Origin of the sequence: Dictyobacter vulcani (assembly GCF_008974265.1) — a bacterium.
Classification (GTDB): domain Bacteria; phylum Chloroflexota; class Ktedonobacteria; order Ktedonobacterales; family Ktedonobacteraceae; genus Dictyobacter; species Dictyobacter vulcani.
Genome location: NZ_BKZW01000003.1, coordinates 115,343 through 173,013 on the forward strand (window position 1 = coordinate 115,343; position 57,671 = coordinate 173,013).

At 48.0% G+C, this 57,671-nt stretch carries 46 protein-coding genes and 1 rRNA gene (1 of these 47 cut by a window edge); 25 read left to right on the plus strand and 22 right to left on the minus strand.

Going from position 1 to position 57,671, the window contains the following annotated elements; all coding sequences use genetic code 11:
- Positions 1-294: 294 nt before the first annotated feature.
- The 3 genes from KDW_RS24670 to KDW_RS24680 all read right to left on the minus strand — a co-directional run bounded on the left by KDW_RS24670 (position 295) and on the right by KDW_RS24680 (position 3,474).
- Entirely contained in the window at positions 295-1,692 is a 1,398-nt protein-coding gene (locus tag KDW_RS24670; protein WP_151758599.1) for a hypothetical protein, read from the minus strand.
- Between the two features lie 121 nt (positions 1,693-1,813).
- Positions 1,814-2,488, minus strand: coding sequence for an HAD-IA family hydrolase (locus tag KDW_RS24675; protein WP_151758600.1), 675 nt, complete (start codon positions 2,486-2,488; stop codon positions 1,814-1,816).
- A 143-nt stretch (positions 2,489-2,631) separates the two neighbouring features.
- A complete protein-coding gene (locus KDW_RS24680; protein ID WP_151758601.1) occupies positions 2,632-3,474 on the minus strand; it encodes a GNAT family N-acetyltransferase in 843 nt (280 codons plus the stop codon).
- A gap of 604 nt (positions 3,475-4,078) precedes the next feature.
- On the opposite strand from KDW_RS24680, the gene KDW_RS24685 reads away from it, so the two are divergent.
- The gene (locus KDW_RS24685; RefSeq protein WP_162005586.1) at positions 4,079-5,758 is read left to right on the plus strand and encodes a serine/threonine protein kinase; all 1,680 of its coding nucleotides are present in this window, start codon (positions 4,079-4,081) and stop codon (positions 5,756-5,758) included.
- Between the two features lie 262 nt (positions 5,759-6,020).
- On the opposite strand, the gene KDW_RS24690 is transcribed toward KDW_RS24685, so the two are convergent.
- On the minus strand, positions 6,021-6,215 hold the full coding sequence (locus tag KDW_RS24690) for a helix-turn-helix domain-containing protein (protein WP_151758603.1): 195 nt from the start codon (positions 6,213-6,215) through the stop codon (positions 6,021-6,023).
- A gap of 784 nt (positions 6,216-6,999) precedes the next feature.
- On the opposite strand from KDW_RS24690, the gene KDW_RS24695 reads away from it, so the two are divergent.
- Both KDW_RS24695 and KDW_RS24700 read left to right on the plus strand, forming a co-directional pair.
- Entirely contained in the window at positions 7,000-7,551 is a 552-nt protein-coding gene (locus KDW_RS24695; protein ID WP_151758604.1) for a hypothetical protein, read from the plus strand.
- Positions 7,552-7,663: 112 nt separating this feature from the next.
- Positions 7,664-8,260, plus strand: a complete 597-nt coding sequence (locus KDW_RS24700; protein ID WP_151758605.1) for a hypothetical protein — start codon at positions 7,664-7,666, stop codon at positions 8,258-8,260.
- Between the two features lie 29 nt (positions 8,261-8,289).
- On the opposite strand, the gene KDW_RS24705 is transcribed toward KDW_RS24700, so the two are convergent.
- Positions 8,290-9,189, minus strand: a complete 900-nt coding sequence (locus tag KDW_RS24705) for a LysR family transcriptional regulator (protein WP_151758606.1) — start codon at positions 9,187-9,189, stop codon at positions 8,290-8,292.
- A gap of 215 nt (positions 9,190-9,404) precedes the next feature.
- Between KDW_RS24705 and leuC the strand changes: the two genes are divergently transcribed.
- Together leuC and leuD are read left to right on the plus strand one after the other, a co-directional pair.
- Positions 9,405-10,847, plus strand: coding sequence for a 3-isopropylmalate dehydratase large subunit (gene leuC, locus KDW_RS24710; RefSeq protein ID WP_151758607.1), 1,443 nt, complete (start codon positions 9,405-9,407; stop codon positions 10,845-10,847).
- Between the two features lie 22 nt (positions 10,848-10,869).
- The gene (leuD, locus tag KDW_RS24715; protein WP_151758608.1) at positions 10,870-11,502 is read left to right on the plus strand and encodes a 3-isopropylmalate dehydratase small subunit; all 633 of its coding nucleotides are present in this window, start codon (positions 10,870-10,872) and stop codon (positions 11,500-11,502) included.
- Between the two features lie 70 nt (positions 11,503-11,572).
- On the opposite strand, the gene KDW_RS24720 is transcribed toward leuD, so the two are convergent.
- Complete coding sequence (locus KDW_RS24720) at positions 11,573-12,607, minus strand: SIS domain-containing protein (RefSeq protein WP_151758609.1); 1,035 nt, start codon at positions 12,605-12,607, stop codon at positions 11,573-11,575.
- A 266-nt stretch (positions 12,608-12,873) separates the two neighbouring features.
- Between KDW_RS24720 and KDW_RS24725 the strand changes: the two genes are divergently transcribed.
- Positions 12,874-14,580: a serine/threonine protein kinase gene (locus tag KDW_RS24725; protein WP_151758610.1), complete on the plus strand. Its 1,707-nt coding sequence runs from the start codon at positions 12,874-12,876 to the stop codon at positions 14,578-14,580.
- A 129-nt stretch (positions 14,581-14,709) separates the two neighbouring features.
- Here KDW_RS24725 and KDW_RS24730 read toward each other — a convergent pair whose 3' ends face one another.
- Positions 14,710-16,560 (minus strand): MraY family glycosyltransferase, encoded by a 1,851-nt coding sequence (locus tag KDW_RS24730; RefSeq protein WP_151758611.1) that lies wholly within the window; start codon positions 16,558-16,560, stop codon positions 14,710-14,712.
- A gap of 356 nt (positions 16,561-16,916) precedes the next feature.
- On the opposite strand from KDW_RS24730, the gene KDW_RS24735 reads away from it, so the two are divergent.
- On the plus strand, positions 16,917-17,129 hold the full coding sequence (locus KDW_RS24735) for a hypothetical protein (protein ID WP_151758612.1): 213 nt from the start codon (positions 16,917-16,919) through the stop codon (positions 17,127-17,129).
- Between the two features lie 27 nt (positions 17,130-17,156).
- On the opposite strand, the gene KDW_RS24740 is transcribed toward KDW_RS24735, so the two are convergent.
- The 6 genes from KDW_RS24740 to KDW_RS24765 form a co-directional block, all read right to left on the minus strand.
- Complete coding sequence (locus KDW_RS24740) at positions 17,157-18,254, minus strand: glycosyltransferase family 9 protein (RefSeq protein WP_151758613.1); 1,098 nt, start codon at positions 18,252-18,254, stop codon at positions 17,157-17,159.
- A gap of 367 nt (positions 18,255-18,621) precedes the next feature.
- A complete protein-coding gene (locus tag KDW_RS24745; RefSeq protein WP_151758614.1) occupies positions 18,622-19,059 on the minus strand; it encodes a Fur family transcriptional regulator in 438 nt (145 codons plus the stop codon).
- A gap of 221 nt (positions 19,060-19,280) precedes the next feature.
- Positions 19,281-20,186: a metal ABC transporter permease gene (locus tag KDW_RS24750; RefSeq protein ID WP_151758615.1), complete on the minus strand. Its 906-nt coding sequence runs from the start codon at positions 20,184-20,186 to the stop codon at positions 19,281-19,283.
- 8 nt (positions 20,187-20,194) lie between these two features.
- Positions 20,195-21,109, minus strand: coding sequence for a metal ABC transporter permease (locus KDW_RS24755; RefSeq protein WP_151758616.1), 915 nt, complete (start codon positions 21,107-21,109; stop codon positions 20,195-20,197).
- Between the two features lie 15 nt (positions 21,110-21,124).
- The gene (locus KDW_RS24760; protein ID WP_233097902.1) at positions 21,125-21,913 is read right to left on the minus strand and encodes a metal ABC transporter ATP-binding protein; all 789 of its coding nucleotides are present in this window, start codon (positions 21,911-21,913) and stop codon (positions 21,125-21,127) included.
- 32 nt (positions 21,914-21,945) lie between these two features.
- Positions 21,946-22,869, minus strand: a complete 924-nt coding sequence (locus tag KDW_RS24765; protein ID WP_151758617.1) for a metal ABC transporter solute-binding protein, Zn/Mn family — start codon at positions 22,867-22,869, stop codon at positions 21,946-21,948.
- Between the two features lie 410 nt (positions 22,870-23,279).
- On the opposite strand from KDW_RS24765, the gene KDW_RS24770 reads away from it, so the two are divergent.
- Together KDW_RS24770 and KDW_RS32400 are read left to right on the plus strand one after the other, a co-directional pair.
- On the plus strand, positions 23,280-23,669 hold the full coding sequence (locus KDW_RS24770; RefSeq protein WP_151758618.1) for an SCO5389 family protein: 390 nt from the start codon (positions 23,280-23,282) through the stop codon (positions 23,667-23,669).
- Between the two features lie 287 nt (positions 23,670-23,956).
- Positions 23,957-24,352 carry a hypothetical protein gene (locus KDW_RS32400; protein WP_151758619.1) on the plus strand — a complete coding sequence of 132 codons (396 nt, stop codon included), beginning with the start codon at positions 23,957-23,959 and terminating at the stop codon, positions 24,350-24,352.
- A 118-nt stretch (positions 24,353-24,470) separates the two neighbouring features.
- On the opposite strand, the gene murA is transcribed toward KDW_RS32400, so the two are convergent.
- Positions 24,471-25,760 (minus strand): UDP-N-acetylglucosamine 1-carboxyvinyltransferase, encoded by a 1,290-nt coding sequence (gene murA, locus KDW_RS24780; protein ID WP_151758620.1) that lies wholly within the window; start codon positions 25,758-25,760, stop codon positions 24,471-24,473.
- 695 nt (positions 25,761-26,455) lie between these two features.
- On the opposite strand from murA, the gene KDW_RS24785 reads away from it, so the two are divergent.
- The 7 genes from KDW_RS24785 to KDW_RS24815 all read left to right on the plus strand — a co-directional run bounded on the left by KDW_RS24785 (position 26,456) and on the right by KDW_RS24815 (position 32,467).
- Entirely contained in the window at positions 26,456-26,914 is a 459-nt protein-coding gene (locus tag KDW_RS24785; RefSeq protein WP_151758621.1) for a DedA family protein, read from the plus strand.
- Entirely contained in the window at positions 26,911-27,141 is a 231-nt protein-coding gene (locus KDW_RS24790; RefSeq protein WP_151758622.1) for a hypothetical protein, read from the plus strand. The genes KDW_RS24785 and KDW_RS24790 overlap by 4 nt, the downstream gene beginning before the upstream one ends.
- Positions 27,142-27,185: 44 nt before the next feature.
- Complete coding sequence (locus KDW_RS24795; protein WP_151758623.1) at positions 27,186-28,076, plus strand: alkaline phosphatase family protein; 891 nt, start codon at positions 27,186-27,188, stop codon at positions 28,074-28,076.
- Between the two features lie 264 nt (positions 28,077-28,340).
- Positions 28,341-29,465: a HEAT repeat domain-containing protein gene (locus KDW_RS24800; RefSeq protein ID WP_151758624.1), complete on the plus strand. Its 1,125-nt coding sequence runs from the start codon at positions 28,341-28,343 to the stop codon at positions 29,463-29,465.
- 342 nt (positions 29,466-29,807) lie between these two features.
- Entirely contained in the window at positions 29,808-30,095 is a 288-nt protein-coding gene (locus KDW_RS24805) for a hypothetical protein (protein WP_151758625.1), read from the plus strand.
- The gene (locus KDW_RS24810) at positions 30,056-31,057 is read left to right on the plus strand and encodes an MFS transporter (RefSeq protein ID WP_151758626.1); all 1,002 of its coding nucleotides are present in this window, start codon (positions 30,056-30,058) and stop codon (positions 31,055-31,057) included. The genes KDW_RS24805 and KDW_RS24810 overlap by 40 nt, the downstream gene beginning before the upstream one ends.
- A 132-nt stretch (positions 31,058-31,189) precedes the next feature.
- A complete protein-coding gene (locus KDW_RS24815; RefSeq protein WP_151758627.1) occupies positions 31,190-32,467 on the plus strand; it encodes an MFS transporter in 1,278 nt (425 codons plus the stop codon).
- Between the two features lie 92 nt (positions 32,468-32,559).
- Here the strand turns inward: KDW_RS24815 and KDW_RS24820 are convergent, their stop codons facing one another.
- From KDW_RS24820 to KDW_RS24830, 3 genes are all read right to left on the minus strand, one after another.
- Positions 32,560-32,802: a GNAT family N-acetyltransferase gene (locus KDW_RS24820; protein WP_151758628.1), complete on the minus strand. Its 243-nt coding sequence runs from the start codon at positions 32,800-32,802 to the stop codon at positions 32,560-32,562.
- Between the two features lie 12 nt (positions 32,803-32,814).
- Positions 32,815-33,948, minus strand: coding sequence for a potassium channel family protein (locus tag KDW_RS24825; protein WP_151758629.1), 1,134 nt, complete (start codon positions 33,946-33,948; stop codon positions 32,815-32,817).
- Positions 33,949-34,152: 204 nt separating this feature from the next.
- The gene (locus KDW_RS24830) at positions 34,153-34,704 is read right to left on the minus strand and encodes a Dps family protein (protein WP_151758630.1); all 552 of its coding nucleotides are present in this window, start codon (positions 34,702-34,704) and stop codon (positions 34,153-34,155) included.
- Positions 34,705-35,122: 418 nt separating this feature from the next.
- On the opposite strand from KDW_RS24830, the gene KDW_RS24835 reads away from it, so the two are divergent.
- Positions 35,123-35,845 (plus strand): response regulator transcription factor, encoded by a 723-nt coding sequence (locus KDW_RS24835; RefSeq protein WP_151758631.1) that lies wholly within the window; start codon positions 35,123-35,125, stop codon positions 35,843-35,845.
- Between the two features lie 109 nt (positions 35,846-35,954).
- Positions 35,955-37,562, plus strand: coding sequence for a sensor histidine kinase (locus KDW_RS24840; protein WP_162005587.1), 1,608 nt, complete (start codon positions 35,955-35,957; stop codon positions 37,560-37,562).
- 69 nt (positions 37,563-37,631) lie between these two features.
- Here the strand turns inward: KDW_RS24840 and KDW_RS24845 are convergent, their stop codons facing one another.
- Entirely contained in the window at positions 37,632-40,631 is a 3,000-nt protein-coding gene (locus tag KDW_RS24845) for a helix-turn-helix domain-containing protein (RefSeq protein ID WP_151758633.1), read from the minus strand.
- A 339-nt stretch (positions 40,632-40,970) separates the two neighbouring features.
- Between KDW_RS24845 and KDW_RS24850 the strand changes: the two genes are divergently transcribed.
- Together KDW_RS24850 and KDW_RS24855 are read left to right on the plus strand one after the other, a co-directional pair.
- Positions 40,971-44,273: a type 2 lanthipeptide synthetase LanM family protein gene (locus KDW_RS24850; protein ID WP_151758634.1), complete on the plus strand. Its 3,303-nt coding sequence runs from the start codon at positions 40,971-40,973 to the stop codon at positions 44,271-44,273.
- A gap of 136 nt (positions 44,274-44,409) precedes the next feature.
- Positions 44,410-44,664: a mersacidin/lichenicidin family type 2 lantibiotic gene (locus KDW_RS24855; protein WP_151758635.1), complete on the plus strand. Its 255-nt coding sequence runs from the start codon at positions 44,410-44,412 to the stop codon at positions 44,662-44,664.
- Between the two features lie 216 nt (positions 44,665-44,880).
- On the opposite strand, the gene KDW_RS24860 is transcribed toward KDW_RS24855, so the two are convergent.
- On the minus strand, positions 44,881-47,214 hold the full coding sequence (locus KDW_RS24860; RefSeq protein ID WP_151758636.1) for a PAS domain-containing sensor histidine kinase: 2,334 nt from the start codon (positions 47,212-47,214) through the stop codon (positions 44,881-44,883).
- A 605-nt stretch (positions 47,215-47,819) separates the two neighbouring features.
- On the opposite strand from KDW_RS24860, the gene KDW_RS24865 reads away from it, so the two are divergent.
- The gene (locus KDW_RS24865; protein WP_151758637.1) at positions 47,820-50,852 is read left to right on the plus strand and encodes an ATP-binding protein; all 3,033 of its coding nucleotides are present in this window, start codon (positions 47,820-47,822) and stop codon (positions 50,850-50,852) included.
- Positions 50,853-50,886: 34 nt separating this feature from the next.
- On the plus strand, positions 50,887-51,279 hold the full coding sequence (locus KDW_RS24870) for a response regulator (protein ID WP_151758638.1): 393 nt from the start codon (positions 50,887-50,889) through the stop codon (positions 51,277-51,279).
- A 132-nt stretch (positions 51,280-51,411) separates the two neighbouring features.
- On the opposite strand, the gene rrf is transcribed toward KDW_RS24870, so the two are convergent.
- Positions 51,412-51,528, minus strand: a 5S ribosomal RNA gene (gene rrf / locus KDW_RS24875).
- Between the two features lie 268 nt (positions 51,529-51,796).
- On the opposite strand from rrf, the gene KDW_RS24880 reads away from it, so the two are divergent.
- Both KDW_RS24880 and glk read left to right on the plus strand, forming a co-directional pair.
- Positions 51,797-52,732: an ABC-2 transporter permease gene (locus KDW_RS24880; protein ID WP_151758639.1), complete on the plus strand. Its 936-nt coding sequence runs from the start codon at positions 51,797-51,799 to the stop codon at positions 52,730-52,732.
- Positions 52,733-53,013: 281 nt separating this feature from the next.
- The gene (glk, locus tag KDW_RS24885; protein WP_151758640.1) at positions 53,014-54,030 is read left to right on the plus strand and encodes a glucokinase; all 1,017 of its coding nucleotides are present in this window, start codon (positions 53,014-53,016) and stop codon (positions 54,028-54,030) included.
- A gap of 111 nt (positions 54,031-54,141) precedes the next feature.
- On the opposite strand, the gene KDW_RS24890 is transcribed toward glk, so the two are convergent.
- Together KDW_RS24890 and KDW_RS24895 are read right to left on the minus strand one after the other, a co-directional pair.
- A complete protein-coding gene (locus KDW_RS24890; protein ID WP_151758641.1) occupies positions 54,142-55,149 on the minus strand; it encodes an aldo/keto reductase in 1,008 nt (335 codons plus the stop codon).
- Positions 55,150-55,298: 149 nt separating this feature from the next.
- The gene (locus KDW_RS24895) at positions 55,299-56,018 is read right to left on the minus strand and encodes a ThuA domain-containing protein (RefSeq protein ID WP_151758642.1); all 720 of its coding nucleotides are present in this window, start codon (positions 56,016-56,018) and stop codon (positions 55,299-55,301) included.
- Positions 56,019-56,344: 326 nt separating this feature from the next.
- On the opposite strand from KDW_RS24895, the gene KDW_RS24900 reads away from it, so the two are divergent.
- Positions 56,345-57,671 carry the 5' portion of a hypothetical protein gene (locus KDW_RS24900; RefSeq protein ID WP_151758643.1) on the plus strand. Its footprint extends 119 nt past the window's final position, so only the first 1,327 of its 1,446 coding nucleotides appear in the window; its start codon is at positions 56,345-56,347; its stop codon lies beyond the right edge, outside the window.

Below are 57,671 nucleotides of genomic sequence, written 5' to 3' on the forward strand. Positions count from 1 at the left end.
TGGAGAAATGCTCGCTTCAGTTCTCTCCAAGAAAAGCGGTTGATGAAGTGCTTCTTGCTGGTGATCTCCTTCTCCTAGAAAACCAACGGGAGAAAAGAGAACAGAACGAAGACGTGTTCACACCAAGAGCATCACCTCGGTTTCCAGCGAGAAAACAGGCATCCATGTTTTGTGTGCGATCGCTCCATATGCTGGTTGCGATCGTTGTGCTGGATGAACACCGGTCACACGCCCCCGCGGTCAGGCAGTCCTGGCCATGGAATGGTTCAGCGGTGGTGCAGGCTCAACGCCTCATCAGAGCATGGTCACCGAGACCGTTGGCTGGCCTCGGCCCGACAGGGACTCCCAGTGCGGAGGCACACTTTGCCACAGCCGGCTCAGCGCCATGCGCATCCGCGCAAAGGGAGCATGAGCCTGTCGGCAATGGCGACCCGTTCGATGACAGTAGCGGCGCAGCAGCCAGCGGCGCAAGAGCGTGTAAAACGGCGCCAGCAAGGTGAGCAGAAATGCGTACGCCAGTGCTGCCAGCAGCAAGAGTTTTTCCCGTGGTTCCCACTCCCACACACGGGGGCTTTGGAAGGCCAACTCACTTTTGTTCTCTTTCCAGGTTAATTCGATTTGCCAGCGACGGGCATACGCAAACATGATCCTCCAAGCATCGTCCGCATTGGCGATCGGCTCAGCGGTGAGCAGATACCAAGGGAGGCCACCTTTGCGTCGGGCTACCACCCACAATGGTTGTTCACGATGGTCTGGGTGCGTAACGGGCAAAGCGAGAATGCTGGCCATGACCCACTGGTGACGACGGCAATCCCAGACCAGACGTTGTTGCCATCCCCGTTTGCCACGTGCGATTTTCCAGGCAGCGCGCCGTTGGCCTTGTTCATCCACCAGCTGATAGTCTTTTTTCCAACGCAATACAAAACGAAGCGAGAAGGCCACGAGCAAACCAAGCCAGAAACTGCTGGCGAAGCCTTGGTCAAAGACATGCATCACCTCGCGCCCCCAGAGCAGAACTCCTTGCAGCAACAGCTTGGCTTGCTCATCGCGTTTGAAGGAGGCACGCGCCCCGCGGCTGGTCCACCAGCGCATGCAGGCCAACGCTGGAGGGTCAGCCGACTGGTCGCAGCCCACCAGGACTACCGCTAGCCAATGAAGGCCAGGCACAAAAATGGGGCCACGAGGCGGGGTGTAGTAGCCCTTCTTCACATGGGTAAGTCGAGCCGCCTTACTGGAGCGCACCGGACCAAGATCGTCAGAAGCGATACTTTCCGGCTTCTCCCAAGCGCTCTCATCCCAGAGCGCCAGCGCATCCATTCCAGCCTGTTTCCACGTCGCCAAACGTTGGGTGGCTCGATGCCAGAGATAGGATCGGATCAGCTCGGCAGACCATTTGGAACAATGCAACAGACGCGAAAGGCGCTTGGTGCCAGCTGGGGCTTTGTCTGGCGTGTCGAGATAGCCACCCATTTCTGAGAGGAGCAAGCCATTCACTCGATCACGGAAAGTCAAAATCACCACCACGGTTTGCAACAACGTTCGCACGAGCCGCTTATCAATGCGGGTATCGACTTCGATGAGCAAGGGTGCAAGAAACTGAGCAAGACTCCCATACAATCCCTGGGCCATCTTGTCTGGAGGATATGGTGGAACTTGTGGCTCCTCAAGCCGTGTGAGATACTGAGAAGACATGAAAAACACCTCCTGGATTGACTGAATATTCGTTACTTTCTTCAGTCTCTCTCGGGAGGTGTCTTTTTACAAGCCCGACCTTAAAATTCGGGATGACTCATGTTTTTGCTGTTCAATGGAATTACTCGGAGACGGCCAGGGCGATCTCATCTTCTTCGCTATCAATGATACTTAATAATTCAAGTGATGGAATCCAGAGTTCGGCGCTCTTTAGCTCTGTACGTGGATGGGTTGTTCCTACAGCAATGGCAGGAATATGAGCTGTATGAGCTGCCTGGATGCCTGGTAGTGAATCTTCAATAACGAGACACTCTTCGGGTTCGGCTTGCATGAGTTCCGCGCCTTTAAGATATCCTTCTGGATGTGGTTTGCCCTGCTTAACGTCGTTGCCTGAAATCAGCAGACGTGGTAATGGTAAACCCGCGGCTCGCAGGCGCGCCTTTGCCAGGATGGCTGGTCCTGAGGTTACGATGGCCCATTGCTCTGGTGCCAGCTGGGTTAACAGTTCGGCTGCCCCTTTGGTTGCGACAACACCTTTGGTATCCAGCGTCTGTATATCATCCAGATAACGGGCTTCCTGCTCTGCAGGTAGGTTGGGCGCAACCTCTCGGATAGTATCGATGGTACGACGTCCATGAATGGCGGCCTGTACCTGTTTAACATCCAGTTGATGGCGTTGCGCCCAGTCACCCCAATGGCGCTCCACATTAGCAATTGAATCAACGAGAACGCCGTCTAAATCGAACAATAGTACACGACAGATAAGAACTTTGGTATGATCTTTTTTCTTTGTCATAAGTATAAGTGTTATTGAATCCTTTCTTTTTGTAGCGTTTTTTATTATATGCTATCAAAAAAGCAATGGTGTGAAAAAGCCATGGTGAATACCGCGCACAGGATGAAACGGACCGCCCTTATGGAAATGTTTCTGTATTTGTGTCAGGAATCCGTTTCTTCGCCAGGTGCCCAGATGTAATGCTGGATACGGCAACATTCGCGAAAGCCAATTTGCCTGTAGACATTGTAGCCAGCCGGGGATGCCTGTAAAACACTGATATTGTATCCTAAAGCGCGGGCAACTGATAGTGGTTCGATTGACATAATCGAACCGATGCCTTGTCGCCGTATTTCCGGTAAGGTCCCGACTGAATAAAGGCCAACCACCTCGGTACTCAGGAAGATGGAGGATGTAGCGACGCCTTTCCCGTTGAGGCGTCCTAGAAAACGTCGATACGGGAGCTTTTTGCCCCAGCCGAGGCAACGTTCAAATCTGATATAGTTCGGATCGATTGTGGCTGTCTCACCACCAAATGCTTGCGCTGAGACGCTTATCCATTCCTGCAGGCTTTCATCACTGGCGACTTCTTCAATGCTAAAGCCAGCTGGATAGATAACATCGGTGGGTAATTGATCGAGTTCAATCGCCATGCCTGGCTCTATGCCACTAGCAAGAAGCCCACTCTGTATGAGGTATTCTCCCAGTTTAAGTGGTCGGGTGTCTGGAAAGATCCACCAGAGCATGGGAACCCTGCGGTCCTTAAATGGCAGCATAATCTCTTCAATCCGGGTCAGGATTGTTTGTTCATCCAGATTGGCACGCATAACCACATTGAGAGAGGGTTGGGGAATGCCTGTGATGGCGGCGATGTGATCAACGTGGCGGGAGGCCTGCGCCCCAGGAATACAACTACAATACATGATAAATTCAATCAGATGGTTTTCCATACTCTGATTGATCGCGGGGTATTCAATCTGCTGGAGGATATTGCTACTCAGGCTCATTGAGCTATCCTTTTTGTTCGTGTTCTCTGTTCAAGGTATGTACTGTTAATCCTATCATGATGGTTTCTGTACAAGCAAGAGGAACACCCGGGCGCCCGAGGGGGAATTCGCTTGAGAAAGTCGCTGGTGTTCATGTTATCCATCTGAATTGTCCTTTTCTGTATATAATGTAAACTTATTTTTTGAATAGAATAAAGAGTTATATTTATTCTGCAGATAATATTATTCTCAATAATCTGGAAATGTGTGATGAAGCAGGTATAAATTGACGTATTAATCTTATTATTCATTGTATCAAACATCATAATGATAAGACTTCGGTATATAAACAACACCGTTTTTGGTCTATCCCATAAGCGTCTGTTTATGGTATAGGGCTGAATTCTTGTTAATATAATTATAGTAAATTATTTCCATCTGTACTATAATATACTATAAGATCAGAAAGGGTACATCCATTTTTCTCGCAACGTGTTTTTCGCGTTATGCGTTGGAACTTGTTCGTTATATAAGATATGAAGGGGTATATCATCTTAAGGCGACCGTGTTGTTTCTTTTCAGCACTAGATACTCATTGAGAGTATAAAATAGGAAAAATATGTCTATGGCCAATACCGTACTGCATGACATTTCGTTTTCTTTTGATCAGCCTGATCTCGTGTTAAATGCCTTTCTCAAGCTCTTGCAGCAAAGGTTAAGACAGCCCCTGGCGACGAAAACATCAAGGGAGATGGTTGTTCGTAATGCCCTTACTGTTTTAATTATCGACGCTCACCAGGAACGCGCCCAGTATGTGGGTGGACTTCTGACTGCGGTAGGATATCGACCAGTCATTGTGGGAAATGAGCTTGATGCATTTACTATTTTTTTGCGTGGGGGATGTTTACCCCTGGCTGTAGTTCTTGGGAAGGATGATGGCGCAAGTCGTTTATTTATCAATCGCCTGGCTCAGCAATTAATACAGAGGTATGATTGGGAGCCATTGATGATTCGTTTACAGGATGCTCATCCTGCCAGTTTTGGTGCTGATACGTTTTCTCCGCCAGCTTCAAGTTTACGGAAACCTTTACCCGCTCCTGCTCCTGCGCCACATACAACACGTCAATTGTCGGGAAAACTGACGCCGCAAAAAGAGACTGGAAATCATTCCTGGTCGATGGAAAGTGGTAGCCATGCACCATCTACCGCACCTTTTAATAGCAGTTCGTTGTCTGAATCACCGAGTGGTTCCTTCCCTCGTAATTCTATTACACGTGCTCCTTCATCACAGGTTGATTTTCCAACTCCATCTAGAGTGCAGCCCAATCCTGTGAAATCTCCATCTGGTGCGAATTTTCCTGTGGGTCAGGTGCAATTTACCGATCCTCCTATCCAGAGAGAGTCGAAAAGCGGGCCTGTGGTAGAGAATACTGAAGCACTTAAAAAGGAAAAAATCTATCTTGACGGGCAGAGTCTTGGTCGCTATCAGATACGAGCTCGGCTTGGTAGTAGTATATATAGTGAAGTCTATCGTACCTATGATCGCTTACGTGAACAGGAAAGTGCGCTGAAGGCGATTCAGGTTGATATGATGCCTTTTTATGTGATGAAAGATTCGGTGGAGGAAGTAACCGTTTTCCAGCAAGAGTCAGAGTTGCTTGGCCCTTTACAACACCCTCATATTTTGCCTGTGTTGAATTGTGGAAAATCCTATATCAGTGGCACGAATTTTATTTACAAAAATATGCCTTTTTGTGCCGATGGTTCTCTGGCTAACTGGATTCGTCGCCATGGAGGTCCTGGCTCCTTTACATTGAAGGATCTAATGCCTATTATCCTTCAATTAGCTGATGCATTACAATTTGCGCACAACTATCAGGTGACCTACCAGAATTTTAAGCTGTCAAATATTCTGGTTCTCAATCAAGCCAAGCGTATTCAAAAGCTGGAAGTAGCTCTTGCGGATTTTTCCGTGGTTCAGGATGGTTCATACTTTTCGAAGCTTGCCGACGGTTTTCCGTATATGGCTCCTGAGCGTTGGGACGGTGCAGTTTATCCCGCTTCCGATCAGTATGGACTGGCTGCGATTGTGTATGAGTTGTTGACTGGCCGACCGCCTTATCAGGGCTCTTCTGAACATGTGATGCGAATTTTACATACGACCAAGTCCCCTCAAGCAGCGTCTTCGCTCAATGCTAAGATTCCTGCTGCTGTGGATGGTGTTCTTTCTGCGGCTATGGCGAAAAAGCCTGGAGAGCGCTTTGGCTCAGTTGCACTCTTTGCACAGACTCTTCAACGTTGTTGAGTTGTTATGGTTGTAATTTATATCACTGGTGATATTGATTGCGTATGTTAAAAACTTGAGAGATGGGCAGCATAAAGAGAAACGCCCATCTTTTTTTGTGTTACCTTTGCTACCTTCTCTTTAAAAACTTTATTTATATATTGTACATATGTATATTTGATTACATAAGAAAACGGATGTCCCGAGACATCCGTTTTCTTATGTTTTATAATGTAGCTAGAATGTATAAAGCATAGATGAGCTCTATACGTTTTTCTTCCAACTAAGCGTGGACGAGTTCAGTTCCGCCGGTTAACAATTTGTTGAGGGTCTCACGTTTGATACGATAAGCCTGGCGCTCATTGACGTGTGGTAGAATGATTGCTTCCAGGGCCCCTTGCTTCACCCAGCGTCGTACTGTGGTGTCATCAACCCGTAGAATATCTGCAACTTCTGATACAGTTAATAGCTCGCTCATGTGGTGTTAACTCCTTCTTGAATTTTCAGTATTTGGGTACCGTTTAAAACGGTGATTTATTCAATAACAGGATAGATTACTATAAATGTCTGCTAATGAATAAATTATTTTCTATCTACTTTTATATTGTATAACAACAAATGGCATTTGTAAAGGTCTATATATGGAATTCGGAAATTTGGCTAGCCTGGCGTTTCTACTGTATTCGGATTTCAATTACCATGATTCTGAACAATAGCGACAATGATGATAAAGATTCCTTTGTTGCCTAATAAGACTAATACTTTATAGGCTTATATGTATATACGTATGAATTAGAAAATATGAGACTGCCACTATACTATTATGCTACTCTTGCTTGTCGGCTAGTAACTATAAAAGCGAAATGTACATATGAAGAAAACACTATACAAGTATGCTCTTTGTAATTATTGTCTCATTATCTCATCTACCACACTCTTATTTTTATAAAATTGTAGCCGCAGCATTGCATCTTAAAAAAACGATCTCTACCAGCTTTTTCTAACGTCTCACGCCTGCAGAGCTTACATATTTTTTGAGTATAATAGAAGTGAAAAAAATGTGTCATTCACAAGATGTGGATGGAAAAAGGATTGTATACTCTCGTCAGCTAGCTTGTCATGCTGGTTTGTATGATCTTATTTGAGATATTATAATTGTGACATGTGTTTCAAGGGCACACGAGAAATAACAGATTATTACTATCTTTTTACTTGAGCTTGAGCATTTTGTTTTTCATAAGAAAGTAGATTGTTTGATTACTATGCAGCAAAATATACATGATCACTATGGCTCTAAAGAGAAAGAGCATGCAATTGTGTGGATGATGTATACCATTCAGCGTTGGGCTTTTAGATTGTATGTGGGAATTGTGATCGTGATTTTCCTGGTTATTTGCGTCAGTTTTATCGCCAACCAGACTCCATGGGGAGCTTTTTTGCTCAGTGATGTTTTTCACTGGAAATGGATCTTGCCCGGCGTGTTGGTGCTGGGCTTTCTGTTTATTTTTACCGATACTTTGATTCAGAGCCGTGAAGAAGCCTGGTTTCGTCATTATGGTATACAGATAATTGCCACGGTGGCAGCTTTTGATGAAGTAAGTACTTTTCGCTGGATGCGGCGCTTTTTTTCGGATTGGACGGAATATAGATTAAAACTGGAGTGGACCTCTCCTGAAACAGGACAGATCTATCACTTTTCTCGACGTGTGCGGGATCGTAAGTTACCTGTACTGGGAGCTCAGATTCCTGTCGTACTTGATCCTGTGGATCCAACCTGCTATTTGCGGGAAGATTTTAAGCGCTCATACCGCTGATTAGTTTGAGATTTTTTTTGTTTGTAGTCGTTATGTATTGTAGGATCTGTTATTTGAGTATGGATTCCTGTCGTGATGATATGGTGATATGGAGAAAGTTGAGTGTGAAATCATGACACAGAAAAAGCTGGTGGCGCTTGCCCATTATGCTCTGGCCCTCCTTGCTTTGGTCTTATTGCTGGGTGCTATGCCGATGGATAGTGTCGCGGCTACCGCGACACCTACTACGAATCCCACCAGGGTGAGTCATTTCTTTCCTACTGGCGTACGCTCTACTCCTGCCTCTTCGGGAGATTGTTGGGTAACTTCGCTGGCGGTTCCACGTAAGGATACCTGGCGTTGCATGGTGGGAAATAGTATCTACGATCCTTGTTTTAGTTCCCCCGAACAAAAAGATTATGTCCTATGTGACGCCAGTCCAGCTGCGGATACAAATGGCCTTAAGGTTACCCTCACGGATCCATTGCCGGCCAGTACCGCTACGGGTGGGGATGATAAGCCGTGGGTTTTACATCTCGCTAATGGCGCTTATTGCACTTTTGTGACCGGGGCAACTGGACTGGTTGGTGATGAGCGCATTAATTATGGCTGCACAAATAAAGCGTTTATTCCTGGTTTTCCTAAACAGGGCTCTGTCTGGACCGTCCAGGAATTGTTCGATGGTCAAAAGGTGCCGGTAACTACAACAGTGCTGCAAGCCTGGACTTGATACACGCTAAGAGTCATGCCGGGCGGTATTTAATCTGGGCGGAGTATATCCATGGTTGTGTTAATAAAGTGGCGCGCTGGCTGTGAGACATGACGTAAACGATGATAGACCAGCGCAAAAATGAACTCTTCTGTAACATCAGCGATGGAGAGTAAGACGACTTCACGACCAATTTCACTGGTAGAGAGCAAGGCAGGCAACATAAAGGTAATTCCTCTGCCTTGCCTGACCAACTCTTTCAGTCCTGCCAGCGACTCGATTTCTACCAATGGCTGGATGCTGATGTTTTGTGCTGCCAATACTTTCTCGACCGCCCGCCGCAGGCGCGAGTTTTCTCCGAGCAGGAAAAGTGGTTCGCTGCTAATTTGTGCCAGACTGACCATGGCTGGTTTTTGTTGTGCCAGCGGATGATTGCTGGCAACCATGACCTGTAGTGGTTGGCGAAATAACTCTTTGACAACAATAACTTCTGAATGCACGCTGGGATTGAAAATCAGTCCCAGATCTAGCTCGCCATGTTCGATGAGTGCGAGGAGTTCATCGGTTCGGCTGACGCGAACTTTGAGCTGGATGTGTGGATACCGTTGGTGAAAAATGGGAAAGATGGTTGGTAGCAAGGCTGTGGTGAGTGGCTCGATACTACCAATCTGGATGATGCCATGCTCTCCATCCTGGAGACGGGCCATGGCCTGTTGTCCCTGTTGCAATTGATCAAAGGCTTCCCGTACGTACGTGGCAAACTCCTGTCCTGCTGCGGTCAGGACTACACGTTGTTTGGTACGACGGAAGAGTTCGATGCCCAGTTCGGCTTCCAGCGCGGCTATCTGCCGACTGAGGGCAGGTTGCGCGACCAGACAGATCTCAGCTGCTTTGCGAAAATTTTGCGTCTGTGCGGCGGTCAGAAAATAGGTCAGTTGCCGTAGCTCCATCTTTCTTTTTCTCCAGTGATGCCAATTGGTTATCAAGCCTGGCTAAAATAAGTATTAGACATATCAATTCTGTGTCATTATACTGCACTTAATAACAGCACTGCTTACTGAACGGCATTTGATGACTATGCATGGAGCTTGCTGGCTTCTGGAAAGCGGTTGCTCTGATCTTTGTTTTGTCTGGAGGACATTGATAGTCAAGAGAAGAGGTGCTTATGGTAGCGGATAATCGTGCTGTGGAAGGGCAGCAGAGACATCCACGAACCCTGTTTGAAAAAATTTGGGACGCTCATGTTGTGAAGAACCAGCCCGGTGAGGCGACTCTTATCTATATTGATCGGCATCTTGTGCATGAGGTGACCTCTCCTCAGGCCTTTGCGGGTTTACGTGCCGCTGGCTTGCCTGTACGCCGTCCAGATGCGACGATTGCGGTACTTGATCATAATATTCCTACCACGCAAGGTCGTCGTAAGCTGGATATTGTCGATACGGCGATCAGTACAACGATTACTACTCTGGAACAAAATACCCGTGATTTTGGACTGACGCTTTTTGATATGCAGGATTCGCGCCAGGGTATTGTGCATATTATTGGACCTGAGCAGGGTATTACCTTGCCTGGTATGACCATCGTCTGCGGCGATTCCCACACATCCACCCATGGAGCCTTTGGGGCGCTGGCCTTTGGTATCGGGACCAGTGAGGTTGAACATGTGCTGGCGACCCAGTGTCTATGGCAGGAGAAGCCAAAGACGATGAATATTCAGGTTGAAGGTAAGCTCTCGGCTGGTGTTACAGCGAAGGATCTGGCTCTGGCTGTGATTGGAAAATTAGGGACCGGGGTCGGTACTAGTTATGCCATCGAGTTTAGCGGCTCTGCTATCCGGGCGCTGTCGATGGAGGGTCGCATGACGCTCTGTAATATGGCGATTGAGGCCGGAGCTCGTATGGGTATGGTTGCTCCCGATGAGACCACCTTTGCCTATATTAAAGATCGACCCTATGCTCCTAAAGGTGAACTATTTGAGCAAGCTGTAACCGCCTGGCGTGAGCTAGCCAGCGATCCAGACGCAGTCTTTGATGCAGTTCATGAGATTACTGTGGATGATCTGGGGCCACAGGTTACCTGGGGGATCAATCCTGGCATGGTCATTGATGTCAGCCAGAGTGTGCCAGATCCTGCTGCCCAGACTGATCCGCTGGCGCGTCAGAGCTATGAGCGAGCTTTACAGTATATGGGTTTACAGGCAGGACAGAAGATTACAGATATTCAAGTGGATACTGTCTTTATTGGTTCCTGTACCAATTCGCGGCTGGACGATTTGCGTATGGCGGCACAGTATATTAAAGGGAAGCATGTGGCTCCCAATGTTCGTGCGCTGGTCGTGCCAGGTTCAATGAATGTGCGCCGTATGGCTGAGGAAGAGGGGCTGGCCGCTATTTTCCGCGAGGCGGGCTTTGAATGGCGCGAGGCTGGCTGTAGTATGTGTATCGCGATGAACGGTGATCGGCTGAGCGAAGGCGAACGCTGTGCTTCTACCAGCAATCGTAACTTTGAGGGTCGCCAGGGTCGTGGTGGACGCACCCATCTGGTCAGTCCTGCCATGGCTGCCGCCGCTGCGGTGACCGGCCATTTTGTTGATATTCGCGAGTGGTAGTTGAGAGGAGATTCAAGAAGATATGCAACCATTTACGACGCATAGCGGTCTGGTGATGCCATTGGATCGCGTAAATGTGAATACGGATGAGATTTTACCAGCTCGCTTCCTTAAAACCATTAAACGAACAGGCCTGGCTGAGGCCTTGTTTGCCAACTGGCGTTATCTGGACGAGGAGCAGACGCCGAATCCAGCTTTTGTGTTGAATGAGGTTCGTTATCAAGATGCAAGCATCCTGGTGGCGGGTGACAATTTTGGTTGTGGTTCCTCGCGTGAACATGCACCCTGGGCGCTGGCCGAGTATGGCTTTCGCGCTATTATTGCTCCCAGTTTCGCGGATATTTTCTATAATAACTGCTTCAGTAATAGTATTCTTCCGATTGTGTTTGCTGAAGATATTGTGAATGGATTTCTCCGCGAGATCGAGGCCAATCCAGGTTATCGTTTAACGATCGACCTTGCCGCCCAGACCGTGACGCGTCCCAATCAAGATGTCCTGCGTTTTGAAATCGATGCTTTCCGTAAGGAACGTCTGTTGAAGGGACTTGATATGGTTGGCTGGACATTGCAGGCGAGGGATGACATTACTCGCTATGAGCAGCGCCGCCAGCAGGAGGCTCCCTGGTACTTTTCCAATACCGTGGCGACACAGTAATATCGTCTCCCCAAAAACGACCTCCTCGCTTTCGTATTCGAGGGGTCGTTTTTGGGGAGCTAACAACAGTTTAACGAGTCAGCGTAATTTTGTTCAATCCACGTGGAGTATCGGGCTCCAGACGCTTACTCAGGGTCAGGTGGAGTCCGAAGAGTTGTCCTGGAATAATAGCCGCGAGGGGACTGAGCCATTCGGGAACACCAGCTGGAATGGCAAAGCGTGTCTGGGCAAGCTCCAGGGCGTCTTCAGCATCGGAAATAATTAATAGCTCGGCCTGACGTTTCTGTAGCTCCTTAGCCAGTTCAAGCATGTCGGGAAAGGTAGCTCCAGTCGGCATGGCCAGAAGGGTAGGGAGTCCTTCTTCAATCGTCGCGATCGGACCATGACGAAAATCGGCGGAAGAGTAGGCTGTAGCCATGATGTAGGTTAGTTCTTTTAATTTCAGCGCCAGCTCGAACGCGGTAGCATAGTTATAGCCACGGCCTACCACGACACACTGATTCATATAGCGGTAGCGCTCCGCACGCTGAGCGATCTCACCCGCGCCCTTTAAGGTTTGCGCAATAGTTGCTGGCATGTGTTGTAGTTCACTCAAGCGCTGCGGATCTTCATTCCAGGCGGCTGCGAAGAGCATCATAATGGCTAACTGGGCTGTATATGTCTTGGTGGCGGCCACACTGCGCTCCTGACCGGCATGTAGCTCAACCACATGATCGGCAACTTTAGCCAGAGCTGAATTGCCATCGTTGGTGATCGCGATCGTAGGCCGTCCCTGCCGTTTGCCTTCTTCAAGTACAGCCACGATGTCCGGAGATTGGCCGGACTGAGAAATACCGACTACGAGGGCGTTATTCATGCGTGGAGGGGTCGCATACAACGTTTGCAAAGAAGGAGCCGCCAGGGCAATCGGATAACGTGCCATGGTGGCCCAGGCGTATTTCGCATAGGTAGCAGCATGATCTGATGAACCACGGGCCGCAATCAAAATATAATCAAATGCAGGCAGTTGTGCCACTATTTTTTTAACGTGCTCTGTCTCTTTATCCAGAAGGTGTGCAATCACCTCTGGCTGACTATGGATTTCCTGCTCCAATAATGACGACATATATCCTCCAAATAATCTACTCGCTAACAATGCAGACACACTCTAAGTAACTATATCATAAATCTGGTATAGTGGTCTAGATGACTTGAACACGAGTGGAAAGTAACAACTATCCTGAAAAATGCGGCGTGTAAATTGCTTTATTATGAGCATAAAAGTACTTATCTGTTTCTATGTTATGCGTTATGGTTTCATATGTGCTATAGTGATGGTGATCGTGCCAGATTCTTATACACGTAACGTCTACCGATTATGAGGAGCGAGCTATGTCATTAGACGGGATGTACCTCGGTCGTTATCATTTGTTGCATGTGTTGGGAAGTGGTGGTATGGGTGAGGTATATTTGGCAGATGACACTCGGATTAAAAGACATGTAGCGGTAAAGGTTGTACGCAATGATGCACCTATGCTGCATGTCGCGGAAGCTATCCAGAGGTCGACGCAGCTTTTTGAGCGGGAAATGCATGCCATCGCTAGTTTAGACCATCCTGCGATTCTGCCGCTTTTTGATTATGGCGAGCAGGAGGTGAATGGGACCACCATCACGTATATGGTGATGCCTTATCGCTCAGAAGGTTCTCTTTATCAGTGGATGCAGACTCGTAACGATGGGCAGTTGTTGCCTCTTGCTGATGTGGCGCGTTTTATTGAGCAGGCGGCCAGTGCCTTACAGCATGCGCACAATCAGGGTATTGTGCACCAGGATGTGAAGCCCGATAATTTTCTTTTGCGAATCCGGCCAGAGCAACCAGCACAGCCAGATCTCCTCCTGGCCGATTTTGGTGTGGCACGCTCACTGTCAGGAACTTCCCATTCTACCCAGACCATTCGCGGGACGCTCATGTACATGGCTCCAGAGCAATGGGACGGTCATCCGGTGCTGGCGTCGGATCAATATGCTCTGGCAATTATGGCTTATGAATTGCTGGTTGGCTATCCACCTTTTGATGGCAGGCCTGGCACCATTATGTATAAACATCTGTCGCAGCATCCCGATCCACCCTCCAGCCGTAATCCTGCTCTTCCCACCTCGGTCGATACTGTACTGTTAAAGGCCCTGGCCAAGCGACCGGAGGAACGTTTCAATTCAGTTACTGATTTTGCTCGGGCGTTCCGACAGGCGCTGCAAACGGTTCCTGGCGGTGTCCAGATGAGTAGCGCATTGCCTGGTTTGTCTGTTCCGCAGAGTGGCGCTTTACGACATGTAACTCCCCTGGACCATAGTGCTCCCACTATTGCTGCTCCGCCAGGACAACGTGCGCGTCCGACTCGGCCCCAGATCGCGCCATTGCCGCCTCGCCGTGCTCCGCTGGCACATGATTTTTTTGCTCGTAAGACAACTTTACTGACGCTTTTGATTCTGGTCTTTTTGTTGGGGGGCGTTGGCTGGGTGTATGCCTTTACGTTAAGTCATCCATCGAACGGTTTAGATGTATTTGCTCACGTTGACACTTCAGCCACACGGACGGCGGTGGCGAAATCTTTACATAGTATGCGAGCTACCCAGACAGCAGTGGCACAGCAGGCGGCTACTGCGACTGCGCGGGCGCAGGCTCATCTCCAGGCGACGAGTACAGCGCTGGCACGCCAGCATGTGGCTGCTACAAGTACTGCGGTTGCCAATGCGCAACTCTTACAGGCCAATCAAACCTCTTTTACGAACCTGGCGGGTTGCTCTACCATGGGTGCTGATATGGCGACCTGTCCCGTTACCTTAACGAATCGTAGCGATACGGATGAAAACTGGTATGCGACCTCAGATCGTCCCTCGTATCTAGGCGTTATCGCTACACGCGATGGTGATGATAACCAGGGGACGGTAGGGGCACAGGATACACAAAAGGTTGATGTGGAGGTTTCTCTCCTGTGCTTTCAGTCGGATTTTGGTGATACAACCGCTAAAACCGCCCATTTCACGATTCAGGCTCCTCATAATGCTATTCCAATCACCGTCACCTGGAAGTGTCAGTAGTCTTTCATACATAATGCCATGGTTCCCATACACACCCTTTCCTTGTGTATGAGAACCATAGCAGCAGCGAGCGATGCGTGCTCGGACGCGAGCTGGTCGCAGCCATGAAAGCTGCCGCTACGGTACGAGTTAAGATTGTTCAGATGGGGTTTTGTTGTCGGGAACCAGTGCTTTCCAGGGACTGCCGGTTTCGCCGCTGTTGACTTCTTCCGCGCTGATTGGCTCATGCGGATTGGGCATATCGGCTGGTGGCAAGTTTCCGGTCAGGATTGGTTGGCGCTGTTCCTCGATCCTGGCTCTGAGCTGGTCGCGTTTCATTGGCTGGGTCTCATGTTTATCCAATGCCAGGCGATTGTCTACCTCGGCTAAAAGTCTGGCGATCTCAGGTCTGAGCAGGCGATTGCGCTCTGGAATACGATTCCATTGCGCCATGGCGGCTGGAAAATAGCCTGCGCGATAGCAGTAGAGTCCGAGCATGGCACGTGCATCAAAGATGGTCATGCGTTGAAAGAGTGCCATATCTTCAGTCGGTGTCTCGATTACATCTTCGCTGGCATCGATACTTTCGACATGATGATAGAGTCTGATGCCCATGATACTTAATGGATATCCATAATAGAGGGCGAGACGCAGATGGCGGGTGCGCCCAGAGTTTGGCTGCTTGCCCACAAAGTAACATTTGGACCAGGTGCCGCTAGACCAGATACCAGCCATCAGTACAAAGGCCAGAAAGCGAGCCAGATAGCGCTGCCAGCTGATCGTGTCGACCGAAATGAGTACGCTCAGTACGGCGAAGACTGCGCCAAGCGTCCAGGCTGCGTAGACCAGGTGCTTGCGATTCCAACCGAGCAGGTCGAAGTGATGATGGAGCGGTGTGGCTAAAAATGGCAAAGGAAATTCAGTATGTGGGATAAAATCTCCGTTGTTGGCAAAGCGCAGAATCTTCATCCGTTTGCGATAGAATGGCGTGAGGATGCGCGTTGAGACAATCACGGAGAGTGCTTCCAGCACAAAGACGCCGCCAATAGTGGTCAGCAGTAAAATTTCATTGCGCGAGAAAAGGGCGATCATCGCCAGCAAGCCACCAAGCGCCAGGGCTCCGCTATCCCCCATATATATTTTCGCGCGCCTCTTGACACTGGCACTACGCCGGGCCGCCCAGGGAGAAGGCCAGTTCCAGGGCAGAAATCCCAGAGCGGCTCCCGCACAGATCAAACAGAGGACTTCCAGCACCAGACCTTCGGGATGGGTGATCAGGTCATCTAAACGGCCTGATATGGCGATTGCCAGCGCCAGAGCAGCACTAAAGACCAATCCTCCAGCCAGTCCGTCAAAACCATCACTAAAATCGACCGAGACGGCGGTCGCTGTGCCTGTGAAACCTATCAGTAGAATTAAAAAGATAAACCAGCCAAAATAGGCAGCATGTGGAAATGTGACGCGACAGGGTAGGTCAACGGCTGATGGATTTCCACAGATCAAGTTGCCCAGTAAAGGAAGATCTTTCCAGATGCTATATGATTCTTGTCCCGCAGAAAAGAAAAAGAAATAACAGACCGCTGCTACAACTGACACCAGGAAGACGCCAGAAAACTTGGCCGCTTCTGATAAACCTTTATTTCGATATACCTTGCGCCAATCATCCAGAAAACCAATAATGGCGTATCCGGCGGTAGCTCCCAATGCTATCAACAGCAGGTTCCATTGGTTTTGATCTAAATGCAGGAAATAGCCCGCACAGATACCTGTAATGATGATGGCGATAGTGAAGGCTGGCCCTCCCACCAGGGGAAGCTCAACTGTCTTGATTTCGCGTCCCACCGTTGGCATATCCATGCGGTGAGTACCGGGCTTATGTTCGCCACTGCGAAAAGTGGGGAAGAGCTTTTTGGCGATGCCACATAAAAGCAAACTTCCTGCCAGACAGGTGGCAAAGATGAGAAGTAGCCAGCCAACTTGTTCGAATTGTATTGCTTTCATCTTTATGTCAACTCTCACGATTGATGTATAAAATAAAATATTTTGTCCAACGGGTTAGAGACGGCTACTTTGCTATATATGTAACTTTATCGCTGGAAATTGGGAGAAAGGTACACTCATCCGGGCCTTCTACCTTCATCCTCTCCCCAATGCGCTACTGATAATTTCATTGTACTCTAGTATTACGTTTTTCAGAGCAAAAATTTGAGCATGTTTTTTTGTATAGCCAATATAGTAGAGAGAGAACCTGTTTAATATGTGTGTTCAGGATGAACGTATGGCAGGATGTCAGGCTAAGGAGCGGCCCAAAACATCTTTTTCAGGTGTAAATAACGTTATAGAAAGGCAAAATGCGCATGCGTACAATACTCTTGCGGCAAAGTTTGCTCTCAGCTTGTCTTGGTCTCTGCCTCGTCGCGACGCTCTCGTCAGGCATGGTACAGGCCCAGGCACTCAGTGATTTCATCAATACAGGTTTCCGTACCAATGATATCGCCGCCGCTAACCTGTATCTTGTCGGTTCAACCGTTGCCCACTATTTCTTGAATCTGTCAGGTTCCCAGTACTAAATGCAGATAACGGATTATAGTTGATGTTTATATCTGGGAGATTAATTCTCGGGCTGCTGTAATGACCTCTGCTGTAGAAATACTCGCGACCAGCGAGTCTGAATGTTTACACGTTTCGTAGAGGACATTATGGTCACAGGCTGGACAATGTAATTGCCAGGAAACCAGAGGGCGCTGCTGAAGGCGACTGAGTGGCATGGCGGTGATCATGTTGAGACACCAGTAGATGCCAACTGTGGCCGTTCCAATAGCGCCTGCTACACGCTGGGGGCCAGTCTCGTTAGAGACAAGTAACCTACAGCGCGCCAGGAGTCCTGTGAGACTGCCCGGAGAGAGCTGACCTGCCAGGTCCTGGGCGGGCATATGCATCTGCTGGACTACACTGGCAGTAAGCTCTTTTTCTGTTTGTGTACCAATAACGACTATGCGCGCACCCAGCCTGGCCAGGGCATCACCTACTGCGGCGAATTTTGCGGCTGGCCAGCGTTGTCGCGGCTCACTGGCACCGGGATGCAGCGCTACCAGGAATTGTTGATGTGCGGGAACAATTGCCAGCGATGCGTCCAGGTCGGCTTGTGTGACTGCCAGGCGCGGCCAGCTATCAACCGGTTTAGGAACACCAACCAGACTGACAACTTCTTGATAACGGATGATTTCATGCTGTAGCGCGCTATAGGGGAGCCAGCGATCGAGTGGAACTGCGTCAGGCGTTTTCAAGCCAGCACTGGTCTGTGCTCCTAATTTCAGGAGAAATGGATTGGCGTACCGCCCTCCATCGTGGAGTTGTATGGCCAGATCAAAGTGTTCTGCGCGCATTGCGGCAAAGAATTGTTTCAGTTCGTTTTGATTTTCTGGGAATTCCGTTTCTTCGCTGACACCTGCATAGGGCGGAACAACTATGACGCGATCAATCGGGGCGGGCCTGTTTTCGAGAAATGTGGCGTGCCAGCCTCTGCCCAGTAAGACTATTTCAGCATTGGCATATGTGCGGCGAAGTGCTTCAAGGGCTGGTAGTATGAAGATGAAATCCCCAAGAGTGTCTGCCCTCAGGACTGCTATTTTTTTGACATCGGGAATAACGTCCGTTGCGTTCTGTCTGTCTCGCAGGCTGTCATAATACTCCATGCTTGCTGCATTCCTTTCCTCTAGCTGAGCTTATGGGTTTGTAGCAGCACAGGATGGCAGTTGGAATGATCAACTGCTGTGCTCTGGCGTGTATAATTACATTTTGCCTTAAAAATAGAAGGACATCGCTGTTGGGGCTTCTTCAGCGTGGAGTTTAAGAAAACATGTCTCACATAATTAGCACGTGTGAAATTCGCAAAAGGGGACTCAGCCACTGACTTTGTTCAAACGTGCTGTGGCTTGCTCCCAGGCTGGATGATTTTATCCGCTTTTCGTTGTATGCCGGATTTTTGTGGGTACGCAAAATTTGAGGAAGTGTCAGGATTCAGCGAACTGGTGGCAGGCTCGCCATATAGAGAGCCATACATCAGGAACGGCAGGTTTCACAGCGGCCAAAGAGTGCCAGCGAATGTCCTTCAATCTCAAAGTTAGCCTGATCACCAATCGCATGGATTTGATCTGCAGGTAAGCACAGGTCGACTTCGACCACACGATGACATTGGGTGCAGGTCAGGTGATGATGATGACTTCCACCACATATGCGGTAGTGATGCGTACCGTCCGCAAACTCGATGCGGTCAAGCAGGCCTTTATCCGCCATCTTTTCGATGGAACGAAATACCGTGGCGCGCCCTATTTTGGGATCCACAGCTCGTAGCTCTTGCCATAGATCGTCGGTGGTAAAATCATCACCATTATTGGCAAGCTCGACTAACCGCTCGGCAATGAGGCGGCGTGGGCGGGTGTTGCGCTGACTCATCTCGTCAAACGCATGGTAAATTTTATCCGTTATCTCCTTTGACATGGCTGTTTCTCCAATTTCATCTGCATGAGTACTTTCTTCATGCGGGTTTTCCTGGACCTTTCGCGTCAGGTGGTCAACTGGCTGATTGGGCCACAATTGCCTTCTGATGACTATAGTCTATCACAACTGACACAGTCTCACTACATTTCTTGTCTGTATTATCCGGCTTTTCTATACACTCCTGCTACCTCTTCACAAGATTTTTGTTTGCTTCTCAGCTCTTAATACGTTGGTACACCAATTTCTTCGCGATCAGTACAACCGGTACAGCGTTTGAGTGGCTGGGCGCGTTTGGGAGCGCGAATAATACCCAGTCGGCTCATGATCACTGAAACAAAGTAGAGTCCTGTTGCCAGTGCGACAATATAAAAGCCGACCGGTAGGTATTTCCCAAACGTGCCGGTAAAGGCGAGCGTCAGTCCACTCCAGGTACATACCAGGCTCAGAAGAATTGCCAGCCCGATTGAGGTTCCTGGATGATTGGTCAGACGTAGCGCTGTGGCCGCTGGTGCAATCAACAGAGCAATAATCAACAATACTCCTACCACCAGGATCGAGACCGAGATGGTGGCTGAGAGGATTAGCAAAAAGACGGTTGAGAGGAAGCGGACCGGGACGCCACGTGTCCGGGCAACTTCTGGATCAATGGATGCAAAGAGCAAAGGTCGGAATAAGATAGTTAATAATAGGATCAGTAGCGTGCTACAGAGTAAGGTTACTATCACATCTGATCTCTGGACGCTTAAGATAGAGCCAAAAAGAATACCGATACCAACATTGGCGTTGGCGCTACCAGTCCGGTTGTAGATGGTTACAAAAAGTACACCCAGACCCAGGGCGAAAGAGAGGATCATGCCAATTTCAACGTCGCGCCCACGAATCCGTTCGCCCAGCGCCCCCATACCCAATGCTGAGATGAATGAGAATATCAGCATGCCGAACAGTGAGCTAATACCGAGCACAACGGCTCCTGTGGCGCCCGCGAAGCTGATATCGGAAAGCGCCTCACTGGCGAACGTTTGTGATCGTAGCACGACGAAGTAGCCAACGCAGGCGGCCACAATCGCCACAATGGTGCCAGCGATAAATGCGTTCTGGACAAATTCATGACTGAAAAGTTCTAGCATGATGTGCTCTATCTCCCTCTTACTTCGACAGGCTCGACCATGGCTTGCCGGTTGTTTTCCTGTATAGCATCAACTGTTTTGCCTGGTTGTTTTTCCCTGTAACCACGTCCGAGCCAGTAAGGAGAGAAGAAGCGTACGGGAAGATAGACGGCAAATGCGATCGTGGCAATATAGAAACTGGCAGGCCAGAGACCATTTGAGATCGACAGTAAAATACCCAGCCACATATAACACAATCCCAGGCCAATCGCGATCATGATGGCCCAGGCTGGACGGCGGGCAATGCGGACGGCGGTGGCGGCAGGGCCGACCAGCATCGTGAAGACGAGCAGGGCTCCTACGATCTGGATGGCGATTGAGACGGCCAGCGCTACCAGCATCAGAAACACTACCGCCAGTCCACGCACGGGTACACCTCTGGCCTGCGCGACCACTGGATCAAATGAGCTGAAGAGCAGGGGTCGATACAGGACAATGATTGCGCCGATGGTGAGCAGGCAAGCGATAAACATCAGCAGGACATCCTGCCGGCTAATTCCCAGGATGGTGCCAAAGAGGACACTATAAACGCGCTCTGCATAGCCCGAATAGAGGGAGAGAAACATGAATCCCAGGCCCAAAGCAAACGTCATAATAATTCCGATGGAAATATCTCGTTCCTGTATCTCTTTACCCATGAGCCCGATGATCACACCTGCTCCAATGGTGAAGGCAAAGAGCCCGTAGATTGGATTTGCTCCGATCAGTACTGCGCCAGCAGCTCCGGCGAAACCGATATTGGGCAGAGCATGACCAGCAAAGGTGAGGCCACGCGCAATCAAAAAATATCCCACCAGCGCAGCGACCACCGCAATGCATGATCCAGCGAGCAAGGCATTGATGATAAATTCGTATTGCAGCGAGTCGATGATTGAATTCAACATAGAAGTTTTCCTGACCTATATCTCTGCACCAACAACAAACATCCTTCCAAGGGCTCTAACAACTTCTACAGGTGATCCATACAACCGTGTGAGCGTCTCGGTCGTGATAACCTCTTCTGGCGTTCCGATCGTACTGTTCCCATTGGCAACGTAGATGACCTTATCAATTACGTTCAAGAGTGGATTTACATCGTGTGCGACCAGCAAGACGGCCACATTGCGGGCTCGACAGACATTATTGACCAGGGTGACAATCTCCTGACCACGTGTGATGTCCAGGTTTGAGAGTGGCTCATCCAGCAAGAGCAGGCGTGGATTGGTTAATAACGCCTGCGCAATCAGCAGGCGTTGTTGCTCGCCGCCAGAAAGTTGTCCTACCGGCGCGTTAGCAAAATGGAGAGCATCCACTTCTTCGAGCGCTTTTTCAATCATCGCCGTACGTTTGCGACTGGGCCAGCCAGGACCCCAGCGGTGTCCGTCCAGTCCAAAGCCCACGACATCACGTGCCCGCAGCGCTAAATCTGCTTCGAGGACGCGATGCTGTGGCGCGTAGCCAATATCCGTATTACCACGGCGGGGCGCTTTTCCCAGCACACGTACTGAACCAGAACTTTGCTTGATCAGGCCCAGTAAAAGCTTCAGCAGGGTACTTTTACCCGCCCCATTGGGACCCAGAATGGCGATAAATTCACCTTCATTCACCGTCAGGTTGATATTCTCCTGAATGGTGCGTTTCCCAAGTTGTATGTGGACATCTTCTAAAGCGATAATCGGTGTAATACCTGCCGCTACATCATTCTTCACGTTCTTTATTTCCTGTTTTTTTATTCACGCGACTATTTGTTGCTTGCTAACGCTTGTTCGACTTTCTCTAACTGAGTCAACATCCAACTTTGATAGGTCTGGTCTGGTGGCATTGTTTCAGTGACAGGGACAACGGGTATGTTTCTGGCTCTGGCGTCGCTCATAAGTTTGGTTGTAATGGCTGACTGGGTTTGTTGATTGTAAATAAATACTTTTATCTGACGTTGGTTGATCTGATTCTCGGCTGTTATAACGGTATTGGCGGGTGGATCATTACCTTCTGCCAGCGCTTTTTGAAATTCATCAGGTGTCAATACACGTAAACCCATTGGACCCGTCTGGTAGCGCAGGATGGTTTCAGTGAGCCCTACCGGGGCATTGGCGTATTTGGATCTGATTTCATCCATCTTTTGATTTATCTTACTCAGTTCACGCTCAAATATGATGAGATTTTGCGCATATTCCGCTGCGTGGGCAGTGTCAAGCGTTTTTAAGGTATCCGCTATTGCGCTGGCAATATTTTTTGCGTTGTCAGGACTATACCAGACGTGTTCGTTATCTGGCAGCTTGTTTGGTGCGACGTCAAAACCTTTGATAACTTTGCGCTCACTGCTGGGTGTACTGGAAAGCAGCTTATCCATCCAATCGTCATAGCCTCCGCCATTGGCGATGACAAGCTGTGCTCTGGCGACCGCTTTAACCTGATCAACGTTGCTCTCGTATGAATGAGGATCAACATTGGGATCTGCCAGCATGCTGGTTACACTGACATGTTTCCCACCAATCTGCCTGACGATACTACCATAGAAATTTTCCGCTGCTACCACCGAAATAGTATTGCTACCTTGCGTAGATGATGTGCCGGCAAGACCTGTATGGCTGCCGCAAGCACTCAATAAAAATAAGGCCATGAGAGCAATGCATAAGGCCGCTTGCTTGTTTCGCCCTGAACGCATGAAATTTTTCCCCTGAAGAACGCAACGTGCAACTTTTTTTATTTTTATCACTCTCAGAAATAAGCAAGCGCCGCAGGCGCGAGGTGTCAGCGAAAAAACCTGCACATAGGTTGATGTATATTTTAATGGTACTATGTACCGATATTAATGATACTGAATATCTATATCGAAGAATAGCATACAGATAGAGCTGTTGTCAATGAGATATATTCTCATTAACGATTTCAATCCCTGATTATAATTAAGACATAGTCTCAATAGTCTTGTTTTATACGATTTTTCATGCCTGGCTTATTTGGACTATAAAAAATCTCTCTGCTCTTCGGACATTACATGCATGAAAAGTTAATCAGAGCTATTTTGTCTCAACGCGAGATATCGTAGCGTCAATATCAGGAAGGATTGAAAATATGTCCCTTGATGTATCACCAGCATTACTTGAACAGGCTCAGGAGGATGCTATTAGCCCTAATGATTTTTTACAGTGCATTAAAGAGTCTTTGCCCTATGCCTGGGAATTAATAGAGCAACTTGCAGGACGTTTAAAGCAAGAGAATGCTGCTTTTGTGGATAATCAGGTTCCACCTCCCACTGAGCAAGCCCGTGGCCAATTATTGCGCCTGCTGGCCAGTGATGCGATGCGCAACGCGGTTGAACATTATTACGGCGTTAAACTGGCTTTCCAGAATTGTCATCGCGTCGCCTTGTTCCCACAGCATACATCAGGTGCTGAGTACGCTGATTTCATTACACCACGCAGTCAGATTCTCAACCAGAGTCCTGAATTGCGTGACTGCTAGGCTTATTGCTTAGCTGCAAACTGCATTTTCCTGTCTACAGACAACGGTAGAGGCAAAGAAGGAGTCATTCCACTATTTCTTTGCTTCTTGTATTTCCAGACCTATTTGTTATCGGCCACATTCTATTTATTGCTCACCTGCCTGTCTTCCGAGTGTTGAAATCATACGTGTAAGAAAAGGAGTTAAAATTCTATGCAATGTTTCGCTCAGGCGTTTTTCGCTTGAAATGAACAGGCATTTGACGCTGGAAAACTGCCGAAGGCAGGGTGGAAAGGATGCTTACCTCTATGTCTGAGAAAAAATTATTTGCCAGTACCAATGCTGGTAAATATGCGATTGGCTCAGCCTATGGGCCTGATATTGTCGAGGGGCAAGTACTGAAAATTCTTCTGGGAGGACAGTGGCTTTCTGGTCGTGTTCGCATCCGTCACAATCATGATGCAGCCGAGCACATGGGAAGCGCGCAATCTGTGGATGCATATGCAACCTCATCATTAGGCAAAGACGATGTGGTAGAAGCCTCTGAAGAATCATTTCCTGCCAGTGATGCGCCAGCGTGGACTGATGAGCGCTCGGCCTCTCCTCAATCTGTGGCAAATAGTAAGGACACGTACTATTTTGTAGCGGACAAGGATGGTAGCATCTATGATTTGGCCCCGGGTATGCAGATACAAACACAATAAGATGACTGGTCCAGGCGGACATATGCTGTCCTTAGCAACTTACATTACTGGTCAGGGGAGATATCCATGGATGTCTCCCCATCTATTTTGTGTGGTACTGCGTCCAGCCGTTGTATGATTAGACTAATGCTTCCTGGCGCTCTTCTGTGATCTGGAGACCTAAGCGTGTCAGACGTCGAATAATTGAGCTATAGCCGCGCTCGATCATTTGAGCATTGTCGATGATGGTTTCTCCCTCGGCGACTGCACCTGCGATGATTAAGGCACTACCTGCGCGGAGGTCGTGCGCCCACACGGTTGCGCCAGAGAGGGGTGCTGGACCAGAGATGACGGCTGAACCATCCTCGAGTTTAATGTTGGCTCCCATTCTGTTGAGGTCGTCGGCGACACCAAAGCGCTGATCAAACAGGGTTTCGCGAATATAGGATGTTCCGGAGGCCATACAGGCCAGGGCCATCAGGGGAGACTGTAGATCGGTAGGATAGCCTGGATAGGGCCAGGTGATGGCGTTGACCGGCCGTAAGTCACCATGGCGTTGCACGCGAATAACCGGACCATCTTCTTGCAGTTCCACACCCATCTGCTCTAACTTGGCCCGTACTACGCCGAAGTGACGTAAATTAGCCCCGATTAAGGCGATATCTCCCTGGGTTGCTGCGGCCATGATTGCCATCGTGCCTGCGTCAATGCGGTCCGGCATAATGGTATATTCGACTGCGGACAATTCTTTGACGCCTTCGATCTGGATTACACCGGTGCCGACGCCAGAGATTTTAGCTCCCATCAAATTTAAGAAGTTGGCGACATTGGCGATCTCGGGTTCCAGAGCGGAATTCTCGATGATGGTGGTACCTTCGGCCAGACACGCTGCAGCCATCAGATTTTCAGTACCTGTATGACTGGGTGTGTCCAGGTAGAGATAGGCACCTTTGGGATTTTGCATACGAACTGAAATAGCTTGCTCATCTTCTGTCACTTCGGCACCCAGGCGGGCAAATCCGCGGTAGTGGAAGTCCAGGCTACGCTTGCCCAGGTTACATCCTCCAACCTTTTCGATGGTGACCTGGCCTGTACGCATCATGACTGGTGGCAGAAAGAGGACTGATCCACGGATCATGTTGGTGAGTTCCGGTGATAAGCTGCTGGATGTGATGTTTGAGGCATCAATAACCAGAACCTGTTCTTCTTCGTGGAGTTTTATTTTTGCGCCCAGCTTGCGGGCGATTTCAACTGCAACATAAACATCATTAATCAGTGGGACATTATGCAGGATGGTCTGTCCTTTACTGGCGAGCAATGATGCGGCGATAATGGGTAATGCGGCATTTTTCGCGCCTTGAATAATTACGGTTCCTTCAAGGCGTTGTCCGCCACGTACGTGATAGCGAACTGGTTGACGTATCGACATAGAATTAGAATCCCCTTTAGTGTGTGTGCATAATCTATGCGCCATTAGCATATCATATCGTTAGGGATTGGATTGAAATGCCAGCATAAAGGACTAGTTGGAGTCCTATCTCGTCGTAACCAGATGGTGGTGCCAATCGTAATTAAATTGTAGTAAGCTAGAAAAATGCTTTTAATTTGCATTGAATGCCATACATGCATAAATTTGAGCTCATATGCATAAAATTAGCCATAAGGTACTATCCAAGTCTCACTCATTCTCCTCTAGTACATTGTCAAACTTCGTGTGATGAGTTGTGCGCCCGCTACGCGGGCGGGATGAGGGGAGATGCCGGGGGCACAGCCCCCGATCCCCCAGTCAAGGGGCTCGCCGCTTGATCATGCCCCCGGCATGCTCGCTTGCATCCCCGCTTTCCCATCAATTGATGTTTGACAGAATACTAGTATTCTGTCAGGCTACATGCGAGGCCAGTCTCTTTTTACTATGGCCCTTATTATGTGTCTTTGATATATGCATGTGTGTTGTCATTTTAGAGTGTGTTTGAATCGTATGTTTTCCATGATCGTTCCACATGATTTTTCACCACCCACTAAAAAGAAACATGGGCACTTTAGTGCCCGCGTGTGGCTAAGTGCAACGATCCCGGGAGGTTTGAGCCTCAGACACACTCTTATAAAGTTGGAGAGAATAGCGATATGATAGTAGCATCTGTGATATCTTTGCACACATTGCAAGATATGCTACATGTGATCGGATATCCAGCCATCGCTCTGTTTATCATGATTGAATGCGTTGGTATACCAATTCCAGGAGAAACCATGTTGCTGCTGGCATCGTTCTATGCAGCGACGGATCCAGCCTTGCAGCTTCCTATTGTGATCGCGTGTGCGGCCTTTGGGGCGATTATGGGTGATAATATCGGCTACTATATTGGCCGCACCGGTGGCAGGGCCGTGGTGGCTCGCTTTGGCCGCTACTTCTTTATTAAGATGGAGCATCTGGAGATTGCGGAACGCTTTTTTGCGCGCCACGGGGCCAAAACGGTTTTTTTTGGTCGCTTTATCTCTCTGTTGCGTATCTTTTCGGCTTTTCTGGCCGGTGTCAACCGCATGCATTGGCGCACATTTATGCTTTATAATGGCCTGGGGGGGTGATCTGGGCCACTTATGTGGGTTTGCTGGGATATATCGCAGGACGTTATTTCCATGAGCATTTTGATCAGGTTGAGCAACTGGCCAGAACGGTTGGTTGGGTAGGATTTGCCGTTGCGGTTGTCGTCACGATAGTGATCGTGGTAATCGTAAAGAAACGGATTGCACGCAGTATTTCTACATCTGTCGAAGCAGAGAAGTCCAAAGAACATTCGCTCACAAAAAGCTGAATTTCTACTCGTGTGTCTGTGTATGTCGGATCTGGAGGTTATTGATGAGGCATCGTGTTGTACTGGTAACAGCTATGTGTGCTGTCATATTGGTCGCGGCCCTGGTGGCCAGTCTGCTTTTTTTTAAGCCGCTGCAGACCAGTTCTCAAACGCTGAGCGCGCAGGTTACCTTACCCCGTCCTGATCATGTGGTGGTAGTAGTTGAGGAGAATCAAGCTTCTGCCAGCATTATTGGTTCCGCTGAGGCACCTTATATCAACTCTCTGGCCAGCCAGGGAGCACTCTTCACCAATTTCCATGCAGAAACGCATCCCAGCCAACCCAATTACCTGGCCCTTTACTCTGGATCTACACAGGGACTGGATAGTGATGCTTGTCCTAATACGTATACAGGTCCCAATTTAGGTGCTTCGCTGCTCAAGGCGCACTTCAGCTTTACTGGCTATTCTGAGACGATGCCTGCTCCCGGCTATACCGGATGTAGCGCACCCGATGACTTCAACGCGCTCTATGCACGCAAGCATAATCCCTGGGTCAATTTTACGAATGTACCCGTTAGTAGCAATCAGCCCTTGACCAGCTTTCCGAGCAACTATAGCCAGTTACCAACCGTGTCCTTTGTCGTACCCAACCAGATACATGATATGCATTCAGCCTCAATTGCCGATGGTGATAGCTGGCTTAAAACCAATCTGGATGGCTATGCGCGCTGGGCTAATACCCATAATAGCCTGCTGATAGTTACCTGGGACGAAGATGATGGTTCGACGACAAATCAGATTGCGACGATTTTTACTGGATCAATGGTGAAATCTGGCCAGTACGACCAATCTCTCAATCACTACAATTTATTACGTACCCTCACAGAAATGTATGGCCTTTCTCCCCTTAATGAGAGCGCTACTACCCCGGCGATTGAGAATATCTGGAAATAACCCGCTTTTATATAGCAAGATTTTTCATAAATAAGCCGGGCACCCCACACCCCGGCAGGAGGGGCGAGACGCCCCTCCTGCCGGGGTGTGGGGTGCCCCCACCAAATCCACCTCCCCACTCTCCCGCCGCAGGCGGGAAGAGCTAATGAATTTTGACTGGATCCTGCTTTTCTACCATTTCTTTATAAAATTTTCAGACAAAAAACAACATTTTCTTTTAAAATAGAAAAAGCTAAAATATTCTATGGAAAACAGGGGTTGGACATGGATAAGGGAATGCTTCTCTTTTCACCGCAAAAAACTATTTCAGATCTGGCCAGTACAGTGGACGCTGTACGCGAGTTGGCTGCTTATCAGTCTATGGTTATTACGGCTAACTTGATCGTAGAACCTCTGCTAGCTGCCTTTGCTATTGAAGAGAACGTACAAATTCGGATCGTCATGGTGAAGGCGTTAGGGATACTGAAAGACACACGAGCGATCAAACCTTTGCTGCTGGCTTTGACTACTGATGCGTACCCTGCTGTACGCTCTGAAGCCGCGGTGGCACTGGGTGAATTGGGGGATGTGGCAGTGGTTGAGCCGCTTATTGCTATACTCTCAGATCCCAATGAAAACAAAGGTGATGCTATGGATGTAAATGTTGTTTCAAGTGTGGTATCTGCTTTGCGCAAGTTGAATGATGCGCGAGCAGTCGAACCATTGATGACAGCGATCGAGCGCAAAGATGATCAGACGCGCGCTGTCATCGCACTCTCTCTGGGAAGCTTTGGTGATATACGTGCTGTAGAGCCACTGCTCAATCTGCTTGATGATCAGGAACCGTTGATTCGGCGCGCGGCCGCCTGTGCTCTGGGAGACCTTGGAGACCGGAGGGCAGTACTTCCTTTGCTGGCAGCTTTGGATGATCCTGATTTGGAGACACGTAATAGTGCCATCAAAGCGCTTGGATTCCTGGGTGACACACGTGCCGTGACACCATTGTTATTTTTACTTAAGCGTGATTATCCTGTCTATCGACGCGTCTTTATCATTGAGACGCTGGATCGCCTGGGGGATCGCGAGGCTGTTCCTTCATTAATCACCTGTCTGTTAAATCCGCAAGAAGAATTAGAAGTGCGGGCGGCCTGTATTGAAGCGCTGGGACGCCTTGGCGATAAACGCGCTGTGCCACTGCTCCTCTCTACTCTCGCTGCTACTGCTGACGATGAAACCTCTGAATTGCGCTGGCGTGTGGCGGTCGCGCTGGGGCAGATTGGTGATACGCAAGCCATTGAAGCATTGCGCCCCTATCTCTCCGATCCTGAACCCGTAATGCATATGGCTGTCAGCACTGCTTTGCGGCAACTAGAGATAGTGAAAGCCGTTACAATGGTATTTGAAAACTAATGTAATCCTCTTGAAGCGCTTTACTCTTTTTATGATGTCGTGCTGAAGGAGTACATATTGCGCACTCCTTCAGCACGACATCATAAAAAGAAGTATGGGTGCTTTCGTGCTATGTGGAGTGGGGGGTGATGATGCCGCTAAACGTGAGCCTCAAACATGTTAAAAATAAACTGGCAGATACCTTGATTGCGACTAAAGAAGATTTATCAAGAAATTTTGGTTACTCTAGCAGGTAGAGAACCGTCTATGTTTGTGGGCAAAGTCATAGGACCAGGTCGTAATTTTTCAAAATACTTTTAAATAAGCCAAAAAAATATTTTCTTCTTTTTGAAACAAAGGCACATGAAAAACACTACCCCATCACTATTGAGCCAGCCGTTTGTGCGCACTCGCTTTACCTGGCTGGCTTATATCGCGCTGGGCGGCTTTGCATTTTTGCAGGCTTCCCCTGGGCCGATTGTTCCATTTTTGCATACGGAAATGCACCTTAACTATACTGTAGATAGTCTCCATATGAGCGCGATTGCACTGGGAATGATTATCGCTGGCCTGACAGGCAACCTGCTTGTCCGACGCTGGGGCGGCGGATCATGTTCTGGGGTGGGGCCTTTGGTATGTTGCTGGGCGTAATACTGGTCCTTTTTAGCCATCAGCCCGTGTTCAGTATTGCTGGAATGTTTGTGATAGGCTTCCTTGGAACCTTTCTGATGGTTACTATTCAATCCTCATTATCAGATCTGCATGGCATCCATCGTGCCACGGCGATTACGGAGGCAAATGTCGTTGGTAGTCTGGGAGCAGGTCTGGCTCCTCTATGCCTGGGTGGATTAGTAACACTAGGTATGAGTTGGCGCAGTGTATTATTTGTGCCGATTGCCATCGTCGTGTTGCTGGCTCTGTTTTATTGGAAGGTACCTGTGCCTGAAGCGCAGTCATATGGGCAACCACGTTCAGTTACCGGACCTGTCAGGTTGCCAGCCGCTTTCTGGCTGTATTGGCTGGCTATGGTTATGGGTGTAGGTGTTGAATGGGGGATCTCTTTCTGGGGCTCTGGCTACTTGATTAATGTCGTCGGACTTGAGCGGGCCAATGCGGCTACGCTGATGAGCCTGTTTTTTCTGGCTGCCGTCATTGGGCGCTTAATTGGTAGTCATCTGACACAGCGCTTTGCGGTTGAAAGATTGTTGTTACCAACGCTGCTGGTTGCGCTGACTGGCTTTCTGCTGTTCTGGTTAGGACCCCTGGTAGAGCTACATATGGTAGGACTGTTTGTGGTGGGATTGGGTATTTGTAATCTGTTTCCTTTTACTTTTTCTGCATCCGCTAACCGTATCCCCCAATATGCAGATCTGGCCAGTGCGCGTGCTGCATTGGGTGGCGGTATAGCCATCTTTGTCGCCCCCTTGATTCTGGGTCGCATAGCTGATATGCTAGATTTGAAGCGAGCGTACAGTGTTATTCTGATTTTGTTTGTGCTCGTTGGTATATTTATCGTATTGGCAGCTCAGGCAACCAGGAAGATGGACGCCGTTGCCAGTACAGAACCGGTTGAACTATCTGAGAGCAGCGTTGAATTCTCAGATAGTAAATAAAGCAGTAATAATTGACTGATAAAGCCTGGTAGAGAAGCGCCGTTGCTTTTCTGCTCTGGCTTTCTTATTGTGTATATTTTTACTTTCTGGCTTTCTTTTTTTTGCAATTTTTAGGGACTTTACACGCAACATATGAAAAACCTGACTCTCTCATCTGCGCAGCAGCCGTTTGTGCGCAATCGTTTTACCTGGCTTTCGTATCTCCTGATGGCTGCCTATTGTTATCTGCAAGTATCACCTGGCTCTATTGTGCCCTTTTTACATGCCGAAATGCACTTGAACTATACGATCGATAGCTTACATGTGAGTAGCCTGGCTGTCGGTCTGATTTTGTCTGGTTTATTTGGTGATCGCATTACCCGTATTCTTGGCCGGCAGAGCATGTTGTGGCTCTGCGTGGCTGGTCTCTGTGTTGGCGGCTTACTGCTCATGTTGGCCTATCATCCGCTTGTAAGTATCTCCGGCATTTTATGCATTGGCTTCTGTGGTTGTACTGTGTCTAATATTGTGCAGTCCGCCTTATCTGATTACTATGGTAGCCAGCGTACTATTGCTATTACTGAAGCCAATACCATTGCCTGTCTTGGTTCGGTAACCGGTCCACTTATCCTTGGTATGTTTCTGAGTACCTGGTTGGGGTGGCGCGGAATGTTCCTGGTACCATTACTGATGATGGCGCTGCTGGCGGCCTTTTTCTATAACGTACGCCTGCCTGCCAGAAAGCAGCCAGAGCAATCCATCCTTGCTAAGCGTGCCCGTGTTTCACGCGCCTGCTGGCTGTACCTGGGTGTAATGGTACTGGTGGTAGCATTTGAGTGGGGGACCTTTACCTGGGGGTCTGGTTATCTGATCAATATCGTTGGTATTGAAACTCGGACTGCTTCGACTTTGATGAGCCTGTTCTTTTTTGCAGAAATGTTCGGTCGCTTCATGGGTAGCCTTTTGACGCGCCGCTTTTCGGCGGAACAATTATTGGTTGTCGCCCTGGGTATTGCTGGAGTGGGATTTCTGCTCTTCTGGCTTGGTCCAACGCCATGGATTCATATCCTGGGTCTATTTGTAGCAGGACTGGGAATTGGTAATCTTTTCCCACTTACGTTTACTATCGTCCTGAACCAGGAGGCTGATAATACTGATGCTGCCGCAGCGCGCTCATCCTTAGCGGCAGGTCTGGCCATCCTGATTGCACCATTGCTACTTGGTCGCGCAGCCGATACTTTTGGTCTACGTATATCTTATAGCTTTGTGCTGGTTTTGTTTATCATGGCCTGCATTGTCCTGGTTTTTGCCCGCTATGCCAGCCACAAAGAGGTTACCCCTCTTGAACTGGAGATAGAACAATTCCTGCAGGAACAGGCCAGGCCCGTGGAGGAAGTGGTACCATCCTTTGAGCTCACCTCCGTAGTATAAATATAACAATTCATGAGCAATGCCCCATCGTACCGGTAACCTTAACGGATGCCGCTACGATGGGGCATTGCTCATACGCCTTCTGGCATCGATCAAGCTGGCTTTTCTTGCTGATGGTAGGTCATTTCAATAAATTCCCGCTTGCCATATAATGTACTTTCTTGCATATAGCTTCCCACCTGCTTGAAACCCATCTTCTCATACAGATGTATTGCTCGTTGGTTGAACGGTAGGACAAATAAACGAACCTGATCGGGAGCAAATTGTGCTTTTGTAAAAGCCAGAATTGTATCTAAGAAGGCAGTGCCGCGTCTCTCTATTGACTTTCCGGGCATGGCGTCCATACTTTAGTCGCGTTTGATAGCGCGGTCAACTGTATGTGGTGTGGCTGGTAAGAAGTGGTCCCAGGCACTGGTTTGCCAGTCATCTACGCGTTCTCCCTCGATGACCCAGCCGGGTAAATCCATCAGTAGATGGTTTGCCAGCGAGAGCAGGAAGGGCTCATAGGTTCCACGAATCTCGGCCAGTCGCTTCTCCGCGGTTTCTTCATTGTTGAAGGCCAGTCCGACTTCAGCTAATTGGTTGCGCAAGGCAATAAACTGCTCGTGCGAAAGGCGTTTGGTGGTGAGGGTTGGTGGTGTTCCATAGGTTTGGGCCAGATCGACGGCGGCATGACGCGCGATGGCAAAGGTGAATTTTAGTGGCTTGACTGGTAACCTCTCGACCCCAACCATCGCCAGGGCACTGATATCCAGGACCGTTGTCAGGGCTGCCAGCCAGGATTGGCGCTCATGCTGTGAGCGATAATATGTTAAGACAGGATAGGAGATGTGACTCTCCAGCAGTTCCGCGCACCACTTTTCCCATTCGCGCATAAATTCCATTAACTCATCTGGATAGTTACTGTGCGAATGACGTTTCAGTAATTCAAGGGCCGAAGGTGGCGAGCCTGCCCGCGCATCGAGGAGGGTGATATGGGTTTCCCGATGCGAGAATGCCTGATAGATAACTGGCACATACCCGATAATCAGCGCTAGAAAGGCCAGGCCAAATCCAGCCTCCAGCGCTACCAGGGCGCGTGCCAGGCTGGAGAGTGGAATGACATCACCTAATCCAAGCGTCACAAAAGTTGTGCCACTCATATACACATAGGTGCCAAACGATATTTCTTTATCAGGTGATTGCAAGGGTGAAGAAAGCCCCCATTGTATCAGGGCAAAACTCAGCACAAAGACACTCGCCCATACTGCCAGCAGGAGCAGGAGTGAGAGTGGACCATAATAACTCAAATATTGACCGCGCCGGTTACCCGCACGCATTTTTCTGGCTGGTCCTGACCACAACACCCAGCTGGCCGCGTAAAACAGGCGCGTCAGCCGAAATTTTCGTGCGACGCGACGCGGCAAAATGATCGATTCAAAACCATCTTGCGCGACGACTATGATCAGTAGTAAACCAATAATGACTGCAATAATCCGCATACTCTATCCTTAGCACTCAATAGTGAGGTTATTTGTTGAAAACTCTTTTGTTTGCTTTTGTATTGTATTCACTTCAGCTCTACGTTGTCTAGTTAATGGTATGTGCAGGTTTTTTGCACGTAATCATCCCCGATCTATAACTGATAGATCGGGGAGGTCGCACGAGAGGCTATCCAGACAAAAGTTTACTATTTTTTTACGCTTTTAGTTAGCGTTATCTTTGCCCTGTACAATTTCGAACAAGAACCATTTACGGCGTTCGGCCTGGTCGAGCAGGTCTTCCAGGATACTGGCAGTGGCTCTATCGTGATTTTTATCGGCTATCTGGACTACCGCACGTAACATCTGTGCCATGTGGGTATTATCTTCCATCAGGCGCTTGACCATCGTTCCAGCGGGCACGAAGTCTTCATTATCGTCGCTGATGGTTTGCATCTGAGCGATCTGCCCAATACTGCGGATGGTTGTACCACCAATGCGTCGGACGCGTTCCGCCATGAGATCAATGGATTTAAAAATGTCTTTGGCCTGTTTATCAAACAAGAGGTGGTAGTCTCGGAAATGCGAGCCTGACAGATGCCAGTGGAAGTTTTTGGTTTTGACATAAAGAGCAAATGCGTCGGCGATAAGTGGATTCAAGCCATTGGTTATGGCCTGCACTTCTTCGGATGTTAAATCAGTCACTGTGGCAAGCTGGGCGGGGACTGACTTGGCAGTTGTCGTATGGCGCTGGGTTGACTTTTCCTTGGTTGTCATAATTTTTCACCCTTCTTTAGATACACTCGCTCAGGCACTTTTTGCCATTTCTGTCGTTATGTAGACTTGTTGTCTCTCGCACTACAGTAAATGTTCCAGGTGCTATTCGTTACTTCTGTGTTTAGTCCGTCGACCTTTAGCACTTGCCTATTGCCTTACACGTTGTGGATAAGGGGTGAGTGACACTTGTCCATTGCTAAATATAATTGCTTATCTCTACATCAAACTGTCGCGAACTTTTTCCTATCCAGGGGATAGCATATTTCCTGGATGGCATGCCTTTAGTATTGAATTGTCGCAATACTGTCGCAATCTGTATACATGCTGGCTAATAAGCTCAATAGCTGTTTAACTCTCAGTTTCTAACAGGTATAATTGAGGTAAATGCCTTAGCAGGAACGAGAGAAGAGATTGATACATGACGACAATATTGTTGGTTGAAGATGAAATAGATCTGGCTCAAGTGGTCTTGCGAGAGTTAGAATCCTCTGGCTATTCTACTGCGCATGCGCGTGATGGTCTTTCGGCTGTATCCTTACACTCAAGTATGCAAATAGACCTGGTGTTGCTGGACTGGATGTTGCCTGGTTTGAATGGATTGGATGTGTTGCGGCGGATCCGGCAGACCGCTTCTACTCCTGTTTTGATGTTAACTGCACGCAGTGAGGAGGCTGATCGGGTCGTTGGGCTGGAGGTGGGTGCGGACGATTATTTGACCAAGCCGTTTAGTATGCGCGAGTTGATTGCCAGAGTGCGTGCATTGTTGCGTCGAAATGAATTGATTATGCACACGTTACAGGCGGATCGGCTGGATACTGGAACCAGTCTGGTGCGTGGACCGCTTCAACTTAATCCACAAACACATGTAGCCACGCTACATAGCGTGCCGTTAGATTTGAGTCCCACCGAGTTTACTTTATTACAACTATTATTACGCAGTCCAGGCCGCGCTTTTAGTCGTGCTTACTTGATTGAGACGGTGTGGAGCGAGACATATGTGGGTGGCGATCGTTCGGTAGATAATGTTGTGTTGCGTTTGCGCAAGAAATTAGGTTCGCTGGGCGATGCTATTGAGACGGTATGGGGTGTTGGCTATCGTTTACGATCGGAGACAGCCGTCACCAATCGTCGGCATTCGTGATTTTTCATAAGGGAAAGTAGCAGGAATATTTATGCTAGCAAGACAAATATCGCGTCGGAATATATTCCTACGAGCACGAATGTGGCGCGCTTTATGTGAAATATTGATTATGCAAGTGTTGATCGTGATTTTTTCACCACAAGGATTGCTTACTACTACTACTACTACTACTGCGAGAAGTCTTTCGCATAGATTTACCACTCCATTTTATCTGGTGTACGGTTTTCTGTCTTTATTGTTTTTCGCTTTTCGCTGGCGCTTGCGCCAACCAGAGCGTACTATCTGGCAACAATTGCTGATCGAAATAGAAGCTGCCGGCATATTTTTATTGGAATTAGTGTGTAGTGTCATTTTACTGTGCTGGCTATTTCATCTGTTGCCCCCGATGGATGTCCTCCTCAGTGAGAATGGTGCAGGCATGCTGCCTATTGTTGTCTCATTCTTGTTGAGCACAATTGGCTTTTTTTCGCTGCGTATCATTTTGCATGTGCTGGCATTCTGGGAACGGTTACGGGTCAAGCGTTTGCGTTGGGCAGTCACACATTCTCATTTAATGGTGGTTGTGATAGGGGCAGGTTTTATTAGCGCAGTCTTTGTGCTCTTTCAATTATTCTGGGGCGTTGGAATGCTATTTACCGATGCCACTCCATTTTATGCCAGCGTGGTCTTTGTCTTTGCCATGTTTTTGTGCACCATTTTTGTCATTGCCTGTGTCCTGCCACCTTCGATTTTGTCTTCTTATATTTTTACACGCCGCGTGACGAGACGAATCGAGCATCTGGCCCAGGCTACCAGTATGTTGCGGAGCGGAGATTATAGTATTCGTGTACATGTTGAGGGAGAGGACGAAATTGCGCATTTGCAGGCTGACTTTAATGCCATGGCGTCAGAGTTGGAACGCACGATGCATGCCTTGAAAGAAGAGCGGGATAACGTGGAGATGCTCCTTGATGCTCGTCGGGAGTTGATTGCCAGTGTCTCGCATGAGTTGCGGACACCAGTGGCGACAGTACGTAGCTATCTAGAATCAGCGCTGGCTAACTGGCAAACGGATCAGCCCCCGGTCACGTTGAAGCAAGATATGCACATTATTGAGCAGCAGACTATTCGCTTGCAGTCCTTGATCAACGATTTATTTATGCTGGCTCGCGTAGAAGTAGGTCGCTTAGAAACACGTTGCGAACCCACCAATGTGGAAACCCTGGTGCAACGTGTGGTAGAGACGATTGCTCCCATTGCCTGGCGGGGAAGCCGCATTGAAGTTCTGGCTGAAATCATGCCGGTGATTCCTGCGTTTCCGCAGGCATTGGTGGATGGTGATCGACTGGAACAGATCTTACATAACCTTATTCATAATGGCATTCGCCATACTGCTCCTGGTGGTATTATTGCCGTGACTGCGCAGGCCAACGAGCAGCAGGTGATTGTGCAGGTGAAAGATACTGGAGAAGGTATTGCACCTGAAGAACTGGCCCGCATCTGGGATCGTTTTTATCGGGCCTCCAATGCTCAAGAAGGTAGTGGTACCGGCCTGGGACTGGCAATTGTCAAAGAGTTTACGGAAGCCATGCATGGTTCTGTGTCTGTTGAAAGTGTGGTTGGTGAGGGTTCTTGCTTTACGATTTGTTTTCCCCGTGTGCAAGAACCCGTTGATATGGTCACAAGCTTTACGATACATACTGAAGCTGTGAAGACTGCTCCTCTTTCTTTGTTGTAGTCTTTGCCCTCACGCGGACACGCAGGGCATTCCAATGCTCGAAGAAAGGTGAAAAGAGGCGAGCAGCCATCATGGCTGCCTTGTTTTGGCTGATATGGTATCAGGCTGCTCGGCTGTTTGGCCGGGTATCAGGGCGGCAAAATAATCGAGTAGCAAGCGATGTACAAAGATATACCCACCACCGACTTTGCGTAATAGGATACGTTCAGTGGCAAAATCAAGAAATTGCGCATAGTTCCAGGGTATGGCGCCACTGCGCCAGAGAAGGACGCGCAGAATTATATGTTGGATGCAGGCCCAGCCACCGATCAATAAGCCTACCAGGAGTCCGCAGGAAGGACCAATGTATAATGCATTGTGTAAGCCAAAACTGAGCACTTCATTCAAACCTTGATCAAGTAAGATATTTAACTGCTGTCCAGATTCGTCACTAAGCATTAATCCGAGCCCACGACTGAAGAGATAATAAGAGCGCGTGAAAATGAAGAGCATCAGGATATGGATGCTCCAACTGGCGCAGGTACAGATGACACCGATGATCAAGCCATTGCGCGCTGAGCGACCAATTCCCTGGTTGGGCGTCAGTCGACGATGTTCCTCTAGCTTCTGATTGGAAAGCCCATTTAAAAGGCCTAAGATAAAGCAATACGTCATGCCAATACTCAAGCCGATACTGAGTCCAAAAGCCAGACCAACGATGGCGCGATAAATCAGCTCTATATCTCCTCCCAATGCCAGTAAGTTACTCATTTCCAGACTCAGACTCTTCGCCAGCGCCACGCTGGGTCCGAAGATCAACGCGTTGCTCAGTCCGACTTCGAGTCCCACTAAGGCCCCCACTAACAGGCCTTGTTTCAAGTAACGCGTGCTGAAGAGACCTTTCAGCAGGCTTTTAGGATTCCAGGTAATAATCTCTGTCAGTTGAATGCTCGGACTTCTTTGTGAGAAGAAGAGGAGCAATAGCAATGAAATCAGTCCAAAGCTTATGCCTACAATCAAGCCAAAGCCAATACCAACAATTGGCCCGATTAAGAAACCAAAGCTCAGACCTGTACTTAAACCAATCAGGCTGCCAATGAGAATGCCTTGTTTGAGTAAGTTGTAGGTGCGCTTTCTTTTCTTTTCGCCGTTGGCAGGTGCCAGGAGAATACTCAAGATAGTGCTTGTAATGCCAAAGGTGCAACCAAGCACGATCCCTTTCAGGGGCGCATGCCAGGTGTAGCCTCCAGGAATGAGTATAGTGATGATGGCTACACTCAAGCCATTGCGTGTGGGTCCATGGGTAATCAACCAGTTTAGCCAGTTATACCAGTGGCGTTGTTGCGGTGGAGCTTTTGCAGCGGGTAGCGGCTCAAGCGTACGCCCACTTAACAATCCTCCCACCAGTCCACCCATCAGGGCATAAATAGTACGGGTGGTCACAGGCATACTTCCCAGAAAGAGGAAGCTGACAACCAGGCTGATCAAGATACCAATGCACATGCCAATGAATTGGATCGCCAGCCGTTCGTAGATGCGCTGGGTGCGCGGCTCTTCAAGCCAGTCTGGCTGGATATGTTCAATATAAAAGACACTTTGGTTTTGTTGTTTCATCTGTCGGGCCAGATATGCTAACCATTGAATCGTGGGTGCAGGCGGATGACTGGTGGAAGTACCCCGGCGTGTAAGCATCCGTTGCACATAGGTGGCAAAGATCTGCTGCCGTTTAGCCTCCAGGGTGCTATTTTTGAGGATTTCATCCAGTGGCATACCATGATATGCCAGAGCCAGTACACTCAACATGAGCGGCGTGGTAGCTAACTCCTGTAAATAAAGATCCTGTTGCAATGCGACGCGCAGGGCTTCGAGCGGTTTACCGACTCTCTTAAGATACTGCTCAGTTTGCTGGGAGGTGAGCGGTTGGATCACGACCGCCATCTGCAGGCTGAGTTGGAGCGATAAGGTATGATATTCAGCTGTCCGACTACAAACGGCGATTGGCACCAGTCCATATTTGTGACGAAAAGTATTGATGGCCTCAAGGCAGGCTGTACGGTGGATGGCGTTAACTTCATCCAGGCCATCCAGTAAGAGCAATAGCCCTTCATTTTCTACCCAACTCTGGCCAATTTTGTGTGGCACTTGATATTTATCATGTAGTTCCTCAACCAGCCAATCCTTGATGGGTGCGCGTTTGATGGCCCAGGATGAGAGGTTGAAGACCACCGGGATGGGATGAAGTTCATCTTCCTCGGCCCGGTTTAATAACTGTCGGGTTAATTCCAATAAAAGTGTTGTCTTGCCTGCACCTGGTTCGCCCAGAATTAATAATGCGCCATCGGCCTCATCATAGACCTGGGCAATTGATGTGTGAGGCGGAAGCGTGCGTTTGGCCTGAGCATATTCTTGCAGCAGGTGCCAGGGATTAATTAAGGCATCTGGCCGTGTTTGGAAGCCCAGCTCAATCAGCGCAGCATGATGAAGTGAGTGCTCTAAAACATCAGTAATCCAGAAACGTCGTACACGTTTCAACAGGTGCAGACGGTTATTTTTGTCCTGTGGTAAGAGTTCACTTTTTATATTCCTGGATACTGTATTATCAATGCTGGCCTGAGCATAGAAAAATGAAGCATCCATCGCTGGCTGTAGAGGTCCCTGTCGTGAATGATCAGATATTCTGGCCTCATATGGCAGGTGATAGTTGACTCGATTGGGAACCGGGGCTTCAGGCCATGTCATATATCCTGAAGACTGGTGCTGGACCTCTTCATCATAGGCGACTGTGCGATAGAAATCTGTTTTCTGTCCAAATCCATTGCCCTGTCCATTAATTGGTGGCGCAATGAGCCCGAGGGAGTATGCATCCATGTGAAAGATGGTGCATAATGCCTGACAATAGCGTGGATTGGGAAAGAGTATACCCTGTTCCCAGTAGGCTATAGTACGTGGATCTGTTTCTCCTGAACTGAAGTTTGGTAGACGATTGATCTGTTGGGCGACATCTTCAAGCGTCCAATAGCGTCTTTCTCTTTCTTGCTTGAGTTTCTGATTTGGCGCTGTCATTTCTCGTGGACAAATCTTTTCTCCCATCCCTTTCTTCCTCCTTCACATTGCCCGTGAGGTAATTACCTCCACCCTCTTCCATATCTCTGTCGTGTGCCTGTTCTGTGATCTTATTGAATGATGCAAAATCATTATAACATGTTGCCCATAGTTAAGTATAAACCGCTCCTATTTTTCCTATGCCATAGTACTTGCGTTTCTTGTATATCTAGCATAATATTCCTACACATTTATGGAATCATGCAAAATGATTGTATATTTTAAATAAATATCTTACCTGTATTGATTATTGGGAAATGCACTTTGAATAATTTCATAACAAAACTATAATGTTAAATGGAGTAGCCTGAAGAAGGGGACATGTAGATGATTGATGAGGGGCATAAGACAGCGTATGATCGGATGCAGAAGGAAATTTCTGCTTCCTGGTATAGTGCTTTAACATTGACGGAGCGATGGACTTTATGGCGTGCGGATGGAAAAAAGAAAATTGCCGCTGCTCGCTTGAATGAAGATTTAGCTGCTCGTAAGCTGGGCTGGTGGAAGGAGTTGCCTCCATTTAATCAAGGGAAATATTTTTCCGAGCGGCTGGTAATGGATGAGTTAACAGAAGAGGATCTGTTTTACTTGTTGTCCGAGCCGATTGAGGCAATGCGTCAACGAGTTTCAGGCGATTTGATCTGGCTAGATAAGTTGATGCAAGCCTTTGCGATGCAAGAAAAAGATATGCCCTGTCCTCTTCCCGACATGTCTGACGCAGAAGGTGTAGATCTGCTCTTGCGGGTAATTCGTCCGCTTTTGCGTAATGCCTGGAAACGTGTCTATGTGGAAGTGCAAAACTTGTTACAACGGCAAAAGCAGCCTCCTTTTGATCCACAGACTGTGATGCGGCTCCTCTTTATGCAACTACCGGGACAGCTTTTATTTAAAGTGAGCAAGGTGCTGGCACTTGAGCTTAATGTGATGCGTGTAGAGGGGCTGCTCCAGGGCGAGACGCCCGAAGAGCGCTTCGCCTTTTTCGTGGAATGGTGTAGTCAGCCACAGGTGATGCTAGCGATCCTGGCCAGATATCCAGTATTGGCACGCCAGGTTATGGCTCAAATGGATCAGTGGCGCGAGACATCACTGGAGTTTTTGCAGCGCTTATGTGCTGATTGGAAAGAAATTTGCGCTCTCTTCTCTCCTGGTGGGGATCCTGGTGTATTGACTGAGGTTTTAAGTGGTGCCGGTGATACGCATCGTGGTGGTCGCAGCGTTTTTCTTTTGCGTTTTGCCTCTGGTTTGCGTCTGGTATATAAACCCCGATCTTTAGCTATCGACATCCATTTTCAGGAACTATTGCACTGGCTAAATAAACGCAGTAACTTGCCAGCTTTTCGGGTACTCCAACTTCTCGATAAAGGGACATATGGGTGGGCAGAGTTCATTGAAACCCATGATTGTACCTCCACTGAACAGGTTGAGCGCTTTTATGTGCGTCAGGGAGCCTATCTGGCATTGCTGTATACATTGTCTGCCACTGATGTCCATGCGGAAAATCTGGTGGCTGCCGGTGAGCATCCCATGCTCATCGATTTAGAGGCTCTGTTTCGGCCACGCATCCGCCAGGGTACCGAGGATGGGGAGTCAAGCACAGGTATTGATGAGTTACTGCACTCTTCTGTCCTATCTGTCGGGTTATTACCATATCGGTTCTGGTCAAATAATCAACGGGCTGGTATGGATATGAGTGGTCTGAGCGACGTTGGGGGACAGGTGGTTCCGGTTCCTGTGGCGACATGGAGTCATGTAGGAACCGATCAAATGCATGTCATTCGGGATTATATAACGCTCCATGCTCATCAAAATCGCCCTCATTTGGATGGTCAGGCAGTGGATCTCTGTGCCTATCAACACTATATCATCTTTGGTTTTGTTTCAATGTATCAGTCGTTGCTGGCCTGTCGTGAGGATTTACTGAAGACTGTGCTGCCACGTTTTGCGCGTGATGAGATTCGGGTGATTTTACGTCCTACGATGGCCTATAGCTTGATACTGCAGGAAAGTTACCATCCAGATGTATTACGGGATTCGCTGGATTTATATCGCTATCTGGATCGGCTCTGGGCTATTACGATGCAACTACCATATATGACCAGTGTGATTGCTGCCGAACGCTCTGACTTGCTTTCCGGAGATATTCCTTTTTTCCTGACGCATGTATCCAGCCTTGATCTCTATACCAGTCGGGCGGAGCGTGTCATTAACTTTTTTTCGCTTGCAGGTATGGATGTCGTCACGCAGCGCTTGCAACATCTGGATGAGCAGGATTTGCTCAGGCAAGTGTGGATTATCCAGGCTTCGCTGGCTTCGATTGCTGAGCAAGAGATCCATTTTCATCCTTCGAAACTTCCCTTGCAACGCACGACAATTCCGAGTACACCGGAGCGCTTACAGGTGGCCGCCTGGGGAATCGGGCAACGCTTAACCAGCCTTGCTATCCAGGATGATACCGGCGTCAACTGGCTGAGCCTATCTATAGGACCCTATCAAGCCTGGCAAATCAGTGGTAGTGGCAATGATTTGTACAACGGCTTATCGGGTATTGCTTTTTTTCTGGCTTACCTGGGCGAAAATACGGGACAAAATGAATATACCGAACTGGCCCGGTCGATTGCACTTGGTTTTTATCACCAATTAACTGGTCCTGCCATGCTTGCCGTGACTGGCGAGTATATCGGGGCCTTTGCTGGTTGGGGATCTTTGCTCTATGCATTTTCTCATCTGTATATGTTATGGCGTGAATCCTGGTTGTTGGAGGCCATTGAGCGTATTATTGAGCGGATCGAGCCTTTGATTGAACAGGATCGGCAGCTTGATATCATGCATGGTTCATCTGGCTGCCTGCTGGCTCTTTTGAGTCTCTATGCAGTTACTCCGACGCCACGTATACTGGCGAATGCGATCCGCTGTGGTGATCATCTTCTCCAGGAGCTTGGACTGCTTTCTCCTACCATCGAACCGGAGCAACTCCGCCAGAAAGGGCTCTTAACGGGCTTTGCTCATGGAGCAGCCGGGATAGCGCTCAGCCTGGTGAAACTATCGGCTGTCTGTCAGCAGGAGCGTTTCCGCACTGCCTCGTTTGCGCTCCTTTCTTTTGAGCGTCAGCTGTTTTCACCCACCCAAAAAAACTGGCCGGATCTGCGTGCGGTTCCGTTAAGCAGAGATTTTGCTCAACTGGCCAATGCAGGCGAGAGCGATTTTATCGTCGCCTGGTGCCATGGGGCTGCGGGCCTGGGATTGAGTCGGATGGAACTATTAAAGTATGAAGAGGATGCGTTAATACAGCAGGAAGTGGATATTGCCTTACACACAACTCTGGCGAAAGGATTTGGTTCGAATCATTCACTCTGTCATGGGGACCTGGGTAATCTGGAATTGCTTTTAACTGCTACACAACAACTGGGTATGACTCAATATTTGGAACCCCTGGCTCAACTTACGGCCATGCTACTGGAATGTGGTGAGCGCACAGGTTGGGTCACGGGGCTTCCTCTCGGTGTCGAAACTCCTGGGATGATGCTGGGGCTGGCGGGAATTGGTTATGAGCTTTTGCGTCTGGCGCAACCGCAAAAATTTCCTAATCTCCTGCTTCTGGCTCCTCCTGTTATCCGAGCGGTGGCTGGATAGGACTATCGTCAGGAGATGACACATTTTTAATCTCTCATGTGTTTGGATGCTAAAGGCTTTTAACCGTCTGTTTTAAGCCCTGATAGTGTAGCGTTGGGGATGGGTAGAACCATTTCCATTAAGAAAGGATTTTCCCATGTCTGTAGATATTGTGCGCGCCTGGACTGACGAAGCATATCGCCGTAGCCTGGGGCCGGCTGATCTGGCTCAGCTTCCTGTGAATCCGGCGGGCGAGATGGAACTGATTGATGCTGACCTGGCGACAATTTATGGTGGAACTGGTATCGGTATCGGGGTTGGCCTCGGGCGACCAAACGACCATTTCTCGCTTGGTTGTTCCGCTGACTGTTTACGTTCTTCCTATTGTTTCACATTTGGGCCGTGTTGCTAGCAGTGGGTGAGCCTGTCTTTTTTTCGTTGCTTAATGCCCTGGATAATGCTCTTATCAGTTTATCCCGGTTCCGTGCGGATGCACATGATCGCATCCGCACGGATGTAAGCCAGCGAGCACGTTTCCTCGCGATGACCGGGATAAACTGATAAGAGCAATGAGACGTTAACAATCCTCTTGATTACATGTTATGGAGAAGGACAATCATAAACAGGTTCAAGCATGTTGTGCTTCCTGATTGTTCGTGTGGATGTTTTGTGTCTGATCGATAGGTAAAGAAAACCAGAAAGATGAGCCCTGACCTTCTTTACTGATCACACCCACCTCGCCATGGTGGCGCTTGATCAGTATCTGGCAGATATAGAGACCCAGGCCTAGATTAACGCCAGTACCTTTTTTATCCTTTGTTTTGCTGGAGCGATAATAGCGGTCCCAGATATGCTTTTGTACTTCCTCGGAGAGGCCCTGGCCACGATCATGGACCCAGACGCGTGCTTCTGTGTCAGTATATGTAACCTCTACCGTGACGGGATCTTCGGGATTAGAATATTTCAGGGCGTTACTGATATAGTTGGCAACTACCTGGCCAATGCGATCAGCGTCTGCTCGTACGGGGATATATCTTTTTTCTGGCAGCACCAGATAGATAGGATGGTTGCCTTCGGTATAGCGCAGGTCGGCGACGGTCTCCTCAACCAGATGGACAAGGTTATCCGGTTGTAGTGCCAGTTCTAATTTGTCAATTGCCAATCGTGAAGCATCAAGCATATCATTAATTAAACGGTTCTGTACGCGTGTCTGGCGCAAGGATTGTTCCAGTAACTTTTGCAACTTGGCAATCATGATTTGTACATCGGCAGGTAGCTCTTCGGGTCGCTCTTGCAGAAAGCGTTGTATGCGTCGTTGTGCGAGCTGAATGCTCCCATTGATAGCTGTCAGCGGTGTCCGTAGCTCATGTCCAACAATACTCATGAAGGTCTCTTTTTGCTTTTCCAGTTCTTTTTGTGGTGTTAAATCAACTATGATTGCGGCACAAAGAGAGCGGTTCCCATCTATAGTCACTCCTGCCATAAGTACAGGAATGCGCTTACCCTGTTTATTGTAATATTCTTTTTCTACAGGCATAAAGAGTCCTGTATCTTGCAGATCTTTTACCGCCTGTTCGTCAACATTTTGATACTCTGTAGGAGTGAGGTCACGCCAGTTTAATTTTCCGCTTTCCATCTCTTCGCGGGTGTAGTCGAGCATCATCAGCAATTTGTCGTTGGCTTCGAAAATAGCTCCATCCAGATTAGCCAGGGTGAAGCCTATCAGATTTGCGTCGATTAAACGCTTAAATCTTTCTTCGCTGGCATGTAAGGCCATTTCAGTATTTTTATAAGCCGTGACATCATAGTAGTAGGCTGCCAGACCTTCTGGGGTTGGATACAGGTGGACATCAAACCAGAGTTGTAAAGGTTCTAAAAAGGCTTCGAAGTGCTGGTTGGTTTGTGTTTGCATGGCTTCTCGTGCCTTTTCTTCGAAGATAGTACCTTTAAGGGAAAACAGCTTTTCCCAGATATTTTTTCCCAGCAGACTGGCGCTGGATTGCTGAATAATTTTTTCTGCTTGCTGGTTTATATAGGTAAAGTTCCAGTGATTATCAACATGGAAAAAAGCATCGCGAATGCTCTCCAATACGAGATTCAGATGCTGGTTAGAGGAGTATAACCGGGTCTCTTTCTGCCGTCGGTCTGTAATATCGGAAGCGATGCCCACCATATTGGTAGGCTTTCCCTGTCCATCGTAGAGCACGCGCCCCTGCAGGCTAACCCAATGTTCGACATTCTCGGTATCAAAGATTTGATATTCAGCGCTATATTCTTTTCCCGTTTCAATGGCATGTCGAATAGCTTTACGGGCCGCAGCACGATCTTCCGGGCGCAGTATGTGCAAAAACTGCCGATAATTGAGAGTAGAACCGAGGGGAAGATTTCCAAGCTTCGCCTGTATTGGATTATTAATGAGCGAGTTATTGTTGATGATATCCCAGGACCAGAGGCCGATCTCATTGGCTTTCGCGGCCAATGAGAGCTGTTCACGTAACTTTTGTTCTGTTTGCTTTTGTTCTGTAATATCCTGATTAACGATCAAAATAGTGGTTGGCTTGCCTTCCGCATTATGCAGAATTTTCTGGCTGCTCTTCATAACCAGGGGGGGGCCATTTTTGCTGATTTGAACTACTTCTCCCTGCCAATAATCAGTATCTTGCAGGGCCGTACAGATATCCTGACTGGCTAACAGTGTGTGTGTCTTGAGAAGCTCGCAGTAGTTTTGTCCCTTACTCTCTTCTTGCGTCCAGCCATAGATAGTTTCAGCTTTATTGTTCCATGATAAAATAGTGTACATGGAATCACAAATAATGATTGCATCGTGAGACATGGCGAAAAGTTCAGCATAAACTTGTAGCTGATTTTGTTGGGGTGCCGATATGTTCATACCTTTGTGTTTGTCGGGATGCGGTGTGAGCACTTTTTTTTCGGGCGTAAGCGCTGATCGATCCTTTCCCAAATCCTACCTCGCTATTAGCTGCTCTAGCTGGTTTATGACGTTTGTCTGGCTTTTATCGTTCTGTTTTCTTCTATCCATGGATGGGTGGCATTGTAATGAAAACGTTGGTGTTTTGCCTATAGTTACGATCTCTGATGTATGTGAAAACCTGATCGGGCAGGGAAAAAGAATGTTGCAGTGCTTAGATCTGGCTCACCTGAATCTGATGGTAGTGTAGGTGTCTTGTCAATAAATGATAGTTGTTCGTCATAGTTTGTTTCAGCCTATTATAACATAGGACCAACAAGACAACATCAGGCATTATTGTGTTTGCCATTCAATTGTGTGAGCAGGATGTATTATTTCCGTGTAATTAATCCGCCCGTAATTGTTGAGCTGTAGTGGTTGCTCTGGCCGCCAGTGGGCAGTGTTCACGATGGCTTTTCGCTCGCATTCGTGACTTTTCTTCCGGGCCTACTTTAAATTCCTTTGATAATGAGGTATGATAAGGCAAAATCAGTACATATGCTCATCACTGGTGATTTTTTGACAATTTCCATTCAGACAATGCCAAATTCTATGAGAGTTTGTAATGAGGCTCTCGTTCTGATATAAAGAGTAGACATATGAGTGATATCCTGTGGCTCAAAGCCAGTCCAGGCGCACAGCGTAGCTTAATTACACAGCTTCAACGACAACTTTTTCTGTCTCTGCTGCTTTTTTTAATTTTTTTGTTGCTGAGTTCCGGGGCAGGTATCTATGTTTCTTCTCACCAACAGGCGCTGGGTGAACAGAAGGTTGCTTTACATGACAATGTGAATGGGCTATTACAATCTATGGTTGATCAGGAGACGGGGCTGCGTGGCTATATTGCTACCGGTAATCCAGTTTTCCTGGAACCTTTTTATAATGGCCAGAAAAATTATGCAAATTACCTGCAAAACCTCAAAAATATTACCTCATCAATTGATTTTGATAATACCGCAAACGCTTTATTGCATGCCCAGGAGCGATCTACCGCCTGGACGTTATTATATGCTAATCCCCAACTATTAAATGTTAAAGAAGGAAATTTAGCCGCAGCTCGCTCGAAAGACAAAAATGCTCAGGGGAAGGCCCTTTTTGATGAAATCCGCAAAGCTGTTACATCGTTACAAAGTAGTAGTGATACTGACCTGACGGCTTTGCAGAATCGAGATAATCTTTGGAGTGGATTTTTTCTAGGAACCTTATTTCTCCTCATCCTGGCTGTTATTATATTTTTATGGTCTTCCTTCAGGTCGTTTATGCTCGTCTGGCGTGCACAATTAGCTAATCTGAAAGAGGCTACAACGGCCTTTGGTAATGGGGATTTCACAACGCGCGTGAAAGATAGCAAAGATAGCGAACTGAATGAAGTCGGCCACACGTTTAATAAAATGGCCGAGGAGTTGCAAGAACAGCAGCTTGCGCTCAAGGATCGCGATATTTTAGAGCAGGTTATGCAGTTGAATATTGTATTGACTGAGAGTCTGGACCTGTCGGAACTGATGCAGCATTTTTTTCAACGTATGCTGAGCTTGCTTGATATCCAGGTTGCGGCCCTGTATCTTTGTGACGAAGACCAGCAGCAACTGACGTTGTTTAGCTCGCGTGGTTTACCAGCAACGAGCAGGCAGTCTTCTTTTGCTATGGGTGAAGGTCTGGTTGGTCAGGTCGCCCAAAACCGCGAACCGATGTTATTAAGCCGCCAGCAGCAGGGCACAAGTATTTTTTCGGTGAAAACGGTGCTGGGTGAGGTGATCCCTTCTACGTTGTACCATTTACCGCTTATCCAGGGAAATGAACTATTGGGCGTGTTGGTGGTTGGCTCTGTGTTTGCTATGAATGAACGAGCGCGGAATGTGATACAGGTTGTGGTTAGTAATCTGGCTGCGGCCATTCGCAATACGCAGACCTATGAACATACTCAGCAACAGGCCCATACGCTGGCTGATTATGCGCATCAGCAAGAATTAAGTAATCATGCTTTACGCCAGCAAAGAGATGAATTAACGGTCTTGAATGCTGCATTGGAAGAAGCTAATCGTGTGCGGAGCCAGTTTTTGTCCACTATGTCCCATGAATTGCGCACACCGCTGGCTTCCATCATTGGTTTCAGTCAGATGATTATGCGCTCCACTAAAAAATCTCCGTTATCACTGCGCCAGAATGAGAATGTTGATCGGATCTTGAAGAACGCCCAGCACTTGCTGATTTTAATCAATGATGTGCTCGATCTGGCTAAAATTGAGGCGGGACGCATGGATGTCACTGCCATCGAGGTGGATCTACCCGAGTTAATTACCTCGGTGGTGGATGAGACTCGCTCGATTGCGGTAGATCGTAAGTTGGATCTGACCGTTTCCATTCAGGATGGTATCACTTCGATTGAGACGGACCCGCGTAAAGTACGGCAGATTTTGTTGAACCTGGTCTCTAATGCTTTGAAATTTACAGAAACAGGCTCCGTCTCTGTTACTGCAGTCCGCCAGCCTCTGATCAATGAGCATAATGCTGCACTTGAGCAAATTGCTATTTCAGTAGTCGATACGGGTATCGGTATCAGTGCCGAAAAGCAAGAGCACATTTTTGATGCGTTTTATCAAGTCGATAATACTAATAGTCGTGTCTATGGTGGAACTGGCCTGGGTCTTTCGATTGTACGTGAATTGACGACGCTTCTGGGTGGAAAAGTTGAGATTCGTAGTAAAGAGGGGGTTGGATCTACTTTTACCGTCTTTTTGCCGGTGCATTTAAGGGATCAGCGCTTTGTGCAGGAAGTGCGACTGAACACACTACGCGGTCAGGCAATCAGCTCGCTTTCTGAAGTAGCGAATGAAGTAGCGCGGGCAGCCAATACAGCTACTTTAGGTGAAGAGGATAATGTAGATTTGCCGGATGAGGATGAGTATCTGGTGGTAGCTGTGGATGATAATCCTGATGTGCTGCAACTTATTGCGGCCTCCTTAGAACAGACCCCTTATCGTGTCGTCGGTGTACAGGACTCAACCCGGGCTGTCAAAGTAATTCAGAAACTGCGTCCAAAGGCGATTACACTGGATATTATGATGCCTAAAGTTAATGGATGGCAGATTCTGCATCAGCTAAAATCAAATCCTGTCACGGCTTCTATTCCGGTTATTTTGTTGACGGTGCTGGAAGATCGCTCAGCAGGGTATGTGCTGGGCGCAGATGAATATCTGGTCAAACCTGTTGAAAGGGATGCCTTGATTGATGTACTTCAGCAACTCACCAATCGGGAATATGCAGTTGTGGTTGAAGAAGCCAATACACCGATATCTGGCGAAGATCCGGCACCACAGACGATCAATGTAGACTCTTCAGTCCAGCAGGATGATTTTGGCGCTATGAAGCCGATTCTGCTGGTGCATACCGAACCAGACATTCATCAGTTGGTTGAAAAATTAAAAGATAAGACTGGCTATGTCATACAAAAGTCATCTGATGGACAAGATATACTGCATGTGATTGAGAAAGTGCGGCCAGATATGTTAATGATGCTGGTTCATGCAGATGACAGCAAATTTTTAGGGGACCATATAAAATCTGTTGTTGAGCAAACTACTGTTATACCACCTCCGGTTCAGCAAATCGAAGATGAGCAACATCTCACATAATCCAGTAACGTATATCATGAAGGAATAATGAACTATGAATGAAGCTATATCTCAACAAGACAAAAAGCGTATTTTAGTAGTTGATGATAGTGAAGATATGCGTGAATTGCTGCAACAGATTCTTGAAGAAGAAGATGCCTACACTTTATTTTTTGCCGAAAATGGTCCTCAAGCCATTGAGCAGGCTACAACAATTCAACCAGATTTGATCTTGATGGATATGTCTCTGCCTGGTATGAGTGGTTGGGAGGCGGTTTCGTATTTACGCAAACTTGTCACATTTCATGAGACTCCAATTGTGGCTGTAACCGCGCACGTTTCACAATCTGATCAGGAGCGTGCCTATGCGGTGGGTTGCACAACTCATCTGGGGAAGCCATTTGATGTGATTACTGTATTGGATACTATTGCCGAACTTTTAGCCTGAGTTTTTTTACAAACTCTCTATTTAAGAGACTTATCCGGCCAGTTTGTCCATCCTGGCGTAGGTGTTATGGTGTGTATTTCTCTGCACCATACACAATCTGCCCATCAAAAAAACCACCTGTGTGGGCAGGTGAGACGGCGACTTCCTATTTTCCCACGCAGTTGCCCACGTAGTATCATCGGGGATGAAGAGCTTAACTTCCGTGTTCGGGATGGGAACGGGTGTACCCTCTTCGCTACAGTCACCAGCTCACCTGCACATGCAGATGGTTTGTTTCAACAGAGACAATATTACCCTATCTTTAGTGCTTTGTCAAGGCTTTTTTGCGGCAATTTATCCGTCCGGTCGTCCTTTTGGAGGAGTTGTACGTGTTAAGTCGATATAGAGGAATGCTATTTTTGGGCGATGACAGATTACTCTCTCTTGAGGTACACTGAATTTGTCTGTATGGATTGTGGGTTGAGGTTACCTGCGTAAGTGTGCCAGTATATTTCTTTACAGTGGGAGGGCAAGTTTCATGTCACAACATATTTCGGCTCCTATGCTTGATAGAGCAACCTCTGAGCTGTATACCCACGGCTGGCTGCACCAGATGTGGCGTCTGGTCGTATGGAACCTGTATAATCTGTGGCGGCGACTCATGACGCGCATTTTGCTGGGTATCTTTCTTGGGGGCTACGCATTGCTGTTGCTCCTGACGATTGTGTCTCATCTGCTGCTTGGGAATAGTAAACAACCCACCATTGGAACTGACCCAATTATGGCGATAGGTTTCCCCGGCTCTTTACAGTTTTCCCTGGGATATCTTGGCCTGCTTGCTCCTATCTTTTTGTGTATCGTCGCTGGTGCGCTGATAGGAGGCGATTATGGCTATGGATTGCATCGGCAAATGCTGACACATGGATTGAGTCGTGGGCAAGTGTTTACTGCTCAGGTGGTTGCTCTGGCTGTGATCGTCCTGCTGTTCGTTGGGGGCGTTATGTTGCTCTCAATCGTACTGGGTATACTCATCGGGCCATTGTTTGGAGTCGCGCCAACATTTTTGCCGATGCAGGGCTGGTTGGGAGTATTGCTAACCTGGATTACACAATCTATGCGCTACTATATCTATATGCTGATTGCCGTCCTGGCCGCTACGATTGGTCGGTCAGTGCTGGCTGGTATTGGTTTCTCGATTGGCTATGTTTTTATCGAATTCCTGGCGACAACCATCCTTTTTAGTCTGATCGGGGGATTGAGTGCGACGATGGGCAATATTATCGTAGCTTTTATCAGTAATCTCCCGGGTGTGGTCTCGAATACGCTGAATAGTTATACCACGGCCATGATTGCAGGCCAGCCTCTCACCTCTCTGGGCCAACTTCCCTTGCAAATCGGCTTAACCATCGCATATTGTGTGGTCTTGCTGGCATTAAGCTACCTTGTGTATAGTAAGAGCGACATCTTCGATTAGAGTACTCCTCTGGTACCTATCTCATAAATCCCCATGGGTAGAGTGTGGTATTATTTGGTTGATATGTTGAACGATTGCTTACCCGGCCTGTTCCGGGGTTCAACAGATGCCAATTTGACTATGATCTGTTGTCTTACTGCACATCAGACGACTGAATATGGGTTTACGTCGATGTTTTGTCGTGCTTTGAAGTTATATGCGGCAAGATCGCTATTTTGTCGCCGACTATTCAAATAAAGTGTCCTGATTACACAGTATTTATCGAAAGGTTGAGCTTAATCATGTTACTGGCTGGTGACATTGGGGGAACCAAAACGAATCTGGCTTTATATGCCTCGAAGGAAGATATCCGCACACCGCTGCGCGAAGCAAAGTTGCCGAGTGCCCAGTATGCTACATTGGCTGCGTTAGTCCATGATTTTATCAAGCAGGTAGATCTGCCTGATATCAAGATTGACAGGGCTGTCTTTGGTGTCGCGGGCCCAGTGGTAGCGGGTAAGGCCAAAATTACCAATCTACCATGGCATATGGAGGAGAAACAGCTAGAGCAGACGCTGAATATTCCTTCGGTGACCTTATTAAATGATCTGGCGGCAATGGCTACGGCTATTCCTCTGCTTCATTCAGCAGATCTGCATATATTGAATGCTGGTAAGCCTGTCTCCCATGGAACTCTGGCTGTCGTTGCGCCTGGCACTGGTCTGGGCGAGGCAACGCTGGCCTGGGATGGTGCGCACTATCGGGTGCATCCCTCCGAAGGTGGACATGTTGATTTTGCTCCTACGAATGCTTTTGAGATTGGCATGCTGGTCTATCTGCTTGAACATATGTCGCATGTGAGTTATGAACATGTATGTTCGGGGATTGGTCTGCCTAATATTTATGCATATGTGAAAGCATCTGGCATGTTTGATGAGCCAAAGTGGTTGGCGGATAAAATGTCACAGGTAAAAGATGTAACTCCACTCATTGTGCAAGGTGCTAATGGAAAATCTTCTGATGATACTTCTGATTTTCAAGAGCCCGAGGCTATTTGTGTGGCGACGATCAAAGCTTTTGCATCGATTCTGGGTGCTGAGACGGGAAATATGGTGCTAAAGTCGCTGGCGACCGGGGGAGTATATCTGGGAGGTGGTTTACCGCCACGCATCCAAACATTTTTGGAGGATCCGGAGTTTATGCGTGCCTTTACCAGCAAGGGACGCTTTTCTGAAATGCTCAAAGATGTGCCGGTCTCTATTATTTTAAATGGCAAAGTTGGTTTAATGGGTGCGGCCTCTTTTGGCTTTGATTTATAGCTTGATACGATAGACTGCCAGAACTACTCATTTTTTATCTCTACTTTAAAAAGAGGAAGCTACAATGTGTTGCAGCTTCCTCTTTTTGACTGGCAAATTTTTTTAATGTGCTTAGAATGTGCGCGGCACGATTTCATCGATAGCTTTGAGTTCTTCCTCGCTGAATTCCAGATTATTCAGGGCGGCCACATTTTCTTCGATTTGCGCTACTTTTGACGCTCCAATCAAAACACTGGTGACGGCTGGCAGGCGTAGATTCCAGGCCAGTGCCATCTGAGCCAGGGTTTGACCACGTTCCTGCGCGATCTTGTTCAGGCGTCGAATCTTGCTCAGTTGTTCACCCTGTACCACTTCCTCGTTGGCTTTATTTCCCCACCAGGCTGCGGCGCGTGAGTCCTCGGGAATATCCTGGCCAAGGTATTTATCGCTTAAGAGACCCTGGGCCAGGGGACTGAAGGTGATGACGCCGATGCCGTTGCGTACCGTATGGTCAAAGAGATTATGCTCTCTACCGCGATCCAGCAGGTTATAGCGTGGTTGGTGGATGGTAATGGGTGTCAGTCCCATTTGTTTAGTGACCTGAACGGCTTGTTCTAAGTCATCGCCAGGAAAATTACTCACGCCGACATACAGAGCTTTGCCCTGGCGCACCACCAGATCAAGTGCAGCCATGGTTTCTTCTAATGGTGTATTTGGATCCGGACGATGGGCATAGAAAATATCGACATATTCTAATCCCAGGCGTTTCAGTGATTGATCCAGACTGGCCACGATATATTTCTTTGACAGCCACTCACCATAAGGTCCAGGCCACATACGGTAGCCAGCTTTACTGGAAATAATTAATTCGTCGCGTGGCATTGTCTTGAGGACTTTACCCACTACGGTCTCAGCATTGCCAGGAGGGCGGCCATAATTATTCGCGAGATCAAAATGGGTGATACCCAGGTCAAAGGCGCGGTAGAGGCATTCACGCGCGATTTCCTCGCCACGATAGCCGCCAAATGTTTCCCAGGCGCCCAGCGAGATCGCTGGTAGCATGAGGCCTGAGCGGCCAGTGCGACGGTATTGCATCGTATCGTAGCGGTTTTCCGCAAATTGATGATTCTGTTCAGACATCCTGTTTCTCTTTTCTTTGTCCGGGGAACTCATAAAAAAGGTAATATATGTATTTATAGGTAGGAACACTGGTAATACAACGTTCCTACCTATAAATACATATATTATTTGAAGAGAGATGCAGCACTGACACGCTGCATCTCTACCCGTTATTTTTCCAGGGAAGGGGTGTTACCACGGATGAGCTTGCGGGTAGCGGTAGGATTGGCCCAGTTTACGGCGTTGCCAATAACTTGCTGAATCTCGCGATTGTGGTAGGTTGGTAGCGTTTCATGCCCGGGACGGAAATAAAAGATTTTACCCTGTCCACGGGTGTAGCAGCAGCCGCTGCGGAAGACTTCACCACCGGTGAACCAGCTGACAAAGACCAGGGTTTCTGGCTCAGGAATACCAAACGGCTCGCCATACATTTCCTCACGTTCGAGCTCAATGTAGTCGCCGATGCCTTCGGTGATCGGATGGTTTGGAGCAACCACCCAGATGCGCTCTTTATCATTGCTCTCACGCCATTTGAGATCACAATCTGTACCGAGCAATTTCTTGAAGATCTTGGAAAAGTGTCCTGAATGTAAGACGACCAGACCCATACCATCCAGCACACGCTGATGGACTTTGTTGACGATCTCGTCTTTTACTTCCCCATGGGCCATATGCCCCCACCAGATCATGACATCTGTGTTTTCCAGCACTTCTTCGGTCAAGCCGTGTTCTGGCTCATCGAGGGTAGCTGTACGTACTGTGAAGCCCTTTTCACTTAAGGCTTTGGCCAGGGTTCCATGAATACCTTCTGGATATATTTTGGCTACTTCTTCTGAACGTCGCTCGTGGCGATATTCATTCCAGATAGTAACACGTATATTTGCTGTCATAAAATGCCTCTTTCTAGCAATTGGGTTGACATACGTAGCGCTTTTATTGGGAAACTTCTATCTTGTTCGTGTATTTGAACAGGATATTGCTAGATGGCGGCCCATGTAGTTGGAAATGGGCAAACCTATCTTTATTCATTTTTATTGTAACACGTGTCTCATAAAATTGCATGGCAGTATCACGAACTTTTTTCTTTTTTACTTCTTCCTTTTACTTTTGAGATTTTTGACGATTATGTTTTTCTAGATTGACTGTATTTCTCAAGGAATTTTTTAGCATTTTTCTCTATTCTATTGCAGGATGCGCTCTAAGAAGGGATACATAAATGAATCAATTGCAGGCGCGACCACCACAAAAGGAACCTGAGCTCTCTCTGTGGCGGCGTTATCGAAACTCTGTAAAAGCTCGGCGAGCGACAACAATTGCTTTTTATATTCTTCCAATTATAGTTCTACTCTCATTAATGTTTACGGTGTTTACCCGAGCTCCTTTTAATCCTAATGAAGGCAAGCCTGTGAAGTCCGATGTGCAGAAATCAGTGCCTGCAACTGGACCAGCACCCGGGAAGCGCACGAATGACTTGAATGAGCTTGTTTCACAGGTACTGAATGATATGAGTGCCCATAGCTGGGATGAGCAATATCATACGACCCTGATTAACTGGCGTAAGAGCGATGTAAACCAGGTTAATTGTGGTCCAAATCATTGTGATCAGCGGGGTCATTCTACGCGCAAAGATAGTTTGAATGACCTACGACTGCTAGAAAATCTTTACTGGTATAAAGATCGTCATCCTGGTGATACGAGCATGGATGCATATATACAACGCCTCTTGCCGACGACCCAACAAGAGTGGGGCCATACCGTGCAGAATAAAGGGTGGATCTACTTTACGCTGCTGCGGATGCGGGATTTCAGCCATGATACTGCGTATTGGAGCCAGACCCTGCTGGGGTGGGCGACCGCTGAATATAAGCTGCTTGATCCTAAGCTTGGTTTACCTCACGGAGGCGTGGACAGTTCTGCGGGGAGCGATAAGTTTAGATTGCAGGATGGCTATCGAGTCGATCATGCTTTAGAGACCAGTCTGGCGCTGGTTGATGCTGGAACGCGTTTTCACCATCCTGAGTGGGTGGACGCCGGTAAGCGAGGCGCTGATGTGGTGATCAAGCAAGCATATAATAAACAATATCATCTGTTTGGACGCATTTATATCCTCAGCGATCCGCGCTTTGGTAATAATAAGTTATTAGATACGCAGGCTCGTATGGGTGAGACCGGGCAAGAGATTGAGGCCCTGGTGCGCACTGGCGTTTACACGCATAATCAAGCCTATCTCTCATTAGCGAAAGAGATGCTGGATAATCTACAGACCTCTCCTCTCAGGGATACCACAAATGGTGGATTTCACTTTAAGCTGTACCTGGGTCCATATCAGGGCTACAAGACCGGCCATCTGGATACAAGTATCAAGGAGACGCGCCAGTTACATGTATTGATTGCGACCCACCTGGCGAACCTGGTCTTTAATAATCGCTGGGCTGGTCTGGAGCACGATCTTGTCCAGGTCGCGACGCAGCGCCTGTTCCTGCCTGCTCCGGTTCCTGGTTTCAGTTATCGTGTCAAACCCGATGGTGCAATGTATCCTTGCA

What these genes read in the sequence shown, in the direction of transcription:
- KDW_RS24810 (WP_151758626.1), top strand. Translation starts at nt 30,056, where the DNA reads ATGTTCTGGGGTGGGGCCTTTGGTATGTTGCTGGGCGTAATACTGGTC.
- KDW_RS32400 (WP_151758619.1), top strand. Translation starts at nt 23,957, where the DNA reads ATGTCTGAGAAAAAATTATTTGCCAGTACCAATGCTGGTAAATATGCG.
- KDW_RS24675 (WP_151758600.1), bottom strand. Translation starts at nt 2,488, where the DNA reads ATGACAAAGAAAAAAGATCATACCAAAGTTCTTATCTGTCGTGTACTA.
- KDW_RS24730 (WP_151758611.1), bottom strand. Translation starts at nt 16,560, where the DNA reads ATGAAAGCAATACAATTCGAACAAGTTGGCTGGCTACTTCTCATCTTT.
- leuC (WP_151758607.1), top strand. Translation starts at nt 9,405, where the DNA reads ATGGTAGCGGATAATCGTGCTGTGGAAGGGCAGCAGAGACATCCACGA.
- KDW_RS24820 (WP_151758628.1), bottom strand. Translation starts at nt 32,802, where the DNA reads ATGCCCGGAAAGTCAATAGAGAGACGCGGCACTGCCTTCTTAGATACA.
- KDW_RS24800 (WP_151758624.1), top strand. Translation starts at nt 28,341, where the DNA reads ATGGATAAGGGAATGCTTCTCTTTTCACCGCAAAAAACTATTTCAGAT.
- KDW_RS24815 (WP_151758627.1), top strand. Translation starts at nt 31,190, where the DNA reads ATGAAAAACCTGACTCTCTCATCTGCGCAGCAGCCGTTTGTGCGCAAT.
- KDW_RS24745 (WP_151758614.1), bottom strand. Translation starts at nt 19,059, where the DNA reads ATGTCAAAGGAGATAACGGATAAAATTTACCATGCGTTTGACGAGATG.
- murA (WP_151758620.1), bottom strand. Translation starts at nt 25,760, where the DNA reads ATGTCGATACGTCAACCAGTTCGCTATCACGTACGTGGCGGACAACGC.
- KDW_RS24855 (WP_151758635.1), top strand. Translation starts at nt 44,410, where the DNA reads ATGTCTGTAGATATTGTGCGCGCCTGGACTGACGAAGCATATCGCCGT.
- glk (WP_151758640.1), top strand. Translation starts at nt 53,014, where the DNA reads ATGTTACTGGCTGGTGACATTGGGGGAACCAAAACGAATCTGGCTTTA.
- KDW_RS24785 (WP_151758621.1), top strand. Translation starts at nt 26,456, where the DNA reads ATGATAGTAGCATCTGTGATATCTTTGCACACATTGCAAGATATGCTA.
- KDW_RS24795 (WP_151758623.1), top strand. Translation starts at nt 27,186, where the DNA reads ATGAGGCATCGTGTTGTACTGGTAACAGCTATGTGTGCTGTCATATTG.
- KDW_RS24840 (WP_162005587.1), top strand. Translation starts at nt 35,955, where the DNA reads ATGCAAGTGTTGATCGTGATTTTTTCACCACAAGGATTGCTTACTACT.
- KDW_RS24720 (WP_151758609.1), bottom strand. Translation starts at nt 12,607, where the DNA reads ATGTCGTCATTATTGGAGCAGGAAATCCATAGTCAGCCAGAGGTGATT.
- KDW_RS24750 (WP_151758615.1), bottom strand. Translation starts at nt 20,186, where the DNA reads ATGCTAGAACTTTTCAGTCATGAATTTGTCCAGAACGCATTTATCGCT.
- KDW_RS24805 (WP_151758625.1), top strand. Translation starts at nt 29,808, where the DNA reads ATGAAAAACACTACCCCATCACTATTGAGCCAGCCGTTTGTGCGCACT.
- KDW_RS24670 (WP_151758599.1), bottom strand. Translation starts at nt 1,692, where the DNA reads ATGTCTTCTCAGTATCTCACACGGCTTGAGGAGCCACAAGTTCCACCA.
- KDW_RS24825 (WP_151758629.1), bottom strand. Translation starts at nt 33,948, where the DNA reads ATGCGGATTATTGCAGTCATTATTGGTTTACTACTGATCATAGTCGTC.
- KDW_RS24770 (WP_151758618.1), top strand. Translation starts at nt 23,280, where the DNA reads ATGTCCCTTGATGTATCACCAGCATTACTTGAACAGGCTCAGGAGGAT.
- KDW_RS24890 (WP_151758641.1), bottom strand. Translation starts at nt 55,149, where the DNA reads ATGTCTGAACAGAATCATCAATTTGCGGAAAACCGCTACGATACGATG.
- KDW_RS24845 (WP_151758633.1), bottom strand. Translation starts at nt 40,631, where the DNA reads ATGGGAGAAAAGATTTGTCCACGAGAAATGACAGCGCCAAATCAGAAA.
- KDW_RS24680 (WP_151758601.1), bottom strand. Translation starts at nt 3,474, where the DNA reads ATGAGCCTGAGTAGCAATATCCTCCAGCAGATTGAATACCCCGCGATC.
- KDW_RS24740 (WP_151758613.1), bottom strand. Translation starts at nt 18,254, where the DNA reads ATGGAGTATTATGACAGCCTGCGAGACAGACAGAACGCAACGGACGTT.
- KDW_RS24835 (WP_151758631.1), top strand. Translation starts at nt 35,123, where the DNA reads ATGACGACAATATTGTTGGTTGAAGATGAAATAGATCTGGCTCAAGTG.
- KDW_RS24870 (WP_151758638.1), top strand. Translation starts at nt 50,887, where the DNA reads ATGAATGAAGCTATATCTCAACAAGACAAAAAGCGTATTTTAGTAGTT.
- KDW_RS24735 (WP_151758612.1), top strand. Translation starts at nt 16,917, where the DNA reads ATGCGTACAATACTCTTGCGGCAAAGTTTGCTCTCAGCTTGTCTTGGT.
- KDW_RS24830 (WP_151758630.1), bottom strand. Translation starts at nt 34,704, where the DNA reads ATGACAACCAAGGAAAAGTCAACCCAGCGCCATACGACAACTGCCAAG.
- KDW_RS24755 (WP_151758616.1), bottom strand. Translation starts at nt 21,109, where the DNA reads ATGTTGAATTCAATCATCGACTCGCTGCAATACGAATTTATCATCAAT.
- KDW_RS24705 (WP_151758606.1), bottom strand. Translation starts at nt 9,189, where the DNA reads ATGGAGCTACGGCAACTGACCTATTTTCTGACCGCCGCACAGACGCAA.
- KDW_RS24685 (WP_162005586.1), top strand. Translation starts at nt 4,079, where the DNA reads ATGGCCAATACCGTACTGCATGACATTTCGTTTTCTTTTGATCAGCCT.
- KDW_RS24690 (WP_151758603.1), bottom strand. Translation starts at nt 6,215, where the DNA reads ATGAGCGAGCTATTAACTGTATCAGAAGTTGCAGATATTCTACGGGTT.
- leuD (WP_151758608.1), top strand. Translation starts at nt 10,870, where the DNA reads ATGCAACCATTTACGACGCATAGCGGTCTGGTGATGCCATTGGATCGC.
- KDW_RS24700 (WP_151758605.1), top strand. Translation starts at nt 7,664, where the DNA reads ATGACACAGAAAAAGCTGGTGGCGCTTGCCCATTATGCTCTGGCCCTC.
- KDW_RS24895 (WP_151758642.1), bottom strand. Translation starts at nt 56,018, where the DNA reads ATGACAGCAAATATACGTGTTACTATCTGGAATGAATATCGCCACGAG.
- KDW_RS24850 (WP_151758634.1), top strand. Translation starts at nt 40,971, where the DNA reads ATGATTGATGAGGGGCATAAGACAGCGTATGATCGGATGCAGAAGGAA.
- KDW_RS24880 (WP_151758639.1), top strand. Translation starts at nt 51,797, where the DNA reads ATGTCACAACATATTTCGGCTCCTATGCTTGATAGAGCAACCTCTGAG.
- KDW_RS24865 (WP_151758637.1), top strand. Translation starts at nt 47,820, where the DNA reads ATGAGTGATATCCTGTGGCTCAAAGCCAGTCCAGGCGCACAGCGTAGC.
- KDW_RS24695 (WP_151758604.1), top strand. Translation starts at nt 7,000, where the DNA reads ATGCAGCAAAATATACATGATCACTATGGCTCTAAAGAGAAAGAGCAT.
- KDW_RS24765 (WP_151758617.1), bottom strand. Translation starts at nt 22,869, where the DNA reads ATGCGTTCAGGGCGAAACAAGCAAGCGGCCTTATGCATTGCTCTCATG.
- KDW_RS24725 (WP_151758610.1), top strand. Translation starts at nt 12,874, where the DNA reads ATGTCATTAGACGGGATGTACCTCGGTCGTTATCATTTGTTGCATGTG.